57 protein-coding genes (2 of these 57 cut by a window edge) are annotated in these 56,807 nt (G+C 59.0%); 15 read left to right on the forward strand and 42 right to left on the reverse strand.

Features of this window, described 5'->3' with window-relative positions; translation table 11 throughout:
- Positions 1–1,192: the 5' portion of a phosphoenolpyruvate synthase gene (ppsA, locus tag ND528_RS02805; RefSeq protein WP_263469626.1), read on the reverse strand. 1,178 nt of this gene lie to the left of the window's left edge; only the first 1,192 of its 2,370 coding nucleotides appear in the window; it begins with the start codon at positions 1,190–1,192; its stop codon lies beyond the left edge, outside the window.
- A gap of 174 nt (positions 1,193–1,366) precedes the next feature.
- Between ppsA and ppsR the strand changes: the two genes are divergently transcribed.
- A complete protein-coding gene (ppsR, locus tag ND528_RS02810) occupies positions 1,367–2,185 on the forward strand; it encodes a posphoenolpyruvate synthetase regulatory kinase/phosphorylase PpsR (protein WP_016773826.1) in 819 nt (272 codons plus the stop codon).
- Between the two features lie 111 nt (positions 2,186–2,296).
- Here the strand turns inward: ppsR and prpD are convergent, their stop codons facing one another.
- The 6 genes from prpD to ND528_RS02840 all read right to left on the reverse strand — a co-directional run bounded on the left by prpD (position 2,297) and on the right by ND528_RS02840 (position 10,815).
- The gene (gene prpD / locus ND528_RS02815; RefSeq protein WP_263469627.1) at positions 2,297–3,781 is read right to left on the reverse strand and encodes a 2-methylcitrate dehydratase; all 1,485 of its coding nucleotides are present in this window, start codon (positions 3,779–3,781) and stop codon (positions 2,297–2,299) included.
- A 114-nt stretch (positions 3,782–3,895) separates the two neighbouring features.
- Positions 3,896–5,086 (reverse strand): 2-methylaconitate cis-trans isomerase PrpF, encoded by a 1,191-nt coding sequence (gene prpF, locus ND528_RS02820; RefSeq protein WP_263469628.1) that lies wholly within the window; start codon positions 5,084–5,086, stop codon positions 3,896–3,898.
- 52 nt (positions 5,087–5,138) lie between these two features.
- Complete coding sequence (gene acnD / locus ND528_RS02825; RefSeq protein WP_263469629.1) at positions 5,139–7,733, reverse strand: Fe/S-dependent 2-methylisocitrate dehydratase AcnD; 2,595 nt, start codon at positions 7,731–7,733, stop codon at positions 5,139–5,141.
- A gap of 198 nt (positions 7,734–7,931) precedes the next feature.
- Entirely contained in the window at positions 7,932–9,059 is a 1,128-nt protein-coding gene (gene prpC, locus ND528_RS02830; RefSeq protein WP_263469630.1) for a bifunctional 2-methylcitrate synthase/citrate synthase, read from the reverse strand.
- Between the two features lie 146 nt (positions 9,060–9,205).
- Positions 9,206–10,096, reverse strand: a complete 891-nt coding sequence (prpB, locus tag ND528_RS02835; RefSeq protein ID WP_041479146.1) for a methylisocitrate lyase — start codon at positions 10,094–10,096, stop codon at positions 9,206–9,208.
- Positions 10,093–10,815 (reverse strand): GntR family transcriptional regulator, encoded by a 723-nt coding sequence (locus ND528_RS02840; protein WP_178083610.1) that lies wholly within the window; start codon positions 10,813–10,815, stop codon positions 10,093–10,095. Before ND528_RS02840 ends, prpB begins: the two co-directional genes overlap by 4 nt.
- Before the next feature lie 404 nt (positions 10,816–11,219).
- Here ND528_RS02840 and rloA point away from each other — a divergent pair, with 404 nt between their 5' ends.
- The 4 genes from rloA (at position 11,220) to pabB (ending at position 15,840) form a co-directional block, all read left to right on the forward strand.
- A complete protein-coding gene (rloA, locus tag ND528_RS02845; RefSeq protein ID WP_041479149.1) occupies positions 11,220–11,756 on the forward strand; it encodes a retropepsin-like aspartic peptidase RloA in 537 nt (178 codons plus the stop codon).
- Positions 11,757–11,761: 5 nt separating this feature from the next.
- Entirely contained in the window at positions 11,762–13,297 is a 1,536-nt protein-coding gene (gene rloB, locus ND528_RS02850) for an osmotic stress tolerance membrane protein RloB (RefSeq protein ID WP_016773818.1), read from the forward strand.
- Positions 13,297–14,283, forward strand: a complete 987-nt coding sequence (locus ND528_RS02855; RefSeq protein WP_016773817.1) for an alpha-L-glutamate ligase-like protein — start codon at positions 13,297–13,299, stop codon at positions 14,281–14,283. Before rloB ends, ND528_RS02855 begins: the two co-directional genes overlap by 1 nt.
- A 213-nt stretch (positions 14,284–14,496) precedes the next feature.
- Positions 14,497–15,840: an aminodeoxychorismate synthase component I gene (gene pabB, locus ND528_RS02860; RefSeq protein ID WP_137215834.1), complete on the forward strand. Its 1,344-nt coding sequence runs from the start codon at positions 14,497–14,499 to the stop codon at positions 15,838–15,840.
- Positions 15,841–15,925: 85 nt separating this feature from the next.
- Here the strand turns inward: pabB and thrH are convergent, their stop codons facing one another.
- On the reverse strand, positions 15,926–16,543 hold the full coding sequence (gene thrH, locus ND528_RS02865; RefSeq protein WP_016773816.1) for a bifunctional phosphoserine phosphatase/homoserine phosphotransferase ThrH: 618 nt from the start codon (positions 16,541–16,543) through the stop codon (positions 15,926–15,928).
- Between the two features lie 165 nt (positions 16,544–16,708).
- On the opposite strand from thrH, the gene ND528_RS02870 reads away from it, so the two are divergent.
- The 3 genes from ND528_RS02870 to ND528_RS02880 all read left to right on the forward strand — a co-directional run bounded on the left by ND528_RS02870 (position 16,709) and on the right by ND528_RS02880 (position 20,345).
- Positions 16,709–17,449 carry a phosphoadenylyl-sulfate reductase gene (locus tag ND528_RS02870; protein ID WP_073473953.1) on the forward strand — a complete coding sequence of 247 codons (741 nt, stop codon included), beginning with the start codon at positions 16,709–16,711 and terminating at the stop codon, positions 17,447–17,449.
- A 574-nt stretch (positions 17,450–18,023) separates the two neighbouring features.
- Positions 18,024–19,562, forward strand: a complete 1,539-nt coding sequence (locus tag ND528_RS02875) for an NCS1 family nucleobase:cation symporter-1 (RefSeq protein WP_263469631.1) — start codon at positions 18,024–18,026, stop codon at positions 19,560–19,562.
- A gap of 54 nt (positions 19,563–19,616) precedes the next feature.
- Positions 19,617–20,345 (forward strand): aspartate/glutamate racemase family protein, encoded by a 729-nt coding sequence (locus ND528_RS02880; RefSeq protein WP_263469632.1) that lies wholly within the window; start codon positions 19,617–19,619, stop codon positions 20,343–20,345.
- Between the two features lie 107 nt (positions 20,346–20,452).
- Here ND528_RS02880 and ND528_RS02885 read toward each other — a convergent pair whose 3' ends face one another.
- Positions 20,453–21,376 (reverse strand): LysR family transcriptional regulator, encoded by a 924-nt coding sequence (locus ND528_RS02885; protein ID WP_263469633.1) that lies wholly within the window; start codon positions 21,374–21,376, stop codon positions 20,453–20,455.
- A gap of 125 nt (positions 21,377–21,501) precedes the next feature.
- On the opposite strand from ND528_RS02885, the gene ND528_RS02890 reads away from it, so the two are divergent.
- Complete coding sequence (locus tag ND528_RS02890; RefSeq protein ID WP_016773811.1) at positions 21,502–22,248, forward strand: 3-oxoacyl-ACP reductase family protein; 747 nt, start codon at positions 21,502–21,504, stop codon at positions 22,246–22,248.
- Between the two features lie 62 nt (positions 22,249–22,310).
- Here ND528_RS02890 and ND528_RS02895 read toward each other — a convergent pair whose 3' ends face one another.
- A complete protein-coding gene (locus ND528_RS02895; RefSeq protein ID WP_122705851.1) occupies positions 22,311–23,006 on the reverse strand; it encodes an HAD-IA family hydrolase in 696 nt (231 codons plus the stop codon).
- Between the two features lie 239 nt (positions 23,007–23,245).
- Between ND528_RS02895 and ND528_RS02900 the strand changes: the two genes are divergently transcribed.
- A complete protein-coding gene (locus ND528_RS02900; protein ID WP_263469634.1) occupies positions 23,246–28,024 on the forward strand; it encodes an RHS repeat-associated core domain-containing protein in 4,779 nt (1,592 codons plus the stop codon).
- Positions 28,021–28,449 carry a DUF6896 domain-containing protein gene (locus ND528_RS02905; protein ID WP_263469635.1) on the forward strand — a complete coding sequence of 143 codons (429 nt, stop codon included), beginning with the start codon at positions 28,021–28,023 and terminating at the stop codon, positions 28,447–28,449. The genes ND528_RS02900 and ND528_RS02905 overlap by 4 nt, the downstream gene beginning before the upstream one ends.
- A gap of 74 nt (positions 28,450–28,523) precedes the next feature.
- Here ND528_RS02905 and ND528_RS02910 read toward each other — a convergent pair whose 3' ends face one another.
- The 7 genes from ND528_RS02910 to ND528_RS02940 all read right to left on the reverse strand — a co-directional run bounded on the left by ND528_RS02910 (position 28,524) and on the right by ND528_RS02940 (position 32,505).
- A complete protein-coding gene (locus ND528_RS02910; protein ID WP_016773805.1) occupies positions 28,524–28,691 on the reverse strand; it encodes a hypothetical protein in 168 nt (55 codons plus the stop codon).
- Between the two features lie 118 nt (positions 28,692–28,809).
- Positions 28,810–29,229, reverse strand: a complete 420-nt coding sequence (locus ND528_RS02915) for a YMGG-like glycine zipper-containing protein (protein WP_024012287.1) — start codon at positions 29,227–29,229, stop codon at positions 28,810–28,812.
- Positions 29,230–29,364: 135 nt separating this feature from the next.
- On the reverse strand, positions 29,365–29,736 hold the full coding sequence (locus ND528_RS02920) for a hypothetical protein (protein WP_039763869.1): 372 nt from the start codon (positions 29,734–29,736) through the stop codon (positions 29,365–29,367).
- A gap of 300 nt (positions 29,737–30,036) precedes the next feature.
- On the reverse strand, positions 30,037–30,225 hold the full coding sequence (locus tag ND528_RS02925) for a hypothetical protein (protein WP_024012286.1): 189 nt from the start codon (positions 30,223–30,225) through the stop codon (positions 30,037–30,039).
- A 189-nt stretch (positions 30,226–30,414) separates the two neighbouring features.
- Entirely contained in the window at positions 30,415–30,735 is a 321-nt protein-coding gene (locus ND528_RS02930; RefSeq protein WP_016773801.1) for a YbjQ family protein, read from the reverse strand.
- A gap of 71 nt (positions 30,736–30,806) precedes the next feature.
- The gene (locus ND528_RS02935) at positions 30,807–32,087 is read right to left on the reverse strand and encodes a Y-family DNA polymerase (protein WP_263469636.1); all 1,281 of its coding nucleotides are present in this window, start codon (positions 32,085–32,087) and stop codon (positions 30,807–30,809) included.
- The gene (locus ND528_RS02940) at positions 32,074–32,505 is read right to left on the reverse strand and encodes a LexA family protein (RefSeq protein ID WP_217851041.1); all 432 of its coding nucleotides are present in this window, start codon (positions 32,503–32,505) and stop codon (positions 32,074–32,076) included. Before ND528_RS02940 ends, ND528_RS02935 begins: the two co-directional genes overlap by 14 nt.
- A gap of 825 nt (positions 32,506–33,330) precedes the next feature.
- On the opposite strand from ND528_RS02940, the gene ND528_RS02945 reads away from it, so the two are divergent.
- A complete protein-coding gene (locus ND528_RS02945) occupies positions 33,331–34,749 on the forward strand; it encodes an ApeA N-terminal domain 1-containing protein (RefSeq protein WP_263469637.1) in 1,419 nt (472 codons plus the stop codon).
- A 58-nt stretch (positions 34,750–34,807) separates the two neighbouring features.
- Positions 34,808–35,500: a hypothetical protein gene (locus ND528_RS02950; RefSeq protein WP_263469638.1), complete on the forward strand. Its 693-nt coding sequence runs from the start codon at positions 34,808–34,810 to the stop codon at positions 35,498–35,500.
- Between the two features lie 655 nt (positions 35,501–36,155).
- Here the strand turns inward: ND528_RS02950 and ND528_RS02955 are convergent.
- Positions 36,156–36,374, reverse strand: coding sequence for a hypothetical protein (locus ND528_RS02955; RefSeq protein WP_263469639.1), 219 nt, complete (start codon positions 36,372–36,374; stop codon positions 36,156–36,158).
- Positions 36,375–36,887: 513 nt separating this feature from the next.
- Here ND528_RS02955 and ND528_RS02960 point away from each other — a divergent pair.
- The gene (locus ND528_RS02960) at positions 36,888–37,733 is read left to right on the forward strand and encodes a fimbrial protein (protein WP_157830863.1); all 846 of its coding nucleotides are present in this window, start codon (positions 36,888–36,890) and stop codon (positions 37,731–37,733) included.
- Between the two features lie 123 nt (positions 37,734–37,856).
- Here ND528_RS02960 and ND528_RS02965 read toward each other — a convergent pair whose 3' ends face one another.
- The 24 genes from ND528_RS02965 to ND528_RS03080 all read right to left on the reverse strand — a co-directional run bounded on the left by ND528_RS02965 (position 37,857) and on the right by ND528_RS03080 (position 55,362).
- A complete protein-coding gene (locus tag ND528_RS02965; RefSeq protein WP_263469640.1) occupies positions 37,857–38,852 on the reverse strand; it encodes a DUF2345 domain-containing protein in 996 nt (331 codons plus the stop codon).
- Positions 38,825–39,529 (reverse strand): hypothetical protein, encoded by a 705-nt coding sequence (locus ND528_RS02970; protein ID WP_263469641.1) that lies wholly within the window; start codon positions 39,527–39,529, stop codon positions 38,825–38,827. Before ND528_RS02970 ends, ND528_RS02965 begins: the two co-directional genes overlap by 28 nt.
- On the reverse strand, positions 39,526–40,071 hold the full coding sequence (locus ND528_RS02975; protein WP_252887158.1) for a baseplate complex protein: 546 nt from the start codon (positions 40,069–40,071) through the stop codon (positions 39,526–39,528). Before ND528_RS02975 ends, ND528_RS02970 begins: the two co-directional genes overlap by 4 nt.
- Positions 40,068–40,991, reverse strand: a complete 924-nt coding sequence (locus tag ND528_RS02980) for a hypothetical protein (protein WP_252887157.1) — start codon at positions 40,989–40,991, stop codon at positions 40,068–40,070. The genes ND528_RS02975 and ND528_RS02980 overlap by 4 nt, the downstream gene beginning before the upstream one ends.
- Positions 40,988–41,695: a DUF4376 domain-containing protein gene (locus ND528_RS02985; protein ID WP_263469642.1), complete on the reverse strand. Its 708-nt coding sequence runs from the start codon at positions 41,693–41,695 to the stop codon at positions 40,988–40,990. The genes ND528_RS02980 and ND528_RS02985 overlap by 4 nt, the downstream gene beginning before the upstream one ends.
- An 8-nt stretch (positions 41,696–41,703) precedes the next feature.
- Positions 41,704–43,371 carry a phage tail-collar fiber domain-containing protein gene (locus ND528_RS02990; RefSeq protein WP_252885630.1) on the reverse strand — a complete coding sequence of 556 codons (1,668 nt, stop codon included), beginning with the start codon at positions 43,369–43,371 and terminating at the stop codon, positions 41,704–41,706.
- Positions 43,372–43,380: 9 nt separating this feature from the next.
- Positions 43,381–43,905 carry a phage tail protein gene (locus ND528_RS02995; protein WP_252885629.1) on the reverse strand — a complete coding sequence of 175 codons (525 nt, stop codon included), beginning with the start codon at positions 43,903–43,905 and terminating at the stop codon, positions 43,381–43,383.
- A complete protein-coding gene (locus tag ND528_RS03000) occupies positions 43,902–45,077 on the reverse strand; it encodes a baseplate J/gp47 family protein (RefSeq protein ID WP_252885628.1) in 1,176 nt (391 codons plus the stop codon). The genes ND528_RS02995 and ND528_RS03000 overlap by 4 nt, the downstream gene beginning before the upstream one ends.
- Complete coding sequence (locus tag ND528_RS03005) at positions 45,074–45,391, reverse strand: DUF2590 family protein (protein ID WP_110645169.1); 318 nt, start codon at positions 45,389–45,391, stop codon at positions 45,074–45,076. The genes ND528_RS03000 and ND528_RS03005 overlap by 4 nt, the downstream gene beginning before the upstream one ends.
- A complete protein-coding gene (locus ND528_RS03010; protein ID WP_263469643.1) occupies positions 45,388–47,373 on the reverse strand; it encodes a phage tail tape measure protein in 1,986 nt (661 codons plus the stop codon). The genes ND528_RS03005 and ND528_RS03010 overlap by 4 nt, the downstream gene beginning before the upstream one ends.
- 5 nt (positions 47,374–47,378) lie before the next feature.
- Positions 47,379–47,519, reverse strand: coding sequence for a DUF6890 family protein (locus tag ND528_RS03015; protein ID WP_191637013.1), 141 nt, complete (start codon positions 47,517–47,519; stop codon positions 47,379–47,381).
- A 23-nt stretch (positions 47,520–47,542) separates the two neighbouring features.
- Positions 47,543–47,830: a putative phage tail assembly chaperone gene (locus tag ND528_RS03020; RefSeq protein ID WP_263469644.1), complete on the reverse strand. Its 288-nt coding sequence runs from the start codon at positions 47,828–47,830 to the stop codon at positions 47,543–47,545.
- A complete protein-coding gene (locus tag ND528_RS03025) occupies positions 47,827–48,354 on the reverse strand; it encodes a lysis protein (protein ID WP_263469645.1) in 528 nt (175 codons plus the stop codon). Before ND528_RS03025 ends, ND528_RS03020 begins: the two co-directional genes overlap by 4 nt.
- The gene (locus ND528_RS03030; RefSeq protein ID WP_263469646.1) at positions 48,351–48,878 is read right to left on the reverse strand and encodes a lysozyme; all 528 of its coding nucleotides are present in this window, start codon (positions 48,876–48,878) and stop codon (positions 48,351–48,353) included. Before ND528_RS03030 ends, ND528_RS03025 begins: the two co-directional genes overlap by 4 nt.
- Positions 48,875–49,171 carry a hypothetical protein gene (locus tag ND528_RS03035; protein ID WP_110645164.1) on the reverse strand — a complete coding sequence of 99 codons (297 nt, stop codon included), beginning with the start codon at positions 49,169–49,171 and terminating at the stop codon, positions 48,875–48,877. Before ND528_RS03035 ends, ND528_RS03030 begins: the two co-directional genes overlap by 4 nt.
- The gene (locus tag ND528_RS03040; protein ID WP_263469647.1) at positions 49,168–49,380 is read right to left on the reverse strand and encodes a TraR/DksA C4-type zinc finger protein; all 213 of its coding nucleotides are present in this window, start codon (positions 49,378–49,380) and stop codon (positions 49,168–49,170) included. The genes ND528_RS03035 and ND528_RS03040 overlap by 4 nt, the downstream gene beginning before the upstream one ends.
- Positions 49,380–49,832 (reverse strand): DUF2597 family protein, encoded by a 453-nt coding sequence (locus tag ND528_RS03045; RefSeq protein ID WP_263469648.1) that lies wholly within the window; start codon positions 49,830–49,832, stop codon positions 49,380–49,382. The genes ND528_RS03040 and ND528_RS03045 overlap by 1 nt, the downstream gene beginning before the upstream one ends.
- Before the next feature lie 6 nt (positions 49,833–49,838).
- Positions 49,839–50,954, reverse strand: a complete 1,116-nt coding sequence (locus ND528_RS03050) for a DUF2586 domain-containing protein (RefSeq protein WP_263469649.1) — start codon at positions 50,952–50,954, stop codon at positions 49,839–49,841.
- 11 nt (positions 50,955–50,965) lie between these two features.
- A complete protein-coding gene (locus tag ND528_RS03055; protein ID WP_263469650.1) occupies positions 50,966–51,649 on the reverse strand; it encodes a phage virion morphogenesis protein in 684 nt (227 codons plus the stop codon).
- Positions 51,636–52,088, reverse strand: a complete 453-nt coding sequence (locus ND528_RS03060) for a phage tail protein (protein ID WP_263469651.1) — start codon at positions 52,086–52,088, stop codon at positions 51,636–51,638. Before ND528_RS03060 ends, ND528_RS03055 begins: the two co-directional genes overlap by 14 nt.
- Positions 52,085–52,600, reverse strand: coding sequence for a head completion/stabilization protein (locus tag ND528_RS03065; protein WP_263469652.1), 516 nt, complete (start codon positions 52,598–52,600; stop codon positions 52,085–52,087). Before ND528_RS03065 ends, ND528_RS03060 begins: the two co-directional genes overlap by 4 nt.
- 97 nt (positions 52,601–52,697) lie before the next feature.
- A complete protein-coding gene (gene gpM, locus ND528_RS03070) occupies positions 52,698–53,420 on the reverse strand; it encodes a phage terminase small subunit (RefSeq protein WP_252887147.1) in 723 nt (240 codons plus the stop codon).
- Positions 53,417–54,436, reverse strand: coding sequence for a phage major capsid protein, P2 family (locus ND528_RS03075; protein ID WP_110645156.1), 1,020 nt, complete (start codon positions 54,434–54,436; stop codon positions 53,417–53,419). The genes gpM and ND528_RS03075 overlap by 4 nt, the downstream gene beginning before the upstream one ends.
- 2 nt (positions 54,437–54,438) lie before the next feature.
- Complete coding sequence (locus tag ND528_RS03080) at positions 54,439–55,362, reverse strand: GPO family capsid scaffolding protein (RefSeq protein ID WP_236169505.1); 924 nt, start codon at positions 55,360–55,362, stop codon at positions 54,439–54,441.
- 162 nt (positions 55,363–55,524) lie between these two features.
- Between ND528_RS03080 and ND528_RS03085 the strand changes: the two genes are divergently transcribed.
- Positions 55,525–56,807 carry the 5' portion of a terminase large subunit domain-containing protein gene (locus ND528_RS03085; protein ID WP_263469804.1) on the forward strand. 760 nt of this gene lie beyond the right edge of the window, so only the first 1,283 of its 2,043 coding nucleotides appear in the window; it begins with the start codon at positions 55,525–55,527; its stop codon lies off the right edge, out of view.

Here is a 56,807-nt window from a genome sequence, read left to right on the forward strand (position 1 = left end):
AGTCCGGGTCGGTCATGTCGGAAACCAGCACGTCGCCCGGCTGGACTTTGTCCATTTCCGAGACGTCTTTGATGATGCGTACTTTGCCGGCGCCGATGCGCTGGCCGATCGCCCGACCTTCCACCAGCACGGTGCCGGTTTCTTTCAGCAGGTAACGCTCCATGACGTTGGCCTGGGTGCGGCTTTTCACGGTTTCCGGACGCGCTTGCACGATGTACAGCTTGCCGTCGTCACCGTCCTTGGCCCACTCGATGTCCATCGGGCAGCCGTAGTGCTTCTCGATGATCATCGCCTGCTTGGCCAGCTCACTGACTTCGGCGTCGGTCAGGCAGAAACGCGCGCGTTCGGCCTTGTCGACATCGACAGTCTTGACCGAACGACCGGCCTTGGCCTCGTCGCCGTAGATCATCTTGATGGCTTTGCTGCCCAGGTTGCGACGCAGGATGGCCGGACGACCGGCTTCCAGGGTGCCTTTGTGTACGTAGAACTCATCCGGGTTGACCGCGCCTTGTACAACGGTTTCGCCCAGGCCATAAGCGCCGGTGATGAACACCACGTCACGGAAACCCGATTCGGTATCGAGGGTGAACATCACGCCGGCGGTGCCAGTTTCCGAACGCACCATGCGCTGCACGCCAGCCGACAGGGCGACCAGTTTGTGGTCGAAGCCCTGGTGCACGCGGTAGGAAATCGCACGGTCGTTGAACAGCGAAGCGAACACCTCTTTGGCGGCGCGGATTACGTTTTCCACACCACGGATGTTCAGGAAGGTTTCCTGCTGACCGGCGAACGAGGCGTCCGGCAGGTCTTCGGCGGTGGCGGAAGAACGCACGGCCACGGCCACGTCAGGATTGCCGGCCGACAGCGCGGCGAACGCGGTGCGGATCTCGGTGTTGAGCTTTTCAGGGAATTCGGCGTCCATGATCCATTGGCGGATCTGCGCACCGGTCTTGGCCAGGGCATTGACGTCGTCGACGTCGAGCGCGTCGAGGGCCTTGTGGATCTGCTCGTTCAGGCCGCTCAGTTCGAGGAAGTCACGATAGGCCTGAGCCGTCGTGGCGAAGCCGCCGGGGACCGAAACACCGGCGCCTGCCAGGTTACTGATCATCTCGCCCAGGGATGCGTTCTTGCCCCCCACATGCTCAACATCGTGTTTGCCGAGCTTATCGAGGGAAACTACGTACTCTACCAAGGTGATCTCTCCACTAACTGTGTTGGAAAAGCTCAGAAACCGGCGGCCCGGGGGAGCCTTGGCCGGTTGTATGGCCTGGACCTGGAAAATAAGTGAGAATGCGGGCCAATGGCGGCCGGCAAATCGCGCCTATCATATCCAAGATTCGTTACTAGCTTAAGGCCCAAGGTGCAAATGAAACGATCTGCTTTCTTCATCTCCGATGGCACCGGCATTACCGCCGAAACCCTGGGTCAAAGCCTGTTGGCGCAGTTCGAAAACATTACCTTCAGCAAATTCACGCGGCCTTACATCGACAGCGTGGAAAAAGCGCGGGCCATGGTACAACAAATCAACAAAGCCGCTGAAACCGACGGCTTTCGGCCGATCATCTTCGACACCATCGTCAATCAGGACATTCGTGAGATTCTCGCAACGTCCAATGGTTTCATGATCGACATTTTCTCGACCTTCCTCGCGCCGCTCGAACAGGAGCTCACCGAGCATTCTTCCTACACCGTGGGCAAGTCCCATTCCATCGGGCACAACTCCAATTACATGGAGCGCATCGAGGCGGTCAACTTCGCCCTCGACAACGACGACGGCGCGCGCACCCACTATTACGACAAAGCCGATCTGATACTAGTGGGCGTGTCGCGATGCGGCAAAACGCCGACGTGTCTGTACATGGCCATGCAGTTCGGTATCCGCGCAGCCAACTATCCGCTGACCGAAGACGACATGGAACGCCTGACCCTGCCGACGGCTCTGCGCGCCCATCAGCACAAGCTGTTCGGCCTGACCATCGACCCCGACCGCCTCACTGCGATCCGCAATGAGCGCAAGCCCAACAGCCGTTATTCGAGTTATGCCCAGTGCGAATTCGAAGTGCGCGAAGTGGAGAACCTGTTCCGCCGCGAAAACATTCCGCACATCAATTCCACGCATTTCTCCGTGGAAGAGATTTCGGCGAAGATTCTCGTGGAAAAAGGCGTTGAGCGGCGGTTCAAGTAGTCCGGCGTCGCCTGATCTGGCGCCTTCGCGAGCAGGCTCGCTCCCACAGTAGACCTGCATCGTAACGACTGTGGGAGCGAGCCTGCTCGCGAAGAACGATAACGCGGTCTGTCAGAGCACAAACAGATCGATGAATCGATTCACCGCTGTGGCTTCCAGCCGCGCCTGATCCTCGCACAGCGCAAATATCTCAGCGCAACGTTGGCCGGCAAACCGCGTGGCCAGGTTGGCCTTGAACTTGTCCTCCAGCAACGGAATGCCCTCGGCGCGGCGGCGGCGATGGCCGATCGGGTACTCCACCACGACGTTGTCGGTGCTGCTGCCGTCCTTGAAAAACACCTGCACGGCGTTGGCAATCGAGCGTTTGTCGGGCTCAAGGTATTCACGGGTAAAGCGCGGTTCTTCAACGATGAGCATTTTTTCGCGCAGCACATCGATGATCGGATGCGCCTTGTGGAAGTCGTCTTCGTAGTGCTCCGCCACCAGATTGCCGAATGCCAGCGGCACGGCGGTCATGTATTGCAGGCAATGATCGCGGTCGGCGGCGTTGGCCAGCGGGCCGACCTTGGAAATAATGCGGATCGCCGATTCATGGGTGGTGATGACGATGCGGTCGATCTCATGCAGCCGATTGCGAACCAGCGGATGCAAGGTCACCGCCGCCTCGCATGCCGTCTGCGCATGGAATTCGGCGGGGAAACTGATCTTGAACAGCACGTTTTCCATCACGTAACTGCCGAACGGCCGGGAGAAGCTGAAAGCGCGTTTGTCCTCGGGCTTGAGCGCCAGATCGTTGTTGGTGTGGCTGAACAGCACGTCATAAAAGCCCCACTGCTTCGCGCTCAACACACCGGGAATGCCCATCTCGCCGCGCATGGCGATGTCGGCCAGACGCACGCCACGACTCGCCGCATCCCCCGCCGCCCAGGATTTGCGTGAGCCGGCGTTGGGAGCGTGGCGATAGGTGCGCAGCGCCTGACCGTCGGCGAAGGCGTGGGACAGCGCCGACAGCAACTGCTCGCGATTGGCGCCCATCAGTCGGGCGCTGACGGCAGCTGATGCGACTTTCACCAGAATGACGTGATCCAGTCCTACCCGGTTAAAGGAGTTTTCCAGGGCGATCACGCCTTGAATCTCGTGGGCCATGATCATCGCTTCCAGCACATCGCGGACCGTCAGCGGCGCCTCACCGTTGGCGATGCGTCTCTGTGACAGGTGATCGGCCACGGCGAGGATGGCGCCGAGGTTGTCCGATGGATGGCCCCATTCGGCGGCAAGCCAGGTGTCGTTGTAGTCGAGCCAGCGGACGATGCAGCCGATATCCCAAGCGGCTTTGACCGGATCGAGGCGATAACTGGTGCCTGGCACCCGTGCGCCGAACGGCACAACCGTGCCCTCGACGATCGGGCCGAGGTGCTTCGTGCATTCGGGGAAACGCAGGGCCAGCAGACCGCAGCCCAGCGTGTCGATCAGGCAATTGCGCGCGGTGTCCAGCGCTTCGGCGGATTCGGGCTTGAAGGTGAGGACGTAGTCGGCGATGTCCTGCAGGACTGCGTCGTAATCGGGGCGGTTGTTCAGGTCGACGTTGGCGCTCATGTTCGATTCACTCCTGTAGGAGCTGCCGAAGGCTGCGATCTTTTGATTTTGTTTTTCGCGATCAAGATCAAAAGATCGCAGCCTTCGGCAGCTCCTACCTGGTTTTGTGTTAAGTCAGAAAGAATCTCCGGGCACTCGGACGTAACCTTCCATGAGCACCCGCGCACTGCGGCTCATGATGGCTTTCTTCACCACCCACTCGCCATTCTCCAGCGTTGCCTCAGCGCCCACGCGCAACGTCCCGGACGGATGGCCGAAACGCACCGCATTGCGCTCAATCCCACCAGCAGCAAGATTGACCAACGTCCCGGAAATCGCCGCCGCCGTGCCGATCGCCACTGCCGCCGTGCCCATCATCGCGTGGTGCAGCTTGCCCATCGACAACGCGCGCACCAGCAGATCGACATCACCAGCGGCAATCGCTTTACCACTCGACGCCACGTAATCCGCAGGCTTGGCGACGAACGCAACTTTCGGCGTGTGCTGCCGCTTGGCGGCTTCTTCCAGATTGGCGATCAGGCCCATGCGCAACGCACCGTAAGCACGAATCGTCTCGAACATCAGCAGCGCTTTTGGATCGCCGTTGATCGCGCCCTGCAGTTCGGTGCCGGTGTAACCGATGTCTTCGGCGTTGACGAAAATCGTCGGGATCCCGGCGTTGATCATGGTCGCCTTGAACGTGCCGACACCCGGCACTTCCAGCTCATCGACCAGATTGCCGGTGGGGAACATCGAGCCACCACCGCCCTCTTCTTCCGCCGCCGGATCCATGAATTCGACCTGCACTTCGGCCGCTGGAAAGGTCACGCCGTCGAGTTCGAAATCACCGGTTTCCTGCACTTCGCCATTGGTGATCGGCACGTGGGCGATGATGGTCTTGCCGATGTTGGCCTGCCACACGCGCACCACCGCCACACCGTTGTGCGGAATGCGGCTGGCGTCGACCAGACCGTTGCTGATGGCGAACGAACCGACCGCCGCCGAGAGGTTGCCGCAGTTGCCGCTCCAGTCGACGAACGGCTTGTCGATCGACACCTGGCCGAACAGGTAATCGACGTCGTGATCGGCGCGGGTGCTTTTCGACAGGATCACGGTTTTGCTGGTGCTCGACGTCGCGCCGCCCATGCCGTCGATCTGCTTGTCGTAGGGATCGGGGCTGCCGATCACCCGTAGCAGCAACGCATCGCGCGCCGGACCGGGCACCTGCGCGACTTCGGGCAGATCGGTGAGGCTGAAGAACACGCCTTTGCTGGTGCCGCCGCGCATGTAAGTCGCAGGGATTCTGATTTGTGGTGCGTGAGCCATGGTGCTCCTTACCGAAGGCATGGGACTTGAAATCCCATGCCCACACGTTGATTTAAACGGCGACCGCCGATCCTTCGAGGAAGTCCTGAGCAAAGCGCTGCAACACGCCGCCGGCCTCGTAGATCGACACTTCTTCAGCGGTATCGAGACGGCAGGTCACCGGCACTTCGACGCGCTCGCCATTCTTGCGATGAATCACCAGCGTCAGATCCGCGCGCGGCTTGCGTTCGCCGATCACGTCGTAGGTTTCGCTGCCGTCGATGGCCAGGGTGTGGCGGTTGGTGCCGGGTTTGAATTCCAGCGGCAACACGCCCATGCCCACCAGGTTGGTGCGGTGAATGCGCTCGAACCCTTCAGCGGCAATCGCCTCGACGCCGGCCAGGCGCACGCCTTTCGCCGCCCAGTCGCGGGACGAACCCTGACCGTAGTCAGCGCCAGCGATGATGATCAGCGGCTGCTTGCGCTGCATGTAGGTTTCGATGGCTTCCCACATGCGCATGACCTGCCCTTCCGGCTCGACACGCGCCAGCGAACCCTGCTTGACCTTGCCGTTTTCCACGACCATTTCGTTGAACAGCTTCGGGTTGGCGAAGGTCGCGCGCTGGGCCGTCAGGTGGTCGCCACGGTGGGTGGCGTAGGAGTTGAAGTCCTCTTCCGGCAGGCCCATTTTCGCCAGGTATTCGCCGGCGGCGCTGTCGAGCATGATCGCGTTCGATGGCGACAGGTGATCAGTGGTGATGTTGTCCGGCAGCACCGCCAGCGGGCGCATGCCCTTCAACGGACGGGCGCCGGCCAGCGCGCCTTCCCAGTACGGCGGACGGCGGATGTAGGTGCTCATCTCGCGCCAGTCGTACAGCGGCGCGACTTTCGGCCCGGTGTCTTCATGCACGGCGAACATCGGAATGTAGACCTGACGGAACTGCTCAGGCTTGACCGAAGACTTCACCACCGCATCGATTTCTTCATCGCTCGGCCAGATGTCTTTCAGGCGAATTTCCCGACCATCGACCACGCCCAGCACATCTTTCTCGATATCGAAGCGGATGGTCCCGGCGATCGCATAAGCAACCACCAGCGGCGGCGAGGCGAGGAATGCCTGTTTGGCGTACGGGTGAATGCGGCCGTCGAAGTTGCGGTTGCCGGACAGCACGGCGGTGGCGTACAGATCGCGGTCGATGATCTCTTGCTGGATCACCGGATCAAGCGCGCCGGACATGCCGTTGCAGGTGGTGCAGGCAAACGCGACGACGCCGAAACCCAGCTGTTCCAGCTCAGTGGTCAGCCCCGCTTCATCGAGGTACAGCGCCACGGTTTTCGAGCCCGGCGCCAGCGAGGATTTGACCCACGGCTTGCGGGTCAGGCCGAGCTTGTTGGCATTGCGCGCCAAGAGGCCGGCGGCGATGACGTTGCGCGGGTTGCTGGTGTTGGTGCAACTGGTGATCGCGGCGATGATCACCGCGCCGTCGGGCATTTGCCCCGGTACGTCATCCCACTGGCCGGAGATGCCTTTGGCCGCCAGATCCGATACCGCGACGCGGGCGTGCGGGTTGCTCGGGCCGGCCATGTTGCGCACCACCGACGACAAGTCGAAGGTCAGGCCACGCTCGTATCGCGCACCCTTTAAGCTGTCAGCCCACAGGCCGGTGAGTTTGGCGTACTGCTCGACCAATTGAACCTGCTGGTCTTCACGACCGGTCAGTTTCAGGTAATCGATGGTCTGCTGGTCGATGTAGAACATCGCCGCCGTGGCGCCGTATTCCGGGGCCATGTTGGAGATGGTCGCGCGGTCGCCGAGGGTCAGCGCCGCCGCGCCTTCGCCAAAGAATTCCAGCCACGCGCCGACGACTTTCTGTTTGCGCAGGTACTCGGTCAGGGCCAGGACCATGTCGGTAGCGGTGATGCCCGGTTGCAGCTTGCCGGTCAGTTCGACGCCAACGCTTTCCGGCAAACGCATCCACGACGCACGGCCGAGCATCACGCTCTCGGCTTCGAGGCCGCCAACGCCGATGGCGATCACGCCCAGCGCATCAACGTGCGGCGTGTGGCTGTCGGTGCCGACGCAAGTGTCCGGGAACGCCACGCCTTCGCGCACCTGAATCACCGGCGACATTTTCTCCAGGTTGATCTGGTGCATGATGCCGTTGCCCGGCGGGATCACGTCGACGTTCTTGAAGGCCTTTTTGGTCCAGTTGATGAAGTGGAAACGGTCTTCGTTGCGGCGGTCTTCGATGGCGCGGTTCTTCTCGAAGGCCTGGGCATCGAAACCGCCCGCCTCGACGGCCAGCGAGTGGTCGACGATCAATTGCGTCGGCACCACCGGGTTGACCTGCGCCGGGTCGCCGCCCTGCAAAGCGATGGCATCGCGCAGGCCAGCGAGGTCGACCAGCGCGGTCTGGCCGAGGATGTCATGGCAGACCACCCGCGCCGGGAACCACGGGAAATCAAGATCGCGCTTGCGCTCGATCAGTTGCTTGAGCGAATCGGTGAGCGTGGCCGGGTCACAGCGACGCACGAGGTTTTCCGCCAGCACGCGGGAGGTGTACGGCAGGGTGTCGTAGCTGCCAGGCGCAATCGCCTCGACCGCCGCGCGGGTGTCGAAGTAATCCAGCGGCGTGCCGGGCAGGTTCTTGCGGAATTCTGTGTTCATCGGGTCAGGACTCGGGTCACGGTGATTTCAAAGGGTGAGGCCAGACACCTGAGTTGCACACCGTCCACTGTGGGAGCGAGCCTGCTCGCGAAAGCGGTAGATCAGTCGACATCCTTGTTGGATGCCAGTCCGTCTTCGCGAGCAGGCTCGCTCCCACAGGGTCTAGCGGGGTTCTCTGGTTCCGGCTCAGCTCACCATTCAGCGACGTTCGATTGGCACGAACTTGCGCTGTTCGACGCCGGTGTATTCGGCGCTTGGGCGGATGATGCGGTTGTTGGCGCGCTGTTCGAACACGTGCGCGGCCCAGCCGGTCAGGCGCGAGCAGACGAAGATCGGCGTGAACAGCTTGGTCGGGATGCCCATGAAGTGGTATGCCGAGGCGTGATAGAAGTCGGCATTCGGGAACAGCTTCTTCTGCTCCCACATGGTCTTGTCGATGGCCTCGGAAACCGGGAACAGCACCTTGTCGCCGACCTCGTCCGCGAGTTTTTTCGCCCAGCCCTTGATCACCTCGTTGCGCGGGTCGCTGTCCTTATAGATCGCGTGGCCGAAGCCCATGATCTTGTCCTTGCGCTCGAGCATGCCGAGGGTGCCTTTGATCGCCTCTTCCGGCGACGAGAAGCGCTCGATCATTTCCATCGCCGCTTCGTTGGCGCCGCCGTGCAATGGACCGCGCAGCGAACCGATGGCCGCTGTTACGCAGGAATACAGATCGGAAAGGGTCGAGGCGCAAACGCGCGCGGTGAAGGTCGAGGCATTGAATTCGTGTTCGGCGTAGAGGATCAGCGACACGTTCATCACTTTGACGTGCAGTTCGCTTGGCTTCTTGTCGTGCAGCAGGTGCAGGAAGTGGCCGCCGATGGTCGGTTCGTCGCTGACGCAGTCGATGCGCTTGCCGTCGTGGCTGAAGCGATACCAGTAGCACATGATCGCCGGGAACGCGGCGAGCAGACGATCGGTCTTGTCGTGCTGTTCGGAGAAATCTTTCTCCGGTTCGATGTTGCCGAGGAACGAGCAACCGGTGCGCATGACGTCCATCGGGTGGGCGTCGGCGGGAATTCTTTCGAGAACTTCTTTCAAAGCTTGCGGCAGGTCGCGCAGCTTGCTCAGTTTGGTCTGATAGTCGGCCAGTTGCGCTTTGGTCGGCAGTTCGCCGTACAGCAGCAGATAGGCGACTTCTTCAAATTGCGCGTCGGCGGCCAGTTCACGCACGTCGTAGCCGCGATAGGTCAGCCCGGCACCGGCCTGGCCCACGGTGGACAATGCGGTTTGCCCGGCAACCTGGCCACGGAGCCCGGCGCCACTGAGTACTTTTGCTTCGGCCATTGCTATCTCCAATTCTTGAATTTGTTAGGGAATCTGCAATTACGGTGTTGTTCGCAAAAGATCGCAGCCTTCGGCAGCTCCTACATCGACCGCGTTCCTGTAGGAGCTGTCGAGTGAAACGAGGCTGCGATCTTTTGATCTTTCAATCATTTTTTCGCGGCAAACAACGCATCGAGCTTCTGCTCGAACGTGTGGTAATCGATACGATCGTAGAGCTCCATGCGAGTCTGCATGGTGTCGATGACATTCTGTTGCGTGCCATCGCGGCGGATCGCCGTGTAGACGTTTTCCGCTGCCTTGTTCATCGCGCGGAACGCCGACAGCGGATACAGCACCAACGAGACGTCGGCGCCGGCCAGTTGTTCGGTGGTGTACAGCGGCGTTGCGCCGAACTCGGTGATGTTGGCCAGGATCGGCGCTTTCACACGATTGGCGAACAGCTTGTACATGTCCAGTTCGGTAATCGCCTCCGGGAAGATCATGTCGGCGCCGGCCTCGATGCACGCTGCCGCGCGATCAAGTGCCGATTCCAGACCTTCCACCGCCAGCGCATCGGTGCGCGCCATGATCACGAAGCTGTCGTCGGTACGGGCATCGACGGCGGCTTTGATGCGATCGACCATTTCCTGCTGGCTGACGATTTCTTTATTGGGACGATGGCCGCAGCGCTTGGCGCCGACCTGATCCTCAATGTGAATTGCCGCCGCGCCGAACTTGATCATCGACTTGACGGTGCGCGCGACGTTGAACGCCGACGAACCGAAACCGGTATCCACATCCACCAGCAGCGGCAGGTCGCAAACGTCGGTAATCCGCCGCACGTCGGTGAGCACGTCATCCAGCCCGGTGATGCCCAGATCCGGCACGCCCAGCGAGCCTGCGGCCACGCCGCCGCCGGACAGGTAGATCGCCTTGAAACCGGCGCGCTTGGCCAGCAGCGCGTGGTTGGCGTTGATCGCGCCGACCACTTGCAAAGGATGCTCGCTGGCGACCGCATCGCGGAAGCGCTGGCCCGGCGTGTTCAGGTTGGAAGTCATGCATCACCTCGTTCAGTGGCTGTCTTGTTGTGGGCGCCGTCCTCGTAGTGACGGGCGATGTTGCGTTTCGAGGCGCCAATGTGGCGGCGCATCAACAATTCCGCGAGCTCGCCGTCACGGTCGGCGATGGCATCGAGAATGCGGTGGTGTTCGGCGAAGGCCTGGTGCGGGCGGTTCGGCGTGGTGGAAAACTGGATGCGGTACATGCGCACCAGTTGATACAGCTCGCCGCAGAGCATCTGCGTCAGCGTGCGATTGCCGCTGCCCTGGATGATCCGGTAATGAAAGTCGAAATCGCCTTCCTGCTGGTAGTAACCGACGCCGGCCTGAAACGCCGCATCGCGCTCGTGGGTTTCCAGCACCCGGCGCAGTTCGTCGATTTCCGCGACGCTCATGCGCTCGGCGGCGAGGCGGCAGGCCATGCCTTCGAGAGATTCACGGATTTCGTAGAGCTCGATCAGTTCGGCATGGCTGAGCGAGACCACCCGCGCACCGACGTGCGGCACGCGCACCAGCAGGCGCTGCCCTTCCAGACGATGGATCGCCTCACGCAGCGGCCCCCGACTGATGCCATAAGTACGCGCCAGTTCCGGCTCGGAGATCTTGCTGCCCGGGGCGATCTCGCCTTTGACGATAGCCGCCTGGATACGGCGGAAGACGTTTTCCGACAGCGTCTCGGAATCGTCGCCATTGATGACCGGGGGATCGAGTTGATCCAGCATGATTGTCGACACCTTTAAATCCAATGCGGCAAAAACTAGCCAATAAGACCGCATCAGTCAAAGGATAAATAGGTATTGTCGACAATCGTCTAATAAGCGCAGCCAATCGTTCATCTATTAATGTGGGAGCGAGCCTGCTCGCGAAGGCGGCAGGTCAGTCGGTTTCTGCATCGAATGACACAGCGCTTTCGCGAGCAGGCTCGCTCCCACAAGGGTGGCATCCCTTGCAGCTTATGGGTCGGCGCAAGCGCTGGCGCCATAAAACCACCGTGCTAGAATGCCGCCCGCATTTGCGGGTCTTTAGTACGGCTTGCCATAAAAAGCTGCCAGGCACACGCAGGGGCTTGCGCACGGTTGTGCGGGCACCTGAACCGATAACGGAACGCTGCGCACCAGGATTTATGAGACTCAAGCCTTTCCCCACCTTTTTTGCTCTGTTTTGCCTGCCCGGCCTCGCCGCCGCGGGGGAAAAAACCGTGTATGGCCTCAACGAATACGCTTCGCTTGACGGCATCAATCTCGAAGTCGCGGCCAAACTCGACACCGGGGCGAAAACCGCCTCGCTGAGCGCCCGCGACATCAAACGCTTCAAACGCAACGGTGAATCCTGGGTACGTTTCTACCTGGCCATCGACACCGCGCATTCGCACCCCATCGAACGGCCGCTGGCGCGGGTCAGCAAGATCAAGCGCCGTGCCGGCGACTACGATCCGGAAGAAGGCAAGCAGTACACCGCCCGTCCGGTGATCGAACTGGATATCTGCATGGGTTCGGCATTGCGCAGCATCGAAGTGAACCTCACCGACCGAAGTGCGTTCCAATACCCGCTTTTGATCGGCTCCGAGGCGTTGAAACGCTTCGACGCGCTGGTCGACCCCAGTCTTAAATACGCTGCCGGCAAACCTGCCTGCACCATCGCCGCTCATACCGCCGAGTAATTTCCATGCGTTCTCTAACCTTCCACCTGAAAATCCTGATCGCCGTGCTGGTGCTGCTGGGCGTTTCGGTTACGGCCTATCAGATTTTCGTGCTCGGCATCCCGGTGACCGAAGACGCCACCGACGACCTGTGGAACATCGACGCCAAGGTCGAGTTCGTCGCCAGCACCAAGGATCCGGTAAAGATCCAGATGTTCGTGCCGCCGTTGAGCCGCGATTACGTCAGTCTCAACGAAAGCTTCATCTCCAATAACTACGGCGTAGCGGTGAACCGCATCGACGGCAACCGCAAGGTGACCTGGTCGGCCCGTCGCGCCAAGGGCAACCAGACGCTGTATTACCGTCTGGTGCTGACCAAGCGCTACACCGCGGAAAAATCCAAGGTCAAAGGCCCGACCTTCCGTGACAGCATGGTCATCGAAGGCCCGGAAAAAATCGCCGCCGAAGCCCTGCTCGCGCCGATCCGCCAACACTCGGCCGACGTCGAAACCTTTATTGGCGAGGCGATCAAGCGCGTCAACAATGTCAACGACGATAACGTCAAATTGCTGCTGGCCGGCGATCCGTCGACTTCGCACAAAGCCAAGATCGTCGAACTGCTGCTGTCCATCGCCCACGTCCCGGTGGAAAAAGTCCACACCATCCGCCTCGTCGCCGATCAGCCACAGACACCCGAACTGTGGCTGCGCAGCTTCAACGGCAACGACTGGCTGTACTTCAACCCGGAAACCGGTGAGCAAGGCCTGCCGACCGACCGCCTGCTGTGGTGGACCGGCGATGAAAACCTGATCACCGTCGACGGCGGCAAGAAAGCCAACGTGACCTTCAGCCTGAACAACAGCGAGATGAACGCGATTCGTCTGGCCAAGCTGACCGACGAAAACACTGACGCCAACTTCCTCGATTACTCGCTGTACGGCTTGCCGCTGCAGACCCAGCAGACCTTCATGATCATGGTGATGATCCCGATCGGCGTGCTGGTGATCCTGATCCTGCGCAACCTGATCGGCCTGCAGACCCTGGGCACATTCACCCCGGTGCTGATCGCCCTCGCCTTCCGCGAAACGCAGCTGGGCTTCGGCATTCTGCTGTTCACGGTGATCACCGCGCTGGGCCTGTCGCTGCGCTCGTATCTCGAACATCTGAAGCTGCAAATGCTGCCGCGCCTGTCGGTGGTGCTGACGTTCGTGGTGGTGTTGATTGCGGCAATCAGTCTGTTCAGCCACAAGCTTGGCCTTGAGCGTGGCTTGTCGGTGGCGCTGTTCCCGATGGTGATTCTGACCATGACCATCGAACGCCTGTCGATTACTTGGGAAGAACGCGGCGCCAACCATGCGCTGAAAGTCGCGATCGGCACGCTGTTCGCCGCCTCCCTGGCGCACCTGATCATGACCGTGCCGGAGTTGGTGTACTTCGTGTTTACCTTCCCGGCGATCCTGCTGATTCTGGTCGGTTTCATGCTGGCGATGGGTCGCTATCGCGGCTACCGCTTGACCGAATTGGTGCGTTTCAAGGCCTTCCTGAAGAAGGCTGACGCCTGATGTTCGGTTTCTGGAAGACCTGGAAGGCCCTCGAGGCGCGCGGCATCATGGGCATCAACCGCCGCAACGCGGACTACGTGCTCAAGTACAACAAGCGCAGCCTGTACCCGATCGTCGATGACAAGATCCTTACCAAGGAACGCGCCATTGCCGCCGGCATTCACGTGCCGGAGCTGTACGGGGTGATCTCCACCGAGAAGGAAATCGACAAGCTCGACGAGATCATCGGCGGGCGCAGCGACTTCGTGATCAAACCGGCGCAGGGCGCGGGTGGCGATGGCATCATCGTCATCGCCGACCGCTTCGAAGGCCGTTATCGCACGGTGTCGGGCAAGATCCTCGCCCACGAAGAGCTGGAGCATCACATCTCCAGCATCCTCACCGGCCTGTACTCGCTGGGCGGCCACCGCGACCGCGCGCTGATCGAATACCGTGTGACCCCGGACCAGATATTCAAGAGCATCAGTTACGAAGGCGTGCCGGACATCCGCATCATCGTGCTGATGGGTTACCCGGTGATGGCGATGTTGCGTCTGCCGACCCGTCAGTCCGGCGGCAAGGCCAACCTGCACCAGGGCGCCATTGGCGTCGGAGTCGATCTCGCCACCGGCCTTACGCTGCGCGGCACCTGGCTGAACAACATCATCACCAAACACCCCGACACCACCAACGCGGTGGATGGCGTGCAACTGCCCTACTGGGACGGTTTCATGAAACTCGCCGCCGGCTGCTATGAGCTGTGCGGGCTGGGTTATATCGGTGTGGACATGGTGCTCGATCAGGAAAAGGGTCCGTTGATTCTCGAACTGAATGCGCGGCCGGGGCTGAACATCCAGATCGCCAACGATTGCGGCCTGACCTTGCGTACCCATGCGGTTGAAGCGCGGCTGGAAGAGCTGAAGGCGCGTGGCGTTAAGGAATCGGTAGAAGAGCGGGTGGCGTTTACTCAGGAAATGTTTGGGCATATTCCTGCGGTCGAGGGCTGATCCAGAATCGAGTCGCGGCCTTCGCGAGCAGGCTCGCTCCCACATTGGAATGCAATCCCCTGTGGGAGCGAGCCTGCTCGCGAAAGCGGACTTGCTGCCAACACGAGCCTCAAGCCTGCCGCCCATCTGCCAATCGCCGACATCCCCTCTAGGAGCAATTCCCGCAGAGGACTACAATCCCCACCCCGCCTCAACGGCCGATCTGCCCCGCCCATGTTGACCTGCTCCGTACACCCACTGCCCTACCGCGCCAATCCCGCCGACTATTTCGCGGCCATTCGCAATGCCCCCGGCGCCGTGCTGCTCGACAGTGGCCGGCCGAGCGCTGAACGCGGCCGATATGACTTGCTCAGCGCCTGGCCGCTGGAACAACTGGCGGTGTTGCCGGAGGAAAGCGGCGCGCACCTTCTGCAGCGCCTGCGTGACCACCTCAGCCGCTTGGGCGAAGCGCAGTTGCCCGCCGGATCCGAATTGCCGTTCGCCGGCGGATTGATCGGCTATTTGAGCTACGACTTCGGCCGGCATCTGGAAAACCTGCCAAGTCAGGCGCTGGATGACCTGCAACTGCCCGATGCGCGTTTTGGCCTGTACGACTGGGCGCTGATCAGCGATCACCACGGGCAAACCAGCCAATTGGTCTTTCATCCAACGCTTGTCGACAGTGAACGGCAGCGATTGGTCGCGCTGTTCACTCAGCCTCAAGTTAACGCGCTGGCGCCCTTCAAACTCAACGCCCCCATGGCCGCTGATCTCTCGGCCGACGATTACCGTCAGGCCTTCGAACGCATTCAGGACTACATCCAGGCCGGCGACTGCTATCAGGTCAACTTCGCGCAACGCTTTCGTGCTGAATGCCAGGGCGATCCGTGGCTGGCTTACTGCGCTTTGCGTCAGGCCTGCCCGACGCCGTTCTCCGGGTTCCAGAGCCTGCCCGACGGCGGCGCAGTGCTGAGCCTGTCACCGGAACGTTTCGTCAGAGTCAGCCAGCGCCAAGTCGAAACCCGTCCGATCAAGGGCACCCGCCCCCGTGGCGTCACCCCAGCCGAAGACGCCGCCAACGCCGCCGAACTGCTGGCCAGCCCCAAGGATCGCGCGGAAAACCTGATGATCGTCGACCTGCTGCGCAACGATCTCGGGCGCACCTGCCGCATCGGCTCGGTGCGGGTGCCGGAGTTGTTCAGCCTGGAAAGCTATCCGAACGTGCATCACCTGGTCAGCAGCGTGACCGGTGAACTGGCGACGGATCGTGATGCGCTCGACCTGATCGCTGGCAGTTTCCCCGGCGGCTCAATCACCGGCGCACCGAAGATTCGGGCGATGCAGATCATCGACGAGCTGGAGCCAACCCGGCGCGGTCTGTATTGCGGCTCGTTGCTGTATCTGGACGTACGCGGCGAGATGGACAGCTCCATCGCCATTCGCAGTCTGTTGGTCAAGGATGGCCAGGTGTGCTGCTGGGGCGGCGGCGGGATCGTCGCCGATTCGGACTGGCAGGCGGAGTATCAGGAGTCGATGACCAAAGTGCGGATCCTGCTCGATACCCTGCAGAACCTCTAAAAACTTCGCGAGCAGGCTCGCTCCCACAGGGAAATGCATTCCAATGTGGGAGCGAGCCTGCTCGCGAAGACGTCCTTCCAGGCGACTACAAACTCAACTCTCTATTAGAGGCCTTGAGAAATTCCTGCTTCAGCTCTTCAAACGTATGCACCGCCGGGAACTGCGGAAACTCGCGAATCACGTTATCCGGCGCATGGAACAGAATCCCCGCATCCGCCTCGCCGAGCATGGTCGTGTCGTTGTACGAATCCCCCGCCGCGATCACCCGGTAGTACAGACTCTTGAACGCCAGCACCGACTGGCGCTTGGGATCTTTCTGACGCAGTTGATAGCCGGTCACCCGACCGCTTTCGTCAGTGATCAAGCGATGGCAGAGCAAGGTCGGGAAGCCCAGCTGGCGCATCAGCGGCTGCGAGAATTCATAAAAAGTGTCCGAGAGAATCACCACCTGAAAGCGCTCGCGCAGCCAGTTGACGAACTCCACCGCGCCGTCCAGCGGTTTCAGTGTGGCGATCACTTCCTGAATATCCGAGAGCTTGAGGCCGTGCTCATCGAGGATGCGCAGACGCTGCTTCATCAATACGTCGTAGTCGGGAATGTCCCGGGTGGTGGCCTTGAGGGAGTCGATTCCGGTTTTTTCGGCGAAGGCGATCCAGATTTCCGGTACCAGTACCCCTTCAAGATCCAGGCAAGCAATTTCCACAAGACACTCCCGTTTGTAGTGATTATTTGAGTCAAGCGAGGCCGAACTCTAGCGTTTGCACCCGAGGCGCGCAACGCAGAGGACGCCCCGGGCGCGGCAGCTTTTTGTTACCATCGGCCCCCTATAGAGCGCCCGAGCGCCATTGACCTGTAGGAAGCCGCCCTGATGAGCCCAACGTTTGACGTCGTGGAACTCGCCACGACCTATGCCAACAAATCCGCCCAGGACATCCTCAAGCTCGCCTTCGCCGAGTTCGGCGATGACTTGTGGATATCTTTCAGCGGCGCCGAGGACGTGGTGCTGGTGGACATGGCGTGGAAGCTGAACAAGAACGTCAAAGTGTTCAGCCTCGACACCGGCCGCCTGCATCCGGAGACCTACCGTTTCATCGAGCAGGTGCGCGAGCATTACCAGATCGATATTGAAATCGTCTCGCCGGACTACACGAAACTCGAACCGTTCGTGAAGGAAAAAGGCTTGTTCAGTTTCTACAAAGATGGCCACGGCGAATGCTGCGGCATCCGCAAGATCGAACCGCTGCGGCGCAAGCTGTCCGACGTCAAAGCCTGGGCCACCGGCCAGCGCCGCGATCAGAGCCCGGGCACCCGCAGCGCTGTGGCGGTGCTGGAAATCGACACGGCGTTCTCGACACCGGAACGCACCCTGTACAAGTTCAATCCGCTGGCGCAGATGACCAGCGAGGAGATCTGGGGTTACATCCGCATGCTCGAACTGCCCTATAACAGCTTGCACGAGCGCGGTTTCATCAGCATCGGCTGCGAACCCTGCACCCGCCCGGTGCTGCCGAACCAGCACGAGCGCGAAGGCCGCTGGTGGTGGGAAGAAGCCACGCAGAAAGAATGCGGGCTACATGCCGGGAATATCATCAGCAAGAGCAAGGTTTGATCCCCCATTTATAGAAAGACCTGTGGGAGCGAGCCTGCTCGCGATAGCGCCGTTCCAGTCAACGTTTCAGTTGCCTGATCCACCGCATTCGCGAGCAGGCTCGCTCCCACATTGATATGTGCCAGGCACATAAAAGGTGTACACAAGGTTGTCACCATCGGTGCCATTTATGTGTGCACTTTCAATTCTGACGCCCTGAAAAGTTACACTCTCCAGCAGAATCCCCATCCGCTTGCCTCTCTGCAAACTCCCTCCCCTGAAAAAAATTCCTGCCCGATCGATCAATTTATATCGCCTGTTTTTCAGCCACTTATGCCGCATTGATAACTATTCGAAATGAGCCCTGGCGCTTATAGATTGGCAACTGGCACAAATCTGGCTTTATCGCATACATGTTTTGTATACAAAACTGCAAAGCATGCACACTTTCGATCCGCAAGCCTGAAGCGCCCTATCCCGTACAGGCTGCAGATGCCCCGTAACCAGTGATGTTTTCACCGCCGCGACGAAGATTTGTCGAGCCTGAGCGCTCATGCACAGTCATCGCGGTGGCGAACGTCAGGAGCCTGCCGGAATGCGTACAAGTCTTTCGAATAACATCGCGCTGAATCTGCCCTCCTCCACGCTCGATCAACCGTTGCCCGATGACGGACTGAGCGAGCCGCTGCAACTGAGCCCGCGTCTGCACAACAGCGATCTGGCGCCGACCAAAGCCGAAGGGCGACGCTGGGGCCAGTACAGCATCTTCGCCCTGTGGACGAATGATGTGCACAACATCGCCAACTACTCGTTCGCCATCGGCCTGTATGCGTTGGGCCTGGGTGGCTGGCAGATTCTGTTGTCGCTGGGGATCGGCGCGGCGCTGGTGTACTTTTTCATGAATCTGTCGGGTTACATGGGGCAGAAAACCGGGGTGCCGTTTCCGGTGATCAGCCGGATCAGTTTCGGCATTCACGGTGCGCAAATTCCTGCGTTGATCAGGGCGGTTATCGCCATCGCCTGGTTCGGTATCCAGACGTACCTCGCCTCGGTGGTATTCCGCGTCTTGCTGACTGCCGTGCATCCGGGCTTCGCTGAATACGATCACAACTCGATTCTGGGACTGTCGAGCCTGGGCTGGGTGTGCTTTGTAGCAATCTGGCTGGTGCAACTGGCGATTCTCGCCTACGGCATGGAGATGGTGCGCCGTTACGAGGCGTTTGCCGGGCCGGTGATTCTGCTGACCGTTGCCGCTCTCGCCGGGTGGATGTACTTCCAGGCCAACGCGACCATTGCCTGGTCGATCCGCGAGCCGCTGACCGGTGGCGAGATGTGGCGCAACATCTTCGCCGGCGGCGCGTTGTGGCTGGCGATCTACGGCACGCTGATCCTCAACTTCTGCGACTTCGCCCGTTCTTCGCCGTGCCGCAAAACCATCAAGGTAGGAAATTTCTGGGGCTTGCCGGTGAACATTCTGGTATTCGCCGCGATTACCGTGCTGCTGTGTGGCGCGCAGTTCCAGATCAACGGGCGAATCATCGAAAGCCCGACCGAGATCATCGCCTCGATCCCCAACACATTCTTTCTGGTGCTCGGCTGCCTGGCTTTTCTGATCGTCACCGTCGCAGTGAACATCATGGCCAACTTCGTCGCCCCGGCGTTCGTCCTCAGCAACCTGGCGCCGAAGTACCTGACCTTCCGCCGCGCCGGGTTGATCAGCGCGACCATTGCCGTGCTGATCCTTCCGTGGAACCTCTACAACAGCCCGCTGGTGATCGTGTATTTCCTGTCGGGCCTCGGCGCCCTGCTCGGCCCGCTGTACGGGGTGATCATGGTCGACTACTGGCTGATCCGCAAAGGCCGGATCAACGTGCCGCAGCTCTACAGCGAAGACCCCAACGGCGCTTATTACTACAGCCGCGGCATCAATTTCCGCGCAGTGGCGGCGTTTATTCCTGCAGCGCTGATCGCCATCGTCCTGGCATTGGTGCCCGGTTTCCACAGCGTCTCGCCGTTCTCCTGGCTGATCGGTGCCGGTATCGCCGGCATGCTTTACCTGATCATCGCCAAACGCCAGACGCATTACGCCGAAGTCAGCGGCGAATGCATCGCTATGGATAACGTCAGCCACTGATCCCTTCGCGGCCCGGTTTTCGGGCCGCACCACTGCCCGCAATAAGGATTTTCCATGCGTATTCTCGTGGTCAACGTCAACACCACCGAATCCATCACCGACGCCATCGCCCGCTCGGCGCAGGCCGTCGCTTCACCCGGTACCGAAATCGTCGGCCTGACCCCGTACTTCGGCGCCGAATCGATTGAAGGCAATTTCGAAAGCTACCTGGCCGCCATCGCCGTTATGGATCGGGTGATGGCTTACGACCAACCCTTCGATGCGGTGATTCAGGCCGGCTACGGCGAACATGGCCGCGAAGGCTTGCAGGAACTGCTCAACGTGCCAGTGGTAGATATCACTGATGCGGCGGCCAGCACCGCGATGTTCCTCGGCCATGCCTACTCGGTGGTGACCACACTGGATCGCACCGTGCCGCTGATCGAGGATCGGCTGAAATTGTCCGGTCTGTGGGATCGCTGCGCCTCGGTGCGCGCCAGTGGTCTGGCGGTTCTGGAGCTGGAACATGAACCGCAGCGCGCACTGGAAGCGATCGTGCAGCAGGCCGAACTGGCGGTGACCCATGACAAGGCCGAGGTGATTTGCCTGGGCTGCGGCGGCATGGCCGGGCTGGATGAACAGATCCGTCGGCGCACCGGCGTGCCGGTGGTGGATGGCGTGACGGCGGCGGTGACGATTGCCGAATCGCTGGTGCGCTTGAAGTTGTCGACGTCGAAGGTGCGCACCTATGCGACGCCACGGCCGAAGAACATTATTGGCTGGGCGGAGCGCTTTGCTCGATAGACCGAGTTATCGTGCATCGCGAGCAGGCTCACTCCTACATTTGGAATGCGTACCCCTGTGGGAGCGAGCCTGCTCGCGAATGCAAACGACTCGGTCCCAAGCCTTACTTAGATGGCACTAAACCGCCGCCCCAATCCCTGCTCAGCAAAATGCTCAATCACAAAGTCCACAAACGCCCGGGTCTTGCCCGGCAACAATTTGTGCTCGGCGTAATAGATCGAAATGTTGCCGTCATCGACAAACCAGTCCGGCAGCACTCGCTGTAACGTCCCTGTTTGAAGATACGGGACCGCAAACGGCATGCTCACCAGCGCAATGCCCAAACCTTGCATCGCCGTCGCGCACGCCGCCTCGGAATCACTCATGGTCATCCTCGCCCGCAACGTTAGCGGACTGTGTTGCTGATCGCGATGAGTCAGTTGCCAGGAACGCACGCGCCCGGTCTGCGGTGAGCGAATCAGAATGCCGTCGTGTTGCTTGAGGTCATCGGGATGGCTGATCGGCGCATGTTTTTGCAGATAGTCCTCCGATGCCACCAACACCCGATGTGCCGGCGTCAGCCTGCGCGCAACCACGCCTTGCGGCAGTTCAAAGCCGCCGCCAATCGCCGCGTCGAAGCCCTGCCCGATCAGGTCGACCTGACGGTTATCGAAATGCCAGTCCGGGTTGATCGCCGGATAGCGCCGCAGAAACTCACCGAGCAGCGGCACGATATACAGACGGCCGAACACCGTGCCCATGCTGACTTTCAGCGTGCCGGCCGGTTGCCCACCGGCACTGGCCAGATTGGCCACGGCATTCTGGATGGTGGTCAGGCTGGCGCTGACTTCACTCAAAAACAGCTGCCCCGCTTCGGTCAGGGTCAGGCTGCGTGTACTACGCTGGAACAGCCGCACGCCGAGCCGCGCCTCCAGTTTCGCCACGCTTTTGCCCACCGCGGCCGGGGTCAGGCTCAAGCGTCGCGCAGCTTCGGCAAAGCTGCCGACTTCGGCGCTGCGCACAAAGCATTCGATACTGCTGAACGTTTCCATGATCGCCACTATAAACTTCTGGTTTACACAGACTATAGCAATCATGGTCTACCCGGTTGTCGATGCCACGCCGATACTCGGCACCAACACCAAGGCATTCCGCCTTGAACACTTGGAGATCGAACATGACCACTCAACACCTCAGCGGCAAAGTCGCTCTGATTCAAGGCGGTTCGCGCGGCATCGGCGCGGCCATCGTCAAACGTCTGGCCGCTGAAGGCGCCGCCGTCGCTTTCACTTACGTCAGCTCCGCCGCCAAAGCCGAAGAACTGCAGAACAGCATCACTGGCAACGGCGGCAAAGCCCTGGCGATCAAGGCTGACAGCGCCGATGCCGGCGCGATTCGCCACGCCGTCAGCGCCACCGTCGAAGCGTTTGGCCGGCTGGACATTCTGGTCAACAACGCCGGCGTGCTGGCCATCGCGCCGCTGGAAGATTTCAAACTCGAAGATTTCGATCAGACTTTGGCCATCAACGTGCGCAGCGTGTTCATTGCGTCCCAGGAAGCAGCGAAACACATGGGCGAAGGCTCGCGGATCATTAACATCGGCAGCACCAACGCCGACCGCATGCCCTTCGGCGGTGGCGGCGTGTACGCGATGAGCAAATCGGCACTGGTCGGCCTGACCAAAGGCCTGGCCCGCGACCTCGGCCCACGCGGCATCACCATCAACAACGTGCAACCTGGCCCGGTCGACACCGACATGAACCCGGCCCATGGCGAATTCGCCGACAGCCTGATTCCGCTGATGGCCGTCGGTCGTTACGGCACCGCCGATGAAATCGCCAGCTTCGTCGCCTATCTGGCCGGGCCGGAAGCCGGCTACATCACTGGCGCCAGCCTGACCATCGACGGTGGTTTCGGCGCCTGACAGATCGGCAAGAAAAAACGCCGCCCTTCTTTATAGGAAGGGCGGCGTTTTTGTGTCGACGGTCAAGCCAGTTCCAGCGTCGGCAGGCCAAAGGCGCTGGGCATAAATGCTTTCAGCGAACGAATAATGCCGTCAGCGTGAGCATATTTCTCATCGGCCATCGCTGCGTCGGGGATGGCGATTGCGGTCATGCCTGCCGCCTTCGCCGCAGTGACGCCAAACGGCGAGTCCTCGAACACCAGACAATCCTTAGGTGCAACGCCCAGGCGCCGGGCAGCGGTGAGGAAGATGTCCGGCGCCGGTTTGGCCGCGCCGACTTCCGGATCGTCCGCCGTGACGATGAAATCGAACAGCGCAAACCACTCACGGTGCAAGGTGGTTTTCTGCCCGAACGACTGGCGCGACGAACTGGTGCCGACTGCGATCGGGATGTTGTGCGCCTTGAGGTGACGCACCAGCGCTTCGGCCCCCGGCATCGCCTGCGCCTTGGGGAAACGCTCGCGCATCAGCGGCTCGCGGATCTGCAGAAATTCTTCCGGAGTGATCGGTAACTCCAGCGCCTGCACCACGTAATTGGCCAGGTCATTGGCACCGCGACCAATGATGTTTTGTTTGACGCTCCAGTCGAAGGTTTTCCCGTAGCGCCCGGCAATCAGCGAGGTGACCTCGGTGTAAATGCCCTCGGTGTCGAGCAGCAAACCGTCCATATCGAAAATCACAGCCTTGATCGGGCCGAACGTCTTCAGCGGTGCATTCATCATCGGATCCGTTAACAAAGACATCCCGGGCGACAGGCAACGTGCCGCAACGCGGATCTGATTAATGGGTTCAGCAGCATAGCGAGGCCGATGGACATTGAGCAACGGGCAATGCCATCGACGCCTTTTCGCATTTAGCGAAAACTCCTACAGACACTGCCTACTTCCCCGACTTCTTTCCTTTTTGATCCCCCGCAAAGTCCGCGCTCCTGTTTCTTCATATGCGCGAGCGACTGCGAATGTTTCAACCCGATCGGCTCCTGGCCCTGAACAACAGCATCGGACTGCTGGTAGTAGCCGCCCTGAATCCCCGGCAGCCAGATTTCGAAGCGCTGATCGATGAGTTCCGCCTGTGCCTGAACCACTACGACGCCTGGGCGGAGCAATTCTGGAGCGGGACGGCGCTGGACATCGAGCAAGTGTTCAAGGTTGGCAATGACGTGCAACTGAGCGCGCCCATCACCTCGCGCGCCCCCATCAGTTCATCGGTGGTCATGTGTTCGGCCAGCGGTCCGTTGACCTTGGTGCACATGTTTGAAGCGGCGCGCTTTGTGCCGATCGGCGACACCCCGGTGACCCTCGAACCGCTACTCAGCGAAGTCGACGGCGTACAGACCTTCGGCCAGCCGCTGCGCCACACCATCGGCCCGAGCGGGATCCTCGAGGTGACCGATTGCATGCGCGGCCAGCGCTACCGCGTCACTTTCTTTCCCGATGTTTCTACCGACCATGTCCGCACCCTGTATGCCTCATATGAAGGCGTCATTGCCGGTCTTGAAGGTTGGCTGCGCGGCGAATGGACGGGCTTTCAGCCGCAATGGACGGAGTTTTCCAGCGCCGGTTTTCTTGATCGTTACGGGCAGTTGCAGCGGGCCGATTGGCGCGGTCTGGAAAAAGCTTTGAACGGGGTTTGGGACGACATCCAGCAACTGTTTGCTCTCCTCGCCGATCTGCAGGAGCACAGTGCAAAGCTCCTGGAATACCTGAGCGAAGTTGAACTTGAGGCGCTGCTGGCGGCGTCCAGCGAGGCGATTGCCAACGCCTTGTTGATGCTCAGCGACGAGCCGTTGCTGTTCATTCATCTGGCTGCTTTCACCAGTTGGCTGAAGATGCTGCCGCCGCAATACCTCGCCGAAGTGGTGGCCGAAGTTCGCACCGAGTTGCTCATCAGCTTTCTGTTGATGCGCGTGGCGGGCGGGGCCGGCGTATCGCTACGTTTGAGCAGCAAGGTCCTGGCGAAAATCAAGTCGCCACGGGCGCGGGAATGGCTGGCCGCGTCAGCCTTGCGTCTGGCTGAGCTGACTTCAACGCCGGAACTCAAGCAGCACGCGAGCACGCTGAAGCCGCTGATGTTTCATGCGCGCGAGGTGGAGCTGAAGCCGACTCCATCGATTCCGCTGAACATTCGCCAGGCCGACGCGGTGGTGCTCCGCGTGCCGAATCCGGCGCCACTCGCGCGGGAAAAATCCCAAGGCATGGCGCGTCTTGAGCGCCACGAGCCCCACGACGACGCCCCCGACCAGGCAAAAAACCCCAACGGCGATGCCGCCGATTGCGTGCCCAACACCTGCAAGAACGGCTGCCCGGTGTCGATGGTCACCGGCGAAGAACTGCTGACCCTGACCGACGCGGTGCTCGACGGCGTGCTGCCCTTCGAGTTCACCCGCTTGTACCGCAGCAGCGCGGTCGAGATCGATATCGGCCTGGGTTTCGGCTGGAGCCATACGCTCGCCCATCGGCTGGCCTTCGACAGCGATGGCGTGATCTGGATCGATCACGAGAACCGCCGCACTCGTTTTCCCCTGCCCAACGTCGCGCGCCCGGCGATCCACAACAGCCTGTCGCGAGCGGCGATCTTTCTCGGTGATGAGCCGGAAGAACTGATTCTGGCTCTGGCCGGCGACAGCGCGCGGTTCTATCACTTTCGCGCCGGCCGGCTGACCGCAATCAGCGATGTCTACGGTAATCGTCTGACCCTGCAACGCGATCGCTCCGACCGCATTCAGCGCCTGGACAACGGCGCCGGCCGCGCCCTGCTGTTGCGTTATGACCGCACGCAACTAGTGGCGGTCGATTACCAAGTTTTTGTTCAGGGCGAGTGGACCACCGAGCAGAACCTCGCCACCTACAGCTTCGATGCGCGGCAACGCCTGTTGATCGCGACCAACGCAGTCGGCGACAGCGAGCGCTACGACTACGACGACCACCACGTCATCCTCCAGCGCCAGTTGACCGGCGGCGCGAGCTTTTTCTGGGAGTGGCAGCGCGAAGGCAAAGCCGCCCGCTGCGTGAGGCACTGGGCTTCGTTCTCGCAGATGAACACCCGTTACGTCTGGAACGATGACGACGCCAGCGTGACCGTGCATTACGTCGACGGTACCGAAGAAGTCTACGTCCACGACGAGCGCGCGCGGCTGGTGCGCCAGGTCGCGGCGGATGGCGGCGAGCAGCTCAAGGCTTATGACCAGCAGGGCCGGTTGATCGCCGAGCAGGATGCATTGGGCGCGGTCACCGAATACCGCTACGACGAACTCGGACGGCTGATCGCGCTGATTCCGCCGGACGATGCGTCAACGTCCTACGAGTACCGCAACGGTTTTCTCTACAAGCGTTGCCGTGGTGATGCGGTGTGGATCTATCGACGCAACGCTGAAGGCGCCGTCACCGAAGCGGTCGATCCCGACGGCCAGGTCACGCATTACTACTACAACCTGCGCGGGCAGTTGCTGTCGCTGCGCTATCCGGACAGCAGCCGCCACCGCTGGGTGTGGAACGAGCTCGGTCAGCTCATCGAAGAAACCCTGCCCGACGGCGGTGTGCGGCGCTTTTCCTACGATGCGCTGGGCCGGCGGATTACCACTCAGGACGAATTTGGTGTTGTCAGTCGTCAGCAGTGGGACACCGCCGGCCGACTGATCCTGACGACTTCTCCTACGGGAAGCACGCGCGCCTACAGCTATGGCGCCTACGGCCAGATCACCGCTGAGCGCGATGAACTCGGGCGCATCACCCGCTATGAATATGACGATGATCTGCACCTGGTCTCGCGGCGCATCAACCCCGACGGCACCCGCGTGCAGTACCGCTACGACCATGCGCGGTTGCTGCTGACCGAGATTGAAAACGAATCGGGTGAAAAGTACCGACTGGATTACACGCCGACCGGATTGATCCGACAGGAAACCGGGTTTGATGGGCGCCGGACTGCGTATGCCTATGACCTCAACGGGCACCTGCTGGAAAAGACTGAGTTTGGTGATTTCGGCCCCAGTCTGGTTACCCAATACGAGCGCGACAGGGCCGGGCGTTTGCTCGTCAAAACCCTGCCAGACGGGATCAAAGTCCGCTACGACTACGACCGCCTCGGTCGATTGGTTGCCGTCGATGACGGCCAGAACCATCCGCTGGCCTTCGAGTACGACCGTCAGGATCGCTTGATCACCGAGCATCAGGGCTGGGGCACCTTGCGCTACGCCTATGACGCCTGCGGCCAGCTCAAACGCCTGCGCCTGCCGGACAACAGCAAGCTCGACTATCACTACGCCAAGGGCGGTGCGCTGAGCGCTATCGACCTCAACGGCACGCCGCTCACGCGCCACGTCTACCACTGCGGTCGCGAACAGCAACGCCAGCAGGGTCTGCTGCTCAGCGAATATTCCTACGACGATCAGGGCCGCTTGCTCGCCCACGCTGTAGGCCATCGCCACGCCTCGCTGTACCGCCGCGATTATGCCTACAGCGCCAACGGCAATCTCGAGCACATCGCCGACAGTCGGCACGGCCAGCGCACCTACGGCTACGACGCCCTCGACCGGCTGATCCGCGTACGCCACTCGCGCGACGAACTGCCCGAATCCTTCGCCCACGACCCGGCCGGCAACCTGCTGATGCAGGACCGCCCCGGTCCCGCGCAAATCAAAGGCAATCGCCTGCTGATGCAAGGCGACCGCCATTACGACTACGACGCCTTCGGCAACCTGATCCGCGAACGCCGTGGCCACGGCCAGACCCTGGTCACCGAATACCGCTACGACTGCCAGCACCGCCTGATCGGCCTGACCCGCCCCGACGGCCAGACCGCCACTTATCAATACGACGCCGTCGGACGGCGCATCCGCAAAACTGTGGATGGCGCCGTCACCGAATTCTTCTGGCAAGGCGAGCACCTCGTCGCGGAAAGCAGCGCCAGCCAATACCGCAGCTTCCTCTACGAACCCGGCACCTTCCGCCCACTGGCGATGCTCGACGGCAAAGGCCCGAAAAAGGCCTGCCCGTTCTACTACCAACTCGACCACCTCGGCACCCCGCAGGAACTCACCGACTACAGCGGCGAAATCGTCTGGTCCGCGCAATACGACGCCTACGGCAAAGTCGCCGCCGTCACCCTCGCCGGCGAAGACTATCTGGATCAACCGCTGCGCTTTCAGGGGCAGTATTTCGATGCGGAAAGCGGCCTGCACTACAACCGGCATCGGTATTACGACCCTAGGTTAGGGCGGTATCTGACCCCGGACCCGGTGAAGCTCGCGGGTGGGTTGAATCAGTACCAGTACGTGCCGAATCCGACGGGGTGGGTGGATCCGTTGGGGTTGAACTCCAATTGCCCGCCGCCGAAGAAGCCTGGGTGTGAGGTTCCGGGTGGGATTGGTGCGGCTAAAGTTGATGAGGGGGAGCCGGATGTACCGGCCATTGCTCACGATATAGATCCACAAACTTTGAAAAGAGTACATACAATCGAGGGAAAGACCTCAACCAAGACAGTCGAGGACTATAAAAGCCAAATGCGTAACGGATACGACTCAGTGGAACCTATCGACGTCATAGAACATGACGGGAATTTATACATTCTGGACGGACACCATCGCGCAGCAGCTGCACGGCAAACTTCGACCAATGTGACAATCAGACTCATAACCGATCTCATAAAATACGACAGAACTCTAAACAGCATTGAAGATGTACTAGAGTCAGCAAACAACGTAGGTTTAGACAGATTGGAGCATCGCAGAAGAAGATGAGTGAACAAAGTGAAACTTTGGAAATCCTGATAAATGATTTTATCGCTATGGTTGAGTCCAGCACTCTGGTATTTGAGAAAAAATTTGGCACTCGAGATATTCGACGGCTTTGGCGCACCAAGGCAATAAAGCGATGCGGGAGGGTCACCCGAGGCGTTAAATATGAATTGCATGGCATTGGCTGCCGAATCAACTTATCGACCGGAAGTGTAGATTTTAACTATGGCCCTAATGGTGAAATCAATGGATTTGATGTTTGGCGCCTTTACAACTTCGCTCGCGAGAGACCATCAAAGTATAAAAAATATTGCGACAAAAAAATTATCGAAAAAGAGTTAGAAGAATATATAAATCTAAAAAAAATAAAAAAATTGTCAGCCATAAGTAACCTATATGTATTAGCCGACTCAAAAGAAATCGATTAGACTTCACCACAAAAAGGGCCTGCTTACTCAGGCCCTCAAAACCAAATCCAAACTTTCAATCCACCCTACTCTCCTCACTGCTCATCCCCATCCTCTTCATACTCCATATCCGCCTCATCCGCATCATTCAACGGCACCGTCGCATCATCCATCAGCGAGCCCGGATCTTCATTACCCGGATCATTGATAAACGGCAATCCACTCGGACCCTTCTCTTCTTTGCCTTCGGTTTCAGGAGTCATGGCGCACCTCTTGAGCGTGTGGGATGTATGACGTTCGAAAAGCCCTGCCGCCAATCGTTCCTCTGCCTGACGGCCAGACACAAAAAACCCGGCACCAGACCGGGTTTCCGTTGATCAATCAGCGATGTTTATTTTTGTGTTTGTTCTTGTGCTTGTGGCCGCCGGAATGAGATCCGCCGTCGTCGTCGCCAAGATTGTTACCTACTGCGCCGCCTGCTGCGCCGCCAAGGCCTGCGCCAATGGCGGAGCCGGTGGAGCCGCCGAGGCTGTTGCCGACGACCGAGCCGCCTGCCGCGCCAAGGCCGCCGCCAATCGCGGCTTCGGTGCGGTTGCGTTTGTTCGCGCCGACGGCACTGCCCGCCGCGCCGCCAACACCTGCGCCGACCGCTGCGCCCGTGCTGCCGCCAAGTTGTCCGCCAACCACATTACCCAGCGCACCGCCGAGACCACCGCCTACGGCAGCGGTGCCATCTCCGGCCGCCATCGCGCCCTGCGCCACGACCAAGCCAAAAAACAGTGCAGATAATGACAATCGCATATGAACCTCGCAGTTCCCGAAACGGGACAATCCGCCCAAGCGGGGCGTATGCAGATTGGAGATGATTTCGCACGAAACGTTCAGCCATGAAAAAGCCCGACATCGAGTCGGGCTTTTTCTGACAGGCAATCAGTCTCAGTGGCGCTTGTGACCTTTGCCCAGGTTGCTGCCGACGGCACCGCCGGCCGCGCCGCCCAGACCTGCACCGATGGTGGCGCCGTTGCGGCCACCCAGGCTGTTGCCGATCACCGAACCACCGGCTGCACCGACACCGCCACCGATCGCCGCTTTGGTGCGGCTGCCCTTGCGTGCGGCGACTGCGCTGCCCGCTGCGCCCGCGACGCCAGCACCAATGGCGGCACCGGTGCTGCCGCCCATTTTCTGACCGACCACGTTACCCAGCGCGCCGCCCAGGCCACCGCCCAGCGCCGCGGTGCCGTCACCGGCAGCCATCGCGCCTTGAGCAAACAGAAGGCCAAGAACCAGAGCAGGCAGTGTTAAACGCATGACGAAAACCTCAAATAAACGGGATGACGAGAAGGAGCGGGATTTAATGCGCTCGGCGCAGGAAAGTCCAGACGCCGGCGACAGCGTCGATTGGACCGCGATCAGGGAAAAGGTTTTATGCCGGGCAAAAAAAAGCCCGCTGGGGAGACGGGCTGGAGACTTGCTTTCTAACGGATGGCTTCACACTACGTTGGCCAACGTGAAAAGTTTGTGAAAAAAAACCGACATTAATGTCAACGCCCGCCCCCTCATTCCTGCGCACATAAAAAACCCCGTTCAGTGACGGGGTACGGGATGAAATCACTTTCTGGTCCTTGCCGTGACCTTGGGCAGGAATTTCGCTTTCGGCCCTTTCGGGGCTGTAGATTTGATTTTTCCGATGCTGACCGGATCCTCGCCAAACCCCGACTGATACTCCGACTGACCGCAGCGCACACAGTTGTTGAATGAAAACTCAGCGCCATCATCTTCTATAAATGGACCTGACATAGCCTCTCCCCTACGCAACCGGGCCGACACCGGCAAAACAGTTTTGCCTGAAAAATATCGTCCCTCAGCGATTTTGAGACTAGTCGGTCATTACTGGACTTGCCGTCCAGCGACGTTGATCACCGACGAATGGATCAAACGCTGCAATCAGCGCTCACTCGCAGATCGGCTTTGGCTTGACGGCAATGATCAACGCAGCTTCACAGCCGTTCCGGTCACAAACACCACAACCATGCCACCCTTGCCTGCCGGCATGCTGATCTCAAAATCCACGCCGACCACCGCGTCAGCCTGCAATGCCCGCGCCCGATCCTTCAGTTCGTCGGTGGCCTGAATGCGTGCTTCTTTAAGAGCCCGCTCCAACGTCTGCGACCGCCCGCCAAAGAAGTCGCGCATGCCGGCGAACATATCGCGGATCACGTTGACGCCCTGCACAGACTCGGCGCTGACGATGTCCAGATAGGCAGTGATCTGCCTCCCCTCTACGGAATGAGTGGTGGAAATGATCATGAAAGTCGTCCCTTTACTGCAAAAGTGAAGGCGGCGATTGTAGCGCGGCACCAGACCTGGCACCCGTTGCTTCAATTACATTTAACGACCCACAATTGATCCAGCTTCGTCGTAAAACTCGCACTCATCATCTCCCGCCGCATGCCCCAGGCAGGATCCGCCGGCACGCTCCCCGCTCGCAATGTTCCATGCCCCCAGCGTTGATTGATCTGGTCCAGCACGCCCATCACCCTCTCCGCCGCTTGAGGTTGGGACTGTGCAAACAGGTCCTCGGTAAATTCTCCGGGCTGTCGCAGATCCATCAACAGCACCTCAGCCTTGCTGTACTTGAATCCCGGCCGGAACAATCGATCAACCGCCTCGCTCGCCACCTTGCTCAGCAATCGCACATCATTGGTCGGATAAGGCAGCTCGATCAGCGCGCCGTTGGCGTACTTGGCCTCCTCGGGATTAAACATGCCGGTGCGGATACTCACGCGGATCTTTTTGCACAGCGAATTCTGCGCGCGCAGCTTTTCCGCCGCTCGATGCACATAAGTCGCCACGGCTTCCTTGATCGGTTCGATGGTAGTCAAACGGTTGCCAAACATGCGGCTGCTGCAGATTTCCTGCTTCGGCGGTTCCGTCTCGGACAGTTCCAGACAGGATGTGCCACCCAGTTCGCGCGCGGTCTTCTCGATCACCACGCTGAACTTGCGCCGCAGCGTCCACGGATCGGCCTTCGCCAGGTCCATCGCGCTTCTGATCTGCATGCTTTCCAGATGAGCTTTCATCCGCCGCCCGACGCCCCAAACATCACCGACATCGGTATTGCGCAGCACCCAGTCGCGCTTGGACGGATCGCAGATGTCGACCACGCCGCCGGTATGCGCTTGCAGGCGTTTGGCGGTGTGGTTGGCGAGCTTGGCCAGCGTTTTCGTGGGGGCGATGCCGACGCCGACCGGGATGCCGGTGCGTTTATAAACGGCGGAGCGGATGGTGCGGCCAAACGCGGTCAGGTCCCCAGGGATGCCGCTGAGATCGGCGAACGCCTCATCAATGCTGTACACCTCGACGGCCGGCACCATGGATTCGATGATCGTCATCACCCGCTCGCTCATGTCGCCGTACAAGGCGTAATTACTGCTGAACACCTGAATGCCATGGCGGCGCAAATCATCGCGAATCTGGAAATACGGCGCGCCCATTTTCACAAAGGGCTTGGCGTCATAACTGCGCGCGATCACGCAGCCATCGTTATTGCTCAGCACGACAATCGGCGTCTTCGCCAGATCGGGCCGGAACACTCGCTCACAGCTGGCATAGAAGCTGTTGCAATCGATCAGCGCGAAAACCTGCTCACGATTTGCCATGGTCGCGCACGCTGTAAGTGACCACGCCCCAGATCACCAACTCATCCCCTTCCATCACGTAGCGAGGCGGGTATTTGCTGTTGGCCGAAAGAAGGATGACGGTGTTATCGCGCATGTGCAGGCGCTTGCAGATGGGTTCGGAGTTGAGACCGGCGATGACGATATCGCCGTGCTCGGCATTTAGGCTGCGATCAACAATCACCAGATCACCGCAAAATATCCCGGCGTCCTGCATGCTTTCGCCTTCGATCTTCGCCAGATAAACGTGCGGTGCACGAATGTCGAAAACCTCGTCCAGCGAAATGTGCTTTTCAATGTGATCAGCCGCAGGCGAAGGAAATCCGGCGGGAATCCGAAACGAATACAGCGCAAGCTGTTCGCCCGCGCCTGACAAAGGGCCGAGGATGGTGACGCTCATGATACGAACCTGATAGTGAATTTACTGTATGCGCATACAGTAAACTCGGGACGGTTCGGGGGGTCAATGAGGCGTGTAGGAGATTTCGACGGGTGACAGGGTTTTGCATAGCTTTGGAGAGAGAATGATCACCAAAGCACACTTCATGGATGCCGAGCACCAACGGGCCCACATCACCCTTTTCCATACGCCAAAAACCACAAACCCCCGACTTTCTCTAGGAAAATCAGGGGTTTGTGTTTACTGAATGTGGCGGTGAAGGAGAGATTCGAAACTACCCGTTTTCGATTTTTTGAACCTACCCCCCCGGTTTATAAGGGCTGCAGCCCGGTCGCCTGTTCAAAATCTGTCCCAGATCTGTCCCATCGCTGTCCCAGAGGAAAAACGCGTCAGGACTGAAAAAACGGTTCGCAGTGGGCGTTTTGCGTTTTATGTTGAGCCATGGGAAAAAGGTAATATTGGTAATGTGGACAATAGTAGCCGCTGGAAGCCTTCAAAACCGGGGCTTTGGTATGTTTCAGCAAAGGTAATAATCAGGTAAGTATTAGGTTAGAAAATTACCTTTAAGCTTGGTAATCCTCCGTCAGCGCCAAACCCCGTAAAATCGGGCCCTTTAGAAAATATTACCTTTAGCCTTACCTGAAATTACCTCCTGAGGTAATGAGGGAAAGCCAAGCGTCATAAGGGCTGTAGCCCATTTCCATCCCTTGCTTACCAAAATTACCTTTTTCCCAGCCTCAAATTGAAATCAGCAATCAAATGCCCTGCTATGCTTCCGCTCAAGCATTGTTGGGATGCGATTGAGCCGATCACTAAGGAGTATCGATGGCGGTCGTAGAGGAGCATGGCTATTTTTGGTGGAGCACAGAAATAATACCGGATGGGCAATTTGCACCAAAAAACGCAGTTCCCGGCTATTTAGAAATTGCGGAAAACGGGATTGTAAAGTTAGAGCTGCATGGTTTCTTAAGTGAGCCAAGTCATCCGCTAGCTGCATTGTTCATTCCTGAGTCACACGAGGGAAAATCGATCCAGGGCATTCTCAAGGCAAGTAACAGGACTGTATTGTTATTAGATATCGAAAGTGATGGCGGACGTGCCTCAGCCGGCGGTATTTCTCACCAAAACTTCATAGCATGGAGAGCACTCGTAGGTAACGATCGTATTGAGTGCGTTCATGACGTTCGAATGAGCGGCCTTTCGATTGAGCTTGACGGATTCGAAGATTGGTTACTTCTAGGTGCGATTAGTGGAAAGCACACTAGGCGAAGCATCACCGTAAAAGCGAAGCTATCCAACACACACCAGTACAGATTACGAGACTCAAAATTAACGATCAGGACCAACCTTAGACGCCCATTTGGAACTTTTAAACACAAAAGAAAAATCACAATTGAGGAGTACGCACAGTTAGAGTATTCATTTAAAGCCGACCTTAATCTAGAAAAAGCTCAAGAAAAATTCCTCTTGGTTTCCGACCTCCTTACTCTACTTTCTGGCAGCAGCAGATCCCTAAACTGGCCCCGACTGCACATCGGACGAGGTAAATCTTTAAAGAGATATGAATACTTCTATGGATGTTCGAGAAATCTTTCAGAGCCTGCTAAATTTTTTGATTGCTGGGTAACCTTTCCACAGATATCAGATTCGTTTGGCAACATATTACAATCTTGGGATGACGCGCAAAAAAAACTAGGTTCAGGACTGCAGTTATTTGTAGGAACTCTAAAAAGTAACTCCCTACATCTCGAACACAAATTTGCGAACTTCATCTGGGGACTCGAGGTACTTCACCGCTTAAAACATCCAACCGCAGTGCAATCAGAAAAATTCAAGGAGAAGATTGATAGAATTATAAATGATGTGAAGTTGCAGAAAGATCGAGATTGGTTGAGCGAAAGATTGCGCAACGCCCACGAACCTTCACTTCAGCAACGGCTAAAATACACCGTAGACTCGCTTGGGCTAGGTTTTGAGGAAAAGTCTCTCCAAGACTTTTGTAAAGTATGTGCAGATCTTCGCAATGATTTGTCTCATTTTGGTGGACAACGGACCTTTCCTAACTACGACGAAATGATTCAAGTCTTACATGAGAAGCTCGGAGCTCTGGAACTCATATACCACGCCATTACACTTACGGAAATAGGTATTGATAATAAAATCATACAAAATTTTATCTTCAGTGGACGACACTCATACAAATTCATGCAGACAATGAAAAGGGCGGGCTTAACAAGAAATTGATTCGAAAACCGATCACATAAACAGCCGACGAACTCCACAGCACTCAAGGATCTACAAAATGTCAAAAAAACAATTAATCAAGGCCGAGCTGATAGATCTTTACAACTCAGGAGCTGGAGTCCTCAATGACTTCCAAGACCAGAAATATGATCACTTTCAATACAACTATCAATCATGGTACACGAAAGCCATCAGAGCCGTTCAAAACTTGGCACCTGACCGGCTAATCGAGTTTCGAAGCTATTATGAGATCGATCCCAAAAGGAAGGCACTAGGCTACGGAACATACGTTATTCAAGATTACTTTAAAGGCGTGGCACCAAATAAATTCAACCACCCTGAATTCAATACCAAAGCCCAAGTCGTACAATCGTTCTTTAACCAACTTACTATTTTTAAATCCGTCATGGATCGGGCTGACTCCCTATTAGGAAACATTGAAGAAGAGCTGTATGCTGAGATTCAAGATAGCGAAATAGCCGTAGCTAAACAGCTCATTAAAGTTAGCGTAAGAGCGGCGGGTGCGTTGATGGGCGTAGTTATTGAAGGACATCTGCAGAAAGTAGCTGAAAGTCATTCTTTAAAAGTTGCAAAGAAAAATCCGACAATATCCGACCTTAACGACCCTCTTAAAAACGCGAACATCATTGACACCCCTACTTGGAGAAAAATTACTTATCTCGCAGACCTGCGCAATCTTGCTCCCATAAAAAAGATGAGGAACCTACAAAGGACCAAGTACAGGAACTAATTGACGGGACAGACTGGCTTATTAAGAATATATTTTAGCTCCAAGATGATGGTATGTTAATTTCATTCTAAGGCAACTCACGAGCAAATAAGTTATAAAACATTGTTAACCTGCGCTGAGCTGCCTGGTGCAGATCAGGTTGATCGACAGTTTTCGCTCGAACAAGCGGGTCGAGCTGATGTCAAATGAAAACGCCGAAACAGCCCGTAGCCCTTCTATCACGGGGCGTTCGGGCGTATCACCCCGCTGCTGTAAACACGCAATAAGTGGCTCCTTTCAAAGCGTATGAAAAACACAAATCTCGATAAAAATTGGCTTTTCAAGGGAGTTCCCTAGGTGAATCGCCGCTCCTGGTGATAAGCAGTTCAACTGGCCGATCTAAGTACAGTGCAAAAGAATTGCAAGTCATTACAAAACTTTGCATTGATTGAAACCACCGGCTGACTTACTGCGCCCCGGCTGGGGTTGGCGCTCTACGAATTTACCCCTGTCCTCAAATTGCAAAAAAAAATAATGCAAAGCCCGCCGGCGGGAGGGGGATAAGTGCTTTTTCACCGATTTTTTATAGAGATCGATTCGTTGCAAACGATTGAACACTCGCAGGGCTGATGTCTCGTGGACTCCAGCCTTTTCGCGTGCAGAGCTTAGAGATTCGCTAGCATCGCCGTAGTCGCATAATCGCGTCTGTAATCGCTTGTGCATTTGCGTCCAAGGTTTCCATGGCGACGAATGCGTTACCTGCAACATCCGCTACGCCGCTCTCTGAAAGCCACTTAGTGATCTCCTCGATGGCCGCGCCTAGCGCGTGCTGATTGTGTAGAAGCAACGTGAGAGCATCTGCCGTGGCGATCTTGCATTCCGAGTTATCCAGCATGGTGGCCATCCTTAAAAAGTGGTCTCGTAAGATTAGTCCATCCTCCGGATAGCTCGCTGGACGTTGCTAGATTAGTCAGCCTTAACCGACTCTGCTCGATGCGACGCTGGCAGGCATGGTAGTAACCGGCTTCGTGTTGAGCGGTATTGATTACATCGACGGCTGCGCTTATGCGCAGTCGAGGTGGTGTCGACTCGGCTGAAAAGCAATTAGCGTGTGCACACAAAAAACCAAAATACAGACCATTCTTATTTTAAACGGAACAGCCATCTCCCACCCTCAATCAAATACATGCAACGCATGCGTCAGACATAAAAAATCTCACAATAAGTCGCCACATCAACGTGTATACAACGCGCCTCTGCTTTTTTGAGATATTTAACAGGATTATGAATAGGTTTTTTTTAAATGCGATCAACACTACTACGCACAGTATCACTTTTAGCTGCTGCTACGATCCCCCTTTGTGCAAATGCTACCTGCACTTACCTTGCGGGGCACGGCCCAGTAACCATGAGCACCAAACTCCCTCCCAGCATTACTGTTCCAGCGAATACGCCCAACGGTACGATAATATACATAGGGGGCGATGGTTTTGCGAAAGAGCTAAAAAATCGATTTGGTTGTACTACTAGCTTTTCCGCTGGAAGTATGGACGCACGAGGACAGAATGCGACCTCTGGAACTTACCCCATAGGAGATACAGGCTTGGCGTGGGAATGGACTACTAACCAGGAGAGAGTTGGACAATACCCTGCTATCACAAAGGATGCCGCCCCCGATTATACTTTCAACTATTTGATCCTAGGTTTTAATATCGTTAAAATCGGAGACATCAAAGCTGGTGCAAGAATCCCCGGCGGAATATTGGGTTATTACAGAGATGGCGAACTTTACCCGATAACCCTAAGCGTCACGGAAATGAATGTTGTCGCAGCCTCCTGCGAAACACCGGATATCACTGTCCGAATGGGCACCTTCACGCTCAGCGACATTGGGAAGGCACAGGGAAGCCACTCTGAGCCTGTTGCTTTTGGCATAAAATTGAATAATTGCCCAGCAGGCCTTAATAAAATAAATTATCGCTTCACGAGAGTGGGCGAGACTGCCGATTATCGAAATGGTGTCATCAGATTGAATTCCAGTTCCACAGCCAAGGGTATTGGCATCCAGATAAAACACTCCAATGGCCAGCCAGCCATAATCGACGGCACAACCAAACAAATTTATGACGGTTATGATTCAAAAGGAGGAAACTTTGAAATCCCTATGACGGCCGCATATTTTCACATCGATAACGAAGACTTGAAGCCTGGCACAGCCAATGCCGAGCTTAACTTTACAATTGAATATCTATAACCGGAAAACTTTACAGCTAACAAAAAAAACAATGCAGCTTGATTGGTTTCAACCGTTGAGTTACGCCTAATAGCGCTGACTCAAAAATTATGCATTTAACTGTGCATCCACAAATAAAACACACTACATCGATACCGCAGGCTTCGGCTGCAACGTTATTTTTTCGAGTTTTACTAGGCCAGTAGAAGCTTGCGATGCATACAGGGTAAAATTGCCCGCATTGTTCGGCGTTTGCGTGACACCATGATTATGCATGGCTATTTGCACATTCATATGCTCAATTAATTTAAGCACATCGCAAACAACCTGAAATAAGTTAATCGATTCCGACCCAATCCAGTTCTTCGGTGCCATCAGGTGCTGTTGTTTAGCTACGATGCTTCGGCGCAGCCCTTCAATTCGCTCCTGCATATCGCCTCCCACAGTGGCGTTGTACTTCTTTCCGACAACCAGATTCAGATCACGACCGGTCGCTAGGTGCAGATCATCCACTGCCGCCAAGCTCGCGGATCCGCCCGACATCAGCTTGAGCGCTCCCAGCGCCTCGATCTTTTTCACACCACCCACAGTTTCGGTCGAGTGGTCGTCGATCGTCTGCGTGTAGCTCTGGAACTGCTCGCGGTTGTCCAGAGCTTCGACTTCGCGCTCGATCGCCTGATCTCGGATCTTGCCATCGGTCTGGCGTAGCCAGTTGCCATCGGCGTCGACGCGCTGCTGGGCGGCTTCGCTGTGCTGCCATACCTGGTCGCCCTTGGGCACCTTCGGCATGCTCAGCCCGTGCGGCAAGATCGATTGAATGTAGGGTTTGTTCGGTAGCCCGTAGGCAAAGCACACCACCACCCGCGTGCCCTCCTCCGGGAATGCATAGATGCCCATTTCCTCGCCACCGGTGGGCAGCGGCAATGGAACGCCAGTGAGCGGCGGCATGGCTGGGTCTGGTTCGTCGTCGGCGCCGAGCACTTCGATATCCACGGCATAGCGCGGGCGGAAGTCGTCGCACAGTCCGGCGTCCGCCGGCGCATCGGCCACGGCGATAACTCGGGCAAATCGCGGCAAGTGATAGCCACCGGTGAGTTCGGGGAATTGGCGCTCTACAGCGCGGCGGATTGCGTCGTCCATCGGATGGCCATCTGGTCGTTGGTGAGTGCAACAGTGGTAATGCGCTCGCCGTTGTTGATCGTTGCACCTGGTCGCAATCCGGGAAGGGCCGCGACCATCGCGCTTTGGTTGCCCTGGTAGCCGTCGAACAGCTCCGTGGGAATTTGCAGCGGCGCACGTGCGCCGAAAAAACTGTCGGCCCAACTGCCGGCGAACACTTCACCGTTGCCTAACTGGTGCCAGGTGAAGTCGGGAATGCTGAACACTCGGGCTAAACTGTCCATCGCCTGGTAACCGGCAGCAAGGCTGTAGAAATACGGCGCCTTCACGCTGGCATAAGGCCGATCCGGTATACGAAAGCGCAGCCCGGTCTGTTCGCTGACCTGGGTCAACACTGCGCGCAGATCCACATGACGTAGGTTCAACGGCAACGGGTTGGCAAGTATGGCGGCCAGCTCACGGCAGAACAGCACCTGTTCGACCGCGTTGGCGGCCGTGCAGCGCTCGACGTAGCCAATGAAGTGCCGTTGCAGCGTGCCCTCGTTGTAGCCGATATCCAGCGTCACCAGCCCTTTCAGCGGCACAGGGGATTGAACTGTGAAGTTCGCCCGGCCGGGGCTGATAGCGTCCAGCCTGACGTCCTCCTTGATGAGAGCGATCGGGGCGCCGTTGATGGAAAGTATCTTGTGCAGTTTCACGTCTGCTCACTCCCAAGCCACTTATCCACACGTCCCAGCACTTTTTCGAAGCCGCTCAGCGCGGGGTTGTCGTTGGTTGCGTCCCCGGCGGTGCCTTCGCCGACCGTACTGCCCGGGGCGCCCTGAGCGTCTACCTTGTTGCCGGCGCGCCGGCCTTCGACTTTCTCCGGGTTCGATTCACGTTCGCTCAGCGTGAACTGCACAAGCCAGGCTTTCAGCGTGTCCGCCTCCCGAGCGCTGACACCGTCGGAGAACTCCACCTGGCGCACACCGAAGGCCTCGGCCGTGTCGTTCACAATCCGATACAGATGGAGCTGGCCACCGCCGGCGGTAGATTCCGCCATGCGCAGCAGATCGGTAAGCTGGGTTTTATCCGCGAAGGGGATCATCAGCGAAACGGCCAGCGTCTTGGGCTTGAAACCTTTGTGAGCCTTGTCGGTGTTGCTCGTTTGGCCGGACATGTCGCCGCTTTCGATACGCAGATTGGCCGTGACCTTGAGATTCTTGCCCTGGACTTTTTGCCCGTCGAGTAGCAGCGTCATAGGCCGACCAGCTCCTGTACGAAGCTCAGCCCTTCTTTGCTACCCACCAACAGCAGGCCGGCGCATTGAATCCATTCGTGGCCAGGCGCATCGCCGGCCAGCAGTTCGCGGCGCAATTCGCCAGCGGTGCCTGGGCCGATCATTCGCGCGCGCATGCTGACGTCTGGGTTGCCACCGATCAGCAAGTCTTTCAGGTCAGCCAGTTGCTTGTCCCGTCCCTGTTGCTGAGCGCTCTTGCGTGCCGCCAGCGTTGCCAGATCGGCCAACGGCGAGCTGTCGGCCGCGTAGCCTTCCAGCATCGCCAACTGCCCCGCCATGGACTGCTTGGCAGCTTTCACCACCGTGCAACGTTCAAGCGGCAAACCCTGCCAGCGCGGAAGCGTGCCGGCGCCGGGGATCTCCCACTTTTCGATTTCCAGTTTCACCAGGTGTTGCGCACGGCGCTCGGTTCGCACCAGGTCAGGGATCGGCAGCAAAGCATTGAACCGCGCCAAGCTGCTGGCCAGCTGCTCAAGGCGTGTCGCCAAAAACAGGATCGATAGTGCGTACTGCGGCCCACTCGGGCGCCCGCTGTCGCTGGCGTCCTCAAGTTTTTTGGCGAGATGTTCCAGCGCATTCGGCGCTGACAGAAATCGCTGATACCCCGCGCCCTGCCCCACACCGTTTTGAAACGGCGTTACCACCAGGCACGCAGGCACTTGGTCCATTTGCTCGGCCAGCGCCTTGCGTCCGGCCGCGATCGCGCTTTTGGCCATATCACCTACTGGCCCCGGGTTGGTGTTGGCCAGCCCGCTCAGACTCGCCAGGCGCTCGGCGGTGCTGGCCAGTTCGCCGCCGGCTAGATCCTTGGCTGCTGACAGCCCGCCCAGCCACTGAGTGGCCTGCTCTGGCCAGCGCATGGTCACCGGTGCCCAGGTCATGCCGGCGCAGTCCAGCGGATGGCTTTCATCGCTTTCAGGTTTTTGTCTTTTTGCGCCTTTTCCACAGCCAGGCGTAACGCCTCGGCATGCTGCTGCGCGGCTCGTCGGAACCGAACCAGATCAAGGCTGACTTGCTGCAACTGGGCGATGGTGTGCGGCCGGAAGGCCAGCACCTGATCGATGTCATAGCACGGATAGACGTCGTCGAGCCCCAGCAGCACCTGGCCGTTGAGATTCACCTGGTCATCGATGGCGCTGCTGTAGCGGTACGGCTCGCCCAATGCGCTGGAAGTAAAACCGCCGGCGATGTAGGCGGCGCAGCCGGTGGCGATCGCCTGCAGTTTTTCATCACGCAGCGCAGCCAGAACCGCTTCGATATCGTCGACCCACCCGCCATTTTTCCAAACCTGATTTGGCCCGGGCTTTTTCATGGTGTAGCCCGCCGGCACCGATTCAAAGCCTTCCAACGTTCGCGGCTCGCCGGTGACGATGCTGTACACCACGACGCCGCCGAGGTAATCCACCAACTGCCAGGCCTTGCCGTTCCACCATGCAGCTTTTTGCTCCGGTACTGCAGGCGGCTTCACTTCGACGCAACCACCAGGAACCAGATATACGCCCGGTTCCAGCGGCGATTCATCGGCCGTTACGGCTCCAATGAAAATGCCCAGGTGGTCGGTTTGGTACACGAATTTTTCAGTCATGCTCGACCTCAATACTTAATGCAGAAAAGGAGAGACAGGTTTCGAGGGCGCGTCTCGGCGCCGCCGGCTGCGGCCACAGAGATGGCATGGCTGTGAGCACCGGCCCAGTCGATGCCCACGTTATGGCCGTGGGCGCCGGCAGCGCCTATACCAACGTTGTGGGCGTGAGCACCCGCCCAATCGGTCGGAGCCGTGGTGCCGTTCTGCAGATTTGCTGTCGTGAAGTTAGGACTGCCACCGCCGACGTTATTGTTTTGCGCTCGTGGGGCGGTGTGCTGGTGGTTTCCCTGCACATCAGTCCAGGCAGCGTGACTGTGCTCGCCTTGCGCATCCGTCCAAGCGGCGTGTAGATGGTTGCCGACTTCACCGGCTGAAGCGCCGTGGTTGTGGGATTGAATCAGCATGTCCTGATAAGCGCCGAACGCTCGCCCCGGATCAAGGCCGCGACCGTCGTCCCAGCCTCGTGGAAACAAACCGCGCATGTCGGGCAGATTGAAAGTCGTTGATCCATCGCCGGCACCGTAGTGCGCGCCGAGCAATGCAAACAGTCGCGCATAGGTTGTGCGTGAGACGGCCGCACCATTGCACTTCAGCCATCCTTCAGGCGCCCAAGAGATGGCAAAGCCTGCCACCATGCCAGTCATGGAGTCCCCGACTTGTTTCTGCAGTTTGTTCAGCGCGGCCGTAGACGCCACGATCTGGCTGCTGTTGGTAGCCGGATCGTCGCTGATGGCGTTCGGAAGATTGCCCAGTCCGACGTCTGCTTTGGTCGTGGCCCGGGCGCGCAGTGACGGATAGTCGCCGGTACGAGAAGCGAGGTATTTGATCAACGCACCGCCGACGGGCTCGGGATCGCGCAAGTCCACGATGTTGGTTGGCGATATGAAATCGGCGATTGGTACACAGTAATGGCGCACACCAGCGGCGTCGGTATAGTCGGCCTGTTCACCAAACACCACTTTCCACGCAGCCACCCGATCGTTCAACTGGCGCTCGAGGCACACGTCTAAACAGATTTTGCCTACTGGGATTACTTCCTGGACGGCCTCTGCCTTCGCGATCGCCACGCGGATGCCCTCGACATAGGCCGTGCCACCGTTGATCTGGTAACCGGTCTCCGCTTTTTCGAACATCAGTGAATCACTGAAAAAGAACGCTCGTCCGTAGAGATTGCGATTGCTCAGGCGCTCGCGCTCGTCGATGCCGGCAAGGCGCACCGTGAAATCATGCTGCCAAGTGCTGGCATCGATCTTCACACCGGTGAGCTGCATCGCACCGTCAAAGGCCACCAGAAAATTGCGGGTGACGTTGTTGCCGATCTGCTCTGGCGGAATATTCCTGCGCTTTTGCTGCAGCGGCACCGACGACGCAGCGAACAAGATTCCGTCGGCGTCCTCGAGGCCGACCCAGTTGAAATCCCAGTCGCCGATGTCCGACCCCAACTGGGCGCTGTACACCACCTGGTTCGGGTTCACATAGCCGGCATTCTTTTCCGGAATCGTATAGACGTGGACGATCTGTTCAGCGGGTGGCTTGCCGGCTGCGCGATCAAGTGGCTTGGTCGGGTCAAGCCCCGGCACGTTGGCAAAGATGAACTGGGTAACAATCAGCGGCTGCTGCAGGCTTTGTTTCAGGGCGATTTGGCTTTCGCCGGCCAAGGTAATACTGGCGCTCACGGTGCGCTCCTACAGGCTGGCGACCAGCGTTTGCTGGTCGTCGTTGAAGTCAATCAGGGCGATTTGCAGCCCTACGGGGGTGATGGTTACGAAGTCATAGCGCCGGCACGTTCGGCCGTATTGCTGGATCAACACACGCAGCAGCTCGGGGTTCAGAGACAGCTGAGCGTTGCTGAATTTGAGCAGCACGACGTCCCAATCCCGATCGGGCTGACGCTCCTCGATCTCGACGTAACCCACACCGAGGCGCTGGAATATGCGTTTCAAGCCGGCGGTGCTGCCGGCGTCGACCGAGTTGATAAACGCGTATTTCACGCGCTGCCGAAACAGGGATTCAGGTTCACCTTTGAACCGCGTCACGTCTCGCTGCCAGGCCCACAACTCAAGAATGTTCAGGTGGCAGGTGTCGGGGTCGATCTGCGAATAAGGCCAGCGCAGCCACCCGGTCACGGTTTCCCACCATGCCTGGGCAGCGGCCACCAACTTCGACAGCTCTGTGCCACCGAGCCAGAACGGCAGTTTGAGTTTGTTCATTGCACGTCCACCTTCAGCGACGCCAGGCGCGGAATATTCAATCCGCTAGTGATGTCGACGCCGGGGGTGAACCGCAGTGATGCGATATCGGCGAACTGCTGGTGCAGTTCTTCCGCGAGTCGACTGAAGCTGAAACGCGACTGTGGATAAGTCAGCGTGGGTTGATAGTCGCGGGGCGTGCTTTCTCGAAACGCTGCACGGATGAACAGCTCGACCTCAGCTTTGAGCGTGTCGACCTGCTCGGCGCTCAGGTTGGACTGCGGCCAAAGCGTCATTTCCACGTCTACAGGGACTTCGGGCATGACCATGGCGAGCAGATCATCGCCGTGGCCGTGATTACCTTGATCGCGGATATGCGAATTGATCTGCTCCAGGTAAGTCGCCGCCGGCACGCCCGCATCGAACAGCACAAAGGCATTGGCACTGCCCGGCCCACGCGGGGCGCCGTGCTCGAAATAGACGCCATCCGGACGCACGCCCGGGAATGCTGAAATCATGGCGCGATACACCGCGTCGGTGTGCCATTGGTTTACCGCCGAGAACTGGTTGCGCACACGCAAGCGCAGCTGGTCGTTCGGCTCCGGATCCGCACCTGGTGACTCCAGCCAACCGTCCTTGTTCACGACCTGGATGATGCCCGGTACCGGCACCGGCAAGATCGCGTAGTAACCCGGGGCAAGGTTGAAACCACTGCCGGAATCGACCGCCTCCACCGGTACGTCCAGTTGCAGCTGACCCGCAACGAATATCGCCGGCGCCGTGGTAATCAACTGGTAGACGTTGCCGTTGATCGCGGCAGACTGCACCACAATGCCTTTTTCCAGCTCCAGGACACCGTCCGGCAAAGCCCGGGTAAACAGCAATTTTCCCCGAGCCTTGGTAGCGCCTTTGCGCTCGACGTTGACCGCCCACGCGAGCGTGTCCAGCCAAGCGTCCACCGCTGTTTTAACGAAGAAATTGGGCAGCACCGTCAGGCACATAAAATCCAACAGCCACAGCACCGGCTTGGTCACCAGTGCGGTCATCACTCGCCAGAACGGCGAATAGCTGCTGGTGTTGGCCACTTTGGCGCCCTGGGCTTCGACCTCCTTCTCCCACGCGGCTTTCAGAGCGGCCTCGGTGGTCGGGATGCCGGCGTCGGCGATCACTTTTTTAAAGTCGACCTGGCTCACAGACTTACCTCAATCGAACCAAATTTCAGAGTTTTCGCAGTGACCAGGTAGACGCCTGGTTCCTGCTGGGTGATGCGCGCCGTACCCGGCACCAGGCGCTGGTCATCCTCCACCAACAGCTCCAGCTGCTGGATGCAGTCGCGCTGACGGAGCCGATCGCGTTCTGCGACCAACGTCACCAGCAGCCCGCTGTCGCGGATCATGTGAGCGATGTCCTGGGCGATACAGGCTCGGTCATCGATCAGCAGCGGCTGGCGGGACGGATCCAGTGCCAGGTCGTTATTGACGATCAACAGGTCTACGTACTCGCTCATCCGCCCACCGCCATAGCGACCATGTTTTCCACTTCCAGCGGATTCATCGGTTTGCTGGTGTGAATGTTCACGTTCTCCACATGCGTGCCCTTGTTTTGGCTGCTGTTTGTGTTCTGGATGCTGGTCAACAGGCCACCGGGCGGCACCGCTGCAGGGCGCGCCGGTGAAAGGCTGGGAATGGCCGCGTTGATGGTCTGCTGGGCTTTCTGCGCGGCGTTGGCGGTGTCGGCTGCATTGGTGGAAGCGTCAACACCAGGCACCTCTGGCATGCCGCCGAAACGCGCTTCGATGTTCACGCCCGGGATGCTATTGAGCAGCTCGATCACGCCGTTAACGGCCTTGGTGAAAATGCCGACGATGCTGTCCCATGCCGCCTTGGCCATGCCTGACCAACCGCCCATAGAGTTGAACCAGTCGGCCAGTTTCTGGAGCTTGTCGGCGACGAACTGGAACGCGGCCGTATTCATCAGAGCGGTCGTCCATTCGTCCCAGTAGTGGACGGCCGCAACAATGACCGCCACCAGGGCGAGAACACCAACCACGATCCATACCATCGGGTTGGCCAGCAGCGCCGCGTTGACCAGCCAGATCGCGCCCTGCCACAACAGCATGGCGCCGCGTACCAGGGCGAGGCCCGCGCTGAGCGTGTAGATCACGGCCATGTAAGCCAGTATCGCGAGTTTCTGCAGCACGAAGCCGGCAACGGTGCGCAGGTTCAGCAACTGGACGACTTTCCACACCGACATCAGCCCCAGCCAGGTCATCCGCGAAATCCCAACGACCAACGTCAGCAACGACATGGCGCCAACGATGCCCATGATCGTCAGTGCGGTGATGCCGATCACGCGGGTGATGTTGGGAAATAGCTGCGACCAGCGCACCAGGGTTTTGCCGATAGCCACCATCTTGTTCATGAACGGCGTCAGCACCTGTATCAACACCTGGCCAAACACCACACGCATGACCTCGACCAGGGAGGCCCACTGCTGCCAAGGGTCCACCATGGCCCGGGCCATCTGCTCGGCGTTCTCCAACCCGCGCACCTTGCCCAACTGTTCGATGCCGTTGCGCAACCGATCGGTGTCTTTGGCCAGCGCGCCGATCACCTGGGCGCCCTCACCGCCGAAAGCCTCCATCAACTTGGCGCCGGCCGATGCGCTGGTCAGATCACCGAACTTGCCCTGCAGCTTGTCCAGGATCACCATCATCGGCAGCACCTTGCCCTGCTGGTCGGTGAACTTCATCCCGAGTTTGTCCGACGCCGCGCCGATGTTTTCGAAAAACGCCTTGTAGCGTCCGCCGGCATCGCCGCCTTCCATGGTGCTGCTGAGCGTGCCGATCACTGCCATCTGCTCAGCCAGGTCGACGCCGGATGTGGTGGCGATCGCGCCGGCTTCCTTGAAAGCGTCTTTCATCGCAGCGCCGCTGGTGCGAAACAGCTGCACGGCCAGAGCCGTCTGCCCGCCGAGTTTTTCCACCCACGCGCCCTTCCCCATGGCATCCGCTTGGGACTTCTGCAGGTTGTAGAGCGTGCCGACGTATTCACCCATGGTTTCAGTGTCGGTTTTGGTTGCCTTGGCCAGCAGGTTGCTGGTGTTGGTGAAGATCGCAAGCTGGTTGCCGGCAAGGCCTTTGATGGCGCCTTCAATCAGATACGCCGAGGCCACAAAATCCTTGGCGTTCTCGCCGTAGCTCACCGCGAACTGCAGCGACTTCGCATTCAGCGCAGACAACGCATCCTCGGCGACGCCGAGCGATCGGACGTCGCTGAGGGCGCGATTGACCTCCAGCGCTGGTTCCATCGACTCACGGATCCCGACCACGGCCGCCGTCACGCCGCCGATGCCCATGCCGATCGTCTTGATGTGTTTTTCGCTCTGATCGGCAAGCTCGGAAAAGCCCATTTTCACCTTGCCCAGAGGCGCGGTGACCTTGTCCTGCAAGCTGAGAATGAAAGCCAGGCTGGCGCTACGGTCTGCCAAAGTCGTTACCCGTTCAGCGCAAGGGCGATGCCGTTAGCCACGGCGAACTCCATGCGTCTCCAGTGTTCGTCCTCCAGCCACTTGGCCGTCCCCATCGCCTCGGGCGTGGGTTCGGTACCAGGAAGCCAGCGGTTCGTCAGGGCCATTAACTGGCCCAGTCCGTTTTCGCTTAGGCGCTCAGCGTGCTCGAGCGCTTTTTTACGATCACCTCAACGTTGGGCGCGTACTCCTCGAGCAGCGCGCCGGCGATCTGCATCACCATCACCGGGTTGCCCAGCAGCGGTTTCAGCGTGGCCTTTTCCTCTTGCTTAACGGTGGTCATCAGCAGGTTGTTGCCCGGGGCCACCTTGTTGGTTTGGGTCAGGGCATTGAAGTACTTGGTGACGTCCGCCGGCGTGAGGGTGAAGGTGAATTCCGCTTCGCCGACTTCCAGGGTGATTTCGGTGTTTTGGCTCATTGGGGTGCTCTCTTCTTGAGGTTGGGTAAAGTGGTGTCCTGGTGCGCCGGCGATCGCTGGCACACGTCTCGGACGTATTGCTGCAGTCCGAGGATCATTTGCCGGCTTAAGGCGAGCTGATCCCGGAGGGTGAAATAATCCGGTCGAGCGTCTGCTGCGAGTTCGGGGCGCTCTGCATCAACCACGCGGGCGGCGCCGGCGGTGGCGGGCACAGATCCACCGGCGGGACAGGCGGCGCGAACGTGCAACCGGCCAGTGCCATCGTCAACAGCGCCGCGCAGGCGATCGTTCTTGGTGCGCGCATCGGTCAATTCCTGAGTGTTTCGTTGGTCGATCGCGTCCCGCTCGGCCAGCATTTCGCCGCTGATTCGGGCCGCTTCACGTAGCCCGTTCACTTCCCACTGCGCGCTGTCGCGCTCGCGCCTGGCGTCATCGCGCTGATCGGTTACCCAATCGAAGGCCAGCCACAACAGCAAGGTCAGCAACAGGACGAGCGGCGCCAGGCGCAACGGGGAAAAACTCATCGCAGGCACAGCTTCATTTCCGCCAGCCGACGGTTGTGCAGGCCTTGAACGAAGCGCTTGCGCCCCTGCGCGTCGGTCACATACGCCCATACCGGCGTCTTGCCGTCCGGCGCCCAAGCCAATGCTTTGCAGCCATCAGCGATGCGGCCGGCATTGATCAATGCCACTGCACGACTGGCGCAAGTGCTGGGCACACCCACGTTGTGGCCATGGCTGGTCAGCGCGTCGAAAGTGTTCTGGCCCACATCCGGGTTGGTGATGCAGTCGGCCAGCTGCAGTTGGGTTTTGCGGACCACCAGCTGCTCCACCTCCGCGCAACGCTCGGGCGACCAGTAGTCACCCACCACGACCGGAAACGGGCTGGTGTGCCGGGTGATGCCCTTGCAGACAGTCGGCAGACCGCCGGCCAGCTGATCGGCGTAAACGGTGTTCTGACCACGGCCTTCCCAGGTGCCCAGGAAGATCACCAGCGGAGCGCTGGCCAGCGCGAGCGCGCCAGCTTGAATCCGGCCGCGCAGGCTCATGGAAACCACACCCGCAGCAGTGCCGGCACAACCATTTGCAGCACGGAAGCGACCACCGTGAGGATGGTCAGCAAGCGGCCAACCTTCGCGCCGATGTCGTTCACCGCGACCGTCAGGGTCTGCTGGCCAGCGTTCAGCTCAGACAGTTGCCCCGCCATGTGCTCGAAACCCTGCTCCAACTTGGTGACTCGAGTCGGGACGGTTTCGTGCCGGTCTTCCAACTCGCCCAAGCGGTGTTCAAAGACAGCGAACTTCTGTTCCAGTGCTCCGAGGCGCACGGCGTCAGTGGTCATCGGCGATTACTCTGCTCAAACCCCGTTTGGCACGGGACGCACCGCGTTTTTCCGCCCAGCGCCTGGCGCGCCGGCGGGATTTCTTTGTCGCAGTCCTGGCAATGGGTCAGGCTTGGCCCGAGCGGCACAGGCTTCAGCAGCTGGGCCTTGATGGCCAGGTCACGCTGGCGCTGCTCCAGTTCCTGGGCGCGATCGAACCAGTCCACCATCAGCGAATACCCTCGATCTCAGCGGCCGCGAGGTACGGCACGCCGTTGATGTGGATAAAGTCCGGACTGGTGACGTCGAATGGCACCTTGTGCTTGGTCTTTTCGCCGCCCTTCGGGTCGATCGCCAGGAGACTGGACACCTTCACCTTGCAATCGAAGGCTTCCACGCGCAGTTCCTCATCCCCACCGGCTTTGGCGAAGAACACCGCGTCGAACGGCTTGAGCTCGCGAAAGCTACCGGCCGAGCGCGCTGCATCGATCAGCAGTTGAAAGTTGGTGGTATCCAGCTCCAGTTCGCCGGCAGCGGCCACGTCGCCGTCCACGTAGCCGTCTGGAACACCTCGGGTCTGAGCCACTGCCGAGTTGTCGGTAATGTCCAGGGTGCAGTTCTCAACGTGCAGCGCGATGTCGCCCAGGCTCACGTCAAAGTTCTTGCCGCCAATCTTTGCCATGGGGTGTTACTCCGTTTTGTCGGTGGAAAGATCGAGGGCGATGTTCGCCGTCAGGTCTTTCGGGCAGTTGAGGGGTTTGAGCTTGATGTAGGCCGCGACCTTGGTTTTGCTGAGCCATTCCAGCACCAGGTCGCCGTCTTTCGGCGGCTCGATGTCGCCGGGGAACACTTCGCCGGCAAACTTGATGGACTTGGCCATGGCACGCAGCGGCGCCATCAGTTGGTTGGTATTCACCGCCATGCTGTTGGGCGTGTTGTTCAATCGGCGATCGGCGACGCGGCGGATCAGCAGCGGGCGAATCAGGCGAGCGGCCTTGTCGGTGATGCGCAGGTATTCCACGACTTGAAAGTCGCTGCCGGGGGTGTCCAGCATGTTGCAGTCACCCCAGTACACGCCTGGGTAATCCGGGTAGGTTTGCGTAACGGATAGCCGCGCCCGGTCCAGCTCAGCGCGCACGGCGGACGGCAGCGGGGTCAGCTCGCTATCAACAGGCACCTCGCCAAGCCCCAGCACGGCACCGGTGGCTACGCGCATCGGGCTATCAGCAATGCTCACCGCCGCATTGGCCAAGCGGCCAGCCAGCACGCCCAAATCGTTGCCGTGCAATTGAGGCACTACAGCTACGCGCGGCGCGGCGAGGTTTGCCACCAAGGCCTTTTGCTCAGTGAGGTACTGCGCCCAGGTCTGGTCGACGGCGATGCCGACACTGCTCGCCAGAAAGAACACTCGGCGGCCGTAGGTGTTGTTCAGGGTGACGGCTGCGTCATGCATCGCTGACAGCTCGTCAGCATTCACTACAGGCTTGGTGATGATCACCGCTTCGACGGACACGCCCTGTTGCTGGGTCTTTTCCAGCGCAGTGGCCCAGTCACCTTCGGCGCCGATCGGGGCCGCGATGCAGGCCCAGCGCTGGCCACCGTTCTGCCGCGCGGCAGCGATTTGGGTTTTGAGGTCGCTCGCTGGAATGCCCAGCGCGGTGTCCAAGTCGCTGTCGGTGTTCAGCGGGATGAACTGGCCGACGTTCTTGGCGGCCGGGCCGATGAAAAGAAAGTAACGCTCAACCTCAGTCACGGCGCCCTGGCCTAGATTGAGATTGTCGACGGTGACTTGACCGAGTGCCATGCAGTGCCTCGTTAGCGGGGTGAATTTAGGATTTGTTGCAACACCTGGTTAATCAGGAGATTGGTTTCGCGTTCGGTTTCGGCGCCGATGAACTGGCGTTTCGGAAGCGTGATCTCCCAGCTCTGCGCGCCGGTGCTTTCGCTGCGCTGGTCGTCGAGGATCCGGATCAGCAAACCGGCTTTGGCGTAGTTCACATGCTCCTGAATCCACGCCACCGACGGCCGGGTCAGTGTCTTTTTGCCCGCTTGGCGCACGCGAAAGCCCAACCGGCGCAGGCGCTTGGCTTGCTTGTCGGTGGCTGCCAAACCCGGTGGGGTCTTGTTCCAGCGGCGCATCTGTTGAGCGGTACGGCGTTCGCTGACGCCGTTGTGTTGCTGTGCGGCGACCCATCGGGTGAGGGCGTTTTTCCAGCCCATTTCCGCTTCATCAGGGCTTACCCGGGTGACCACCATCAACTTGGCCAGACCGGCTTCCATCTTCCTTTTGCCCTTGCCGTCGCCTTTGCGTGGGGCGAACGGCGTGCCGTCCAGGTTCTTCTGCTCACGCACGCGCTTGCGGCTCATCGTGCGCACGCGTTTGGTGACCTGATTCAGCAAGCGGCGGCGCAATTGCGGCGGAAGGCTCAGCAATGCCAACTGCTCGCGGACGCCCAAACGACCGCGAATGTCCAGTTCGAACGTGCTACGGCCGGCCATCGGTGGCCACCTCGCCGCGCTCGGCAACCCACAGGTCAAACGGGACGAACGCCCACGTTTTGCCAAAGGCCTGGATCTCGCCGGCGTCGTCCTCGGCCAGATACTGCGGCTCGACAAACTCCAGCGTGATTTCCACGTCGAACAGGTCGTTGTCGACCGGCTCGACAAGGAATTCCGGCGCCGGCAGCTCGTGACGGTCACGGTTGACGTCGTGGCTTTCCAGCCAACTGCCCACCAGAGCCATCAGCCGCGCCGGATGGTCGGCGAAGCGCTCCAGGACGATCACAGCGCGATAGTGCATGTCGCCCAGATGCATCCCGTCGACGTCGGGCTTCCAGATCAGTGCAAGCTTCACCTGCTCGGTGAAACTGTCGAGCTGTTCGGGTTCGACCAGACGGCGTTCCTGCAGGTAGGCAGTCAGCCCCTGGAGCTTGGTCATAGCAGCGCCGCCGTTATGCGGCTACGGCCCTGCAAGGCGCGCACTGCCGCTTGGCTGAATGCCAGGAACGTGCTTTCGCGTTCCGGCGCTTCCTTGCCCGTGTTCTCTGCGCTTTCGCGGCGGGTCACCGTGGCGAACTGCTGCAACGCGCTCGCCTTGGCCCGGCAGTACACGGCGCGGCGATAGATTTTCAGCTTCAACGCGTTATCAGGCAGAAGGTTCTGATCAGTCTGGATGAATGGCCATTCCTTGATCTGCTTCGGCGGGAGGTTGAGCGGATCGGGAACCTCGACACTGTTTACGCCAAGGGCTCGCCAGCGTTGTTTCAGCTCTGCCAGATCGGCATTGACCTCGACCATTGCCATGGTCAGGTCAGCGGCCAGCATGTCCACCAGGTACTCCGCCGGCAGGCGGTAACCTTTCTGGAATTCGGCAACAGACAGATCCGGCCAAAAGCCGTCGTTCTCGATCATCTGTTCCACAAACGTGGTGGGTTTACCGGAAAAGCTCATTGCTGACCGCTCAAATAGGGCGGGGAGACTGTTTTCCGTGGGGCTGGCCATGAATGACAGACACACGTCCACAGTTCCCCGCTGGGGGGGTAGTCGGTTATTGGGCGCCGGTGACGGCGGGTGCTTGTTTGGCCAGGGCGATACGACACTTCTTGATTCGCGTCTCGTTGCCGGCTTTCGCGTACAGCTCGGTCGAGCGCTCCAGGTGCTTGAGCGCGGTTTCCCACTGCTCGGCCTCCATGGCGCGGATGCCGATCAACTTGTGGTACTTGCTCGGGATTTGTTCGGTCAGCTCCCACTCACCATCGACGCGCGGCAGCAAGTCAGACAGGTACGGCTCCGGGCTGCGCTGGGCGTTGTATTCGGCGTAAGCCCAGTCGATCACCGCGTCCGCGACGAAGGTCTGTACGTCGCGTCGCTTGAAGCGCTCCGGCATTTCCTGCCCCTGCTCGATCGCAAAGTCCGCCAGTGCCAGACCGTCTTCGAACTGCTCGGTGTCGAACAGCCAGACCATCACCTGGACCAGGACGCGGTTCGGCATCACCAGGCCCGAGTCCATGTAGCGCTGAATGAAGTCCTGGTACTTGGGAAGCAGTTCCTCACGCTTGAGCGCCTGACGCCCGGCAAGACCCTTGATATCGCTCAGGCGCTGCAGATCCTGATCCAGCGAGGCTTCCATCAGCAGCAGGTGCTTTTTAGCGTTGGCCGGGCTGCTAAGGGCTTCCGCCGGCGAATACGCCAGCGGTGCCGCTGCAGCAGCAATCACTGCAGCGGTTCCTTGAGCCAAAGTGCGGCGCTTGTGTGCGAGAGCCAGGCTCACTTAACCAGCTCCACGTTCTCGGTTAGCGCGATTTTCTCCAACTGCTCGATCACATAGCCTTCATTGCGGCTGTTGTAATCCTCGACGCGGGAGCGTTTCGGGTTGTCCACGGTTTGCTTGCGCCAGCTGGAGTCTTGGAAGTAGATCGACAGGTTGTCCCAACTGGTTACAAGCACACCGTTGACCGGAAAGAACGGCACGCTGAAGCTCGGCAGACCGCCATAGGTGGCGATCACCTGGGCATCTTCGATGCGCTCTTTCTCGGTCGGCACGTCGCCTTGCTTGGCGTACAGCTTCGCTTTGTCAGCCGCCAACAGGTCGGTGCCGATGATGGCGATCAGGTCACCGCCGTCGCGCAGACGTTCGTCCACCATCTGCTTGGTGTCATGTACCAGGGCGTCCAGGTTGGCGTAATCGCCATCCGGCCCCAGTGTCACCTTGCCCGCTTCCTTGCCTTCCTTGAGAACCTGTTGAGGCGCTTGCTCGCGCAGCTGCTGCAGCCAGCCTTTGTTGACGTCCTGCAGCATTGGATAGGCTTCAATGTCGGTCTGCGCAGCCGCTTTCAAACCGTGGAAGCCGACCATGATGCGATCCAGGGCGATCTGTTTCTGGACGGCCGCCGAGTAACGCTGGTGGAAGTCCGGAAACTTGGCCCAGGCGTCGATTTTCGCGTACGGCAGGCCCACGTCAGATTCAGTCGACGACAGCTCATAGGTGCTGTTATCCAGCTCCGACGCGTCCTTCGCTTCGCGATCGGTGGTCTTGGTATTGGTGCGGCCGGTGACCGGGCCGGACACGCCGATGAATACTTTCTCGCCTTTGATCTCGGTCACCGGAATGACGTTGATGCGCTGCAGGAAATCGGCTTTTGCGGTGATTGCGTCGTTCAGCTCTTGGGCGATCGACGGTTCAACGGAAAACATCTTGCTGGACAGCGGGACACCGTAAGTTTCGGCGATCGCCAGCTGCATTTCGGCATACATCTTGGCGCCGTAGGCGCTCAGTGAACGGGCCATGGTCAGAGTACCCGCGCTTTGGATTTGTCAGCGGGGCCAGCGTTGCGCGGCAATTGACGGCCATTGCTGGTGTTCTTCAGTTCGGTGAACTGCTTCTGCAGGTCGGCCAACGCCGCCAGCACAGCTTTGTTTCCGCCGCCGCTGCGCTTGAATTCGCGCTCTTCTTCGGCCGTGGTGACGATCTCGTCCACCGCCTCAGTGACATCATCGATCGGGGCTTGATCGGGTTCTGGTGCATCTTCTGCGGCAGGCTCGATCACGGCTTGAATGCCGGCGGCGACAACCAGCAGCTGGGCCAGCAAGGCTTTGAGGGCCGTGGCGGTAGCTTCATCCATTGGGGGTTTGCTCTCGTTTGGGGTTTGCGGAGTGGTTTCGGCGGGGGTGTCTTCAATACCGAAACGCTTGAACAGGCGGGTGAACATGGCGGCCAGTCGGCCGATCTCGCCCTGCGGCTCGGATTCGCGCAGCGGACCGAGTTCCTGGGATGCCGCGTAGTACGCAGCCCGGCTGGTTCGGTTGGAGAAATACAGCTCCTGAGTGCCGAGGCTGGCGGGCGAATCGGTCACCGCAAGCCCTGTCAGATAGGCCTTGCCGCTGCCGGCAAAATTCGGAGTGATTTCGATGCTGGTGAACAGCTTCTGGCCCTGATCGTTGAGGTACAGCAGGCGATCGTTCGGTTTTAGCTGGGCTTCCAGAGCAATTTGTCCGGGCTCCAGATCCTCGCCCTCTTCCACCAGGCGCACAGCGAATACGGTGCCGTGTGAACCAGGCCAGCGCTCGTGGTCGCACCAGATGACAGCGGTGTATTTGGCCGGTGTGTATGTGTCGGCGATATCACGCAGTTCCTGGGGAAGGATCTCGCGGCCATCGACGGTCGGGCCGCTGGTGGCAACACGTTTCCAGTAGGAGACAAGGGAACGGGGCATGAGTGGTAACTGCGCTCAATCGTTGAATGAGCCGCCACGATAGGGAGCCGTTTACCGCCAAACAAACGGTTGAAATTCAGGATTCTCCTACTTCCGCTAGATAGGCGAATCGCAGCATTTCACCCCGCGTTTCCGGTTTTTTTGCCGCATAGACTGCGGACCATGAACTACCCGACCGAAGTTAAAGAAGCCGCAAAACGCCTCTACCTGCGCCGCTGTTCGGTAAAGGAAATACAGGCGCATTTGAAGCTGCCCAATATCCGCATCGTCTACTACTGGATCCGCCAAGGCGGCTGGGACGACATGCTCACGGATGAAGAACCGTTAAGCGCGGTCAATCGGCGCATCACCCTGATCCTGGAAAAAGTCGATCCGCTGACGAAAGCTGAACTGGACGAACTGGAGCGACTGACTGGCCTGCTTGAACGCCTGAAAAAGCTGTCCGCGAAACCTTCGCCGGCGCTGCCGTCTGATCGTCCGGACGAGCCTCGCGAACGGCAGCCTGGTCAACGCCGTGAGCGGGGCGCAGGCGGCGCCAAGAAGCGCGAAAAGAAGGCCAAGAACGACATCAGCGGCCTTACCGAGGTGGATTTTCTCGATAAATTCATCTCGAAGATGTACGGCTATCAGAAAGAGCTGTTCGAGGCGAAACAGAATCCGCTGACCCGCCGCGTCCGGAACATCCTCAAAAGCCGGCAGGTCGGTCTGACCTACTACTTCGCCGGCGAAGCTTTCATGGATGCCGTGCTGAGCGGTGACAACCAAGTCTTTCTGTCTGCCAGCCGATCGCAGTCCGAGATCTTCCGCAGCTACATCATCCAGTTCGCCCAGCAGTGGTTCGGCATCGAGCTTACGGGCAATCCGATCACACTGAGCAACGGCGCCGAACTGCGCTTTCTCAGCACAAACAGCAGTACCGCGCAGGGTTACCACGGCCACGTCTACGTGGACGAATATTTCTGGATCCGCGACTTCGAAAAACTCAGCACCGTGGCGAGCGCCATGGGCACACACAAGAAGTGGCGCAAAACCTATTTCTCAACGCCCAGCGCGGTATCGCACCAGGCATACCCGTTTTGGTCAGGCGAAGAATTCCGCAACAGCAAACGCGGCAAGAAAGCTGGCGGCGTGTGGCCGAGCGAAGCAGCGTATACACAGGGTGCGCTGTGTCCGGACGGCCAATGGCGCAAGACGATCACCCTGGACGATGCAATCGCCGGCGGCTGCGATCTGTTCGACCTCGAGCAGCTGCAGCTGGAGTACGACGAGGACAAATTTCAGCAGTTGTTTTACTGCAAATTCATCGACAGCACCCAAAGCGCATTCAGCCTCAAGGATCTGGAGCGGTGCTATTCGGATCTGTCGTTGTGGGAGGACTACAACCCGGATCTGGATCGGCCGTTCGGCAACAGTCCGGTCTGGCTGGGCTACGACCCGAGCCGCAC

Source organism: Pseudomonas mercuritolerans, assembly GCF_025706525.1.
GTDB lineage: Bacteria > Pseudomonadota > Gammaproteobacteria > Pseudomonadales > Pseudomonadaceae > Aquipseudomonas > Aquipseudomonas mercuritolerans.

Bases quoted from the DNA above. Each gene is read 5' to 3' on its own strand.
- ppsR (WP_016773826.1), top strand. From the start codon at position 1,367: ATGAAACGATCTGCTTTCTTCATCTCCGATGGCACCGGCATTACCGCC.
- prpD (WP_263469627.1), bottom strand. From the start codon at position 3,781: ATGAGCGCCAACGTCGACCTGAACAACCGCCCCGATTACGACGCAGTC.
- prpF (WP_263469628.1), bottom strand. From the start codon at position 5,086: ATGGCTCACGCACCACAAATCAGAATCCCTGCGACTTACATGCGCGGC.
- acnD (WP_263469629.1), bottom strand. From the start codon at position 7,733: ATGAACACAGAATTCCGCAAGAACCTGCCCGGCACGCCGCTGGATTAC.
- prpC (WP_263469630.1), bottom strand. From the start codon at position 9,059: ATGGCCGAAGCAAAAGTACTCAGTGGCGCCGGGCTCCGTGGCCAGGTT.
- prpB (WP_041479146.1), bottom strand. From the start codon at position 10,096: ATGACTTCCAACCTGAACACGCCGGGCCAGCGCTTCCGCGATGCGGTC.
- rloA (WP_041479149.1), top strand. From the start codon at position 11,220: ATGAGACTCAAGCCTTTCCCCACCTTTTTTGCTCTGTTTTGCCTGCCC.
- rloB (WP_016773818.1), top strand. From the start codon at position 11,762: ATGCGTTCTCTAACCTTCCACCTGAAAATCCTGATCGCCGTGCTGGTG.
- ND528_RS02855 (WP_016773817.1), top strand. From the start codon at position 13,297: ATGTTCGGTTTCTGGAAGACCTGGAAGGCCCTCGAGGCGCGCGGCATC.
- pabB (WP_137215834.1), top strand. From the start codon at position 14,497: ATGTTGACCTGCTCCGTACACCCACTGCCCTACCGCGCCAATCCCGCC.
- ND528_RS02870 (WP_073473953.1), top strand. From the start codon at position 16,709: ATGAGCCCAACGTTTGACGTCGTGGAACTCGCCACGACCTATGCCAAC.
- ND528_RS02875 (WP_263469631.1), top strand. From the start codon at position 18,024: ATGCGTACAAGTCTTTCGAATAACATCGCGCTGAATCTGCCCTCCTCC.
- ND528_RS02880 (WP_263469632.1), top strand. From the start codon at position 19,617: ATGCGTATTCTCGTGGTCAACGTCAACACCACCGAATCCATCACCGAC.
- ND528_RS02885 (WP_263469633.1), bottom strand. From the start codon at position 21,376: ATGGAAACGTTCAGCAGTATCGAATGCTTTGTGCGCAGCGCCGAAGTC.
- ND528_RS02890 (WP_016773811.1), top strand. From the start codon at position 21,502: ATGACCACTCAACACCTCAGCGGCAAAGTCGCTCTGATTCAAGGCGGT.
- ND528_RS02895 (WP_122705851.1), bottom strand. From the start codon at position 23,006: ATGAATGCACCGCTGAAGACGTTCGGCCCGATCAAGGCTGTGATTTTC.
- ND528_RS02900 (WP_263469634.1), top strand. From the start codon at position 23,246: ATGTTTCAACCCGATCGGCTCCTGGCCCTGAACAACAGCATCGGACTG.
- ND528_RS02905 (WP_263469635.1), top strand. From the start codon at position 28,021: ATGAGTGAACAAAGTGAAACTTTGGAAATCCTGATAAATGATTTTATC.
- ND528_RS02910 (WP_016773805.1), bottom strand. From the start codon at position 28,691: ATGACTCCTGAAACCGAAGGCAAAGAAGAGAAGGGTCCGAGTGGATTG.
- ND528_RS02915 (WP_024012287.1), bottom strand. From the start codon at position 29,229: ATGCGATTGTCATTATCTGCACTGTTTTTTGGCTTGGTCGTGGCGCAG.
- ND528_RS02920 (WP_039763869.1), bottom strand. From the start codon at position 29,736: ATGCGTTTAACACTGCCTGCTCTGGTTCTTGGCCTTCTGTTTGCTCAA.
- ND528_RS02925 (WP_024012286.1), bottom strand. From the start codon at position 30,225: ATGTCAGGTCCATTTATAGAAGATGATGGCGCTGAGTTTTCATTCAAC.
- ND528_RS02930 (WP_016773801.1), bottom strand. From the start codon at position 30,735: ATGATCATTTCCACCACTCATTCCGTAGAGGGGAGGCAGATCACTGCC.
- ND528_RS02935 (WP_263469636.1), bottom strand. From the start codon at position 32,087: ATGGCAAATCGTGAGCAGGTTTTCGCGCTGATCGATTGCAACAGCTTC.
- ND528_RS02940 (WP_217851041.1), bottom strand. From the start codon at position 32,505: ATGAGCGTCACCATCCTCGGCCCTTTGTCAGGCGCGGGCGAACAGCTT.
- ND528_RS02945 (WP_263469637.1), top strand. From the start codon at position 33,331: ATGGCGGTCGTAGAGGAGCATGGCTATTTTTGGTGGAGCACAGAAATA.
- ND528_RS02950 (WP_263469638.1), top strand. From the start codon at position 34,808: ATGTCAAAAAAACAATTAATCAAGGCCGAGCTGATAGATCTTTACAAC.
- ND528_RS02955 (WP_263469639.1), bottom strand. From the start codon at position 36,374: ATGCTGGATAACTCGGAATGCAAGATCGCCACGGCAGATGCTCTCACG.
- ND528_RS02960 (WP_157830863.1), top strand. From the start codon at position 36,888: ATGAGCACCAAACTCCCTCCCAGCATTACTGTTCCAGCGAATACGCCC.
- ND528_RS02965 (WP_263469640.1), bottom strand. From the start codon at position 38,852: ATGGACGACGCAATCCGCCGCGCTGTAGAGCGCCAATTCCCCGAACTC.
- ND528_RS02975 (WP_252887158.1), bottom strand. From the start codon at position 40,071: ATGACGCTGCTACTCGACGGGCAAAAAGTCCAGGGCAAGAATCTCAAG.
- ND528_RS02980 (WP_252887157.1), bottom strand. From the start codon at position 40,991: ATGACCTGGGCACCGGTGACCATGCGCTGGCCAGAGCAGGCCACTCAG.
- ND528_RS02985 (WP_263469642.1), bottom strand. From the start codon at position 41,695: ATGACTGAAAAATTCGTGTACCAAACCGACCACCTGGGCATTTTCATT.
- ND528_RS02995 (WP_252885629.1), bottom strand. From the start codon at position 43,905: ATGAACAAACTCAAACTGCCGTTCTGGCTCGGTGGCACAGAGCTGTCG.
- ND528_RS03005 (WP_110645169.1), bottom strand. From the start codon at position 45,391: ATGAGCGAGTACGTAGACCTGTTGATCGTCAATAACGACCTGGCACTG.
- ND528_RS03015 (WP_191637013.1), bottom strand. From the start codon at position 47,519: ATGGCCCTGACGAACCGCTGGCTTCCTGGTACCGAACCCACGCCCGAG.
- ND528_RS03020 (WP_263469644.1), bottom strand. From the start codon at position 47,830: ATGAGCCAAAACACCGAAATCACCCTGGAAGTCGGCGAAGCGGAATTC.
- ND528_RS03025 (WP_263469645.1), bottom strand. From the start codon at position 48,354: ATGAGTTTTTCCCCGTTGCGCCTGGCGCCGCTCGTCCTGTTGCTGACC.
- ND528_RS03030 (WP_263469646.1), bottom strand. From the start codon at position 48,878: ATGAGCCTGCGCGGCCGGATTCAAGCTGGCGCGCTCGCGCTGGCCAGC.
- ND528_RS03035 (WP_110645164.1), bottom strand. From the start codon at position 49,171: ATGACCACTGACGCCGTGCGCCTCGGAGCACTGGAACAGAAGTTCGCT.
- ND528_RS03040 (WP_263469647.1), bottom strand. From the start codon at position 49,380: ATGGTGGACTGGTTCGATCGCGCCCAGGAACTGGAGCAGCGCCAGCGT.
- ND528_RS03045 (WP_263469648.1), bottom strand. From the start codon at position 49,832: ATGGCAAAGATTGGCGGCAAGAACTTTGACGTGAGCCTGGGCGACATC.
- ND528_RS03050 (WP_263469649.1), bottom strand. From the start codon at position 50,954: ATGGCACTCGGTCAAGTCACCGTCGACAATCTCAATCTAGGCCAGGGC.
- ND528_RS03055 (WP_263469650.1), bottom strand. From the start codon at position 51,649: ATGGCCGGCCGTAGCACGTTCGAACTGGACATTCGCGGTCGTTTGGGC.
- ND528_RS03060 (WP_263469651.1), bottom strand. From the start codon at position 52,088: ATGACCAAGCTCCAGGGGCTGACTGCCTACCTGCAGGAACGCCGTCTG.
- ND528_RS03065 (WP_263469652.1), bottom strand. From the start codon at position 52,600: ATGAGCTTTTCCGGTAAACCCACCACGTTTGTGGAACAGATGATCGAG.
- ND528_RS03075 (WP_110645156.1), bottom strand. From the start codon at position 54,436: ATGGCCCGTTCACTGAGCGCCTACGGCGCCAAGATGTATGCCGAAATG.
- ND528_RS03080 (WP_236169505.1), bottom strand. From the start codon at position 55,362: ATGCCCCGTTCCCTTGTCTCCTACTGGAAACGTGTTGCCACCAGCGGC.